Here is a 57,671-nt window from a genome sequence, read left to right on the forward strand (position 1 = left end):
AAGTCATCTAGCGTCACGGTCTGGGCGCCGCGTCGGGTTGCGACGATCGCGGCTTCGTTGACCAGGTTCGCCAGGTCTGCACCGGTAAAGCCCGTGGTGATGTCGGCGATACGTTCGCTATTGATCGCTGGGTCTACCGTGACGTTCTTCAGGTGGACCTTGAGAATCTCGCTACGGCCTTTGCGGTCAGGCCGGTCGATAATGATCTGCCGGTCGAAGCGACCGGCGCGCAAAAGGGCCGGGTCGAGGATTTCGGGGCGGTTGGTTGCTGCCAGCAAGACCACCCCTTCACGCGGATCGAAGCCGTCCAGTTCTGCCAGCAACTGATTGAGTGTCTGCTCTTTTTCATCGTTGCCACCAAAGGCACCGACCCCGCGCATTTTCCCCAAGGCATCCAGTTCATCGATAAAGATGATGCAGGGCGCGGCAGCACGGGCCTGCTCGAAGAGGTCGCGCACCCTGGCCGCGCCCACGCCCACGAACATCTCGACGAACTCCGAGCCGGAAATGGAAAAGAACGGTACACCCGCTTCACCGGCCACGGCCTTGGCGACCAAGGTCTTGCCGGTGCCTGGAGGCCCGACCAACAGGATACCTTTTGGGATGTGGGCACCCAGGCGAGCGTACTTGGCCTTGTCTTTCAGAAAGGAGACGATTTCGACCAGCTCGGCCTTGGCCTCGTCAATCCCCGCCACATCCGCGAAGGTCACGCCCGTCTCTTGCTGGACGAAGATTTTTGCCCTGGATTTCCCGACCCCCATCAGGCCGCCCATGCCTTGTTTTCCTGCCATCGAGCGCATGATCAGGTTCCAGCCAAACAGCAACAACATCAGTGGCATGAGCCAGCCCAGTAACTGGCTGCCAAAGGAGCTTTCCGGTATGCCGGTAAAGCGGATATCGGCTCCGGACGCACTGAGCTCAGTGGCCAAGGCGGGGTCGACCCGTACCGTTGAAAACTGCTTATGGCCGTTGATCGGTTCTTCCAGTGTGCCGGAAATCTGCTCCCGCTCGATCTTCAGGTCCGTGACTTTATGGGCCTCCAACAGTTGGAGGAACTGGCTGTAAGGAATGGGTTCTACCGGATTCCGATTGGACTGCATGAACTGCAGCATGACCAGCGCGATAAAGGCGAATGCAAAGAATGCAAATTCCCAGCGAAAGTTCTTCATGGTTGCGGCTCGTCATGAACCGCGCAGCCGCGGACGGGTTCAAGTGATGGCATGGCCCACTTCCTTTAAGGTTTCGATGCTTCAACCATAGAACAAAGCGTAGCTGGCGGAGCAGTTTGGCTATGCAGGAACATCTCGCCTACGCTTGATCTGTTGCATCAACCCTTTTGGGCCGAATGCCCAACATTGATTGCCCTGGTTGAACAAGCGGGGCATGTCGCACTGGGGGCACCCTTGAAGTCGATTCAACGGTATGCGAGCGCCGACAGCTTCTATCATCTGCGCCTGGCGTCGCTGAGCGACACGGCGCCAGTTCGTCCACGGTTGCAATCGTGACGTGACCACTGTGCCGTTCATGTCGCAATTGCCCTATCGGGCCCTGTTGATAGTGTCCGCTATCACGTTGTTGGCCGGCGGGTTGCTCTACCTGAACGCGCAAGTTGCACTGGCGCATGGGCTGTGGCTGGCGGGGGTGTTGCCGGTCCTGCTGGGGCTTGTCATTGATATCGTCAAAACCCTGTTGCGTCGTCAAGCCGGGGTTGATGTGCTGGCCTTGCTGTCGATAGGCCTGGCGCTGGGGCTGGACGAAGTCTTCACGGCAGCGGTCATTGGCCTGATGGTGGCCAGCGGTCGCGCGCTGGAGGATTACGCCCAAGCGCAGGCTCGCCGTGAAATGACGGCATTGCTGAACCGAGCCCCACGCTTGGCTAACCGTTATGAAGACGGTCAGTTGCGGCAAGTCAGCCTTGATCAGGTGGTGCCGGGCGACAGATTGTTGGTGCGCAGCGGTGAAGTGGTACCGGTTGACGGTACCTTGAGCGGCACGGCAGAGCTGGACGAGTCCACCTTGACCGGGGAGTCCTTGCCTGCTCGGCGGCTGTCCGGCGACACCGTGCGCAGCGGGGCCATCAATGCCGGTGCGGCGTTTGACATGATGGCGAGCGCCAGTGCTTCCGATAGCACGTTTGCCGGGATCGTCCGGCTGGTTGCCGCGGCACAAGCAACGCGTAGCCCGGTCACCCGGCTGGCGGACCGTTATGCCCTGTTGTTCGTACCGCTGACGCTGGCCGTGGCAGGCGCGGCCTGGTTTTTTACCGGCGACCCGATTCGGCTGCTGGCGGTACTGGTCGTCGCAACGCCGTGCCCACTGATTCTGGCGGTGCCGGTGGCGATCGTTTCCGGCGTGTCCCGCTGTGCGCGCAGAGGGGTGCTGGTGAAAGGAGGCGGTGCGCTGGAGCGGCTCGCTCAGGCCAACATCCTGTTTTTCGACAAGACCGGTACCCTGACGGGGGGCAATGCGCGCCTCGTTGCCATTCAGTGTGAGCCAGACACCGCTGCCGAGGAGATACTGCGCCTTGCAGCGTCCCTGGAGCAGGCCTCCAACCACGTGATTGCCGCTGCGGTAGTGGCTGCGGCACGTGAGCGCGGCCTTGTGCTTTCAGTTCCGACGCAAGTGGCCGAGGAACCGGGGGCGGGGGTGTCTGGACGGGTTGATGGCAAGGCAGTAAGCGTCGGTAGCTTTGCCTATGTGATGCGCTCCACTGCGCCGGCAGCCTGGAGCCAGTTGTTTCTTCAAAGCCTGAGGTACGACGGCGCATGTGGGGTGTTTGTCGGGGTTGAGGGCGTGATGCTCGGGGCGCTGCACCTGACCGACGAGATTCGGCTGGAAACACCGAGAGCCCTGCGCCTGTTGCGCAGAGCGGGGATAGAGCGCTTCGTGATGCTGACCGGCGACCGGCAAAACGTTGCCGAGTCGATCGGCGCCGTACTCGGTGTGAGCGAGGTCCTTGCCGAGCAAACGCCTGGCGACAAGCTCGCTGCTATCCAGACGGCGCGCCGCCATGGTGTGGTCATCATGGTGGGCGACGGCGTGAACGATGCCCCGGCGCTGGCGGCGGCCGACATCGGTGTCTCCATGGGCGTACGCGGCGCAGACGCCTCGTCCGAGGCGGCGGATGTGGTGTTGCTGGTGGACCGTCTGGATCGCCTGGCGGAAGCACTGATCGTGGCACGTCGAACGCGCCGCATCGCGGTTCAGAGCGTTGGTGTCGGCATGGGGCTGACACTGGTGGCGATGATCGCTGCAGCGTTCGGCTATCTACCCCCTGTCGCAGGCGCCCTGTTGCAGGAGGTGATCGATTTGCTCGCGATCCTCAGTGCGTTGCGTGCTCGCCAGGTGGGGGCGGCACGCCCAGCGGGCGTGTTGTCGAGCGAGCAGTGGGCACAGTTGCAGGTTGAGCACCAACAGCTCAAGCCCGTGCTGGAGAGTGTCAGGTCCCTGGCCGACCGCCTTAACAGCCTGTCCGGCCCGGTCGCGGCAGCTGAACTTGCTGCGTTGAACGAGCGTTTACTGAATCAGCTAGTGCCTCACGAGCGCCAGGACGACACTGAGCTGTACCCACGCATTGCCATCCTGACAGGGGGTGATGACCCGATGGCGGCGATGAACAATACACACCGCGAGATTTTTCGTATTACCCGGCGGCTTGCACACATTGCACAGGATCTGCCGGCAGAAGGGCCCGACCCCGCCTACCTGCAGGAAATCCAGCGGCTCTTGTACGGCCTGGATGCGATTTTGCGTATGCACTTTGCTCAGGAAGAGGAGCTTTATCACGCGTTCAGGGACAGTGCCTGAGTTGCCTGCCACACATCCGGGAGCGTCTGGAAATGTGGGCTTTTTTGATAAAAGTCAAGGCTGCCTGGGGGCATTCATGGAGGCTGTCAGTACAGGTCGGTGGCTGAACTACCCCGGAGTGCAGGCTGATGGCTCACACAAAAATTCTCTTCCGTTCCGCTGCGCGCGAGAAGATTCTCTGCGGTGCGGCGCAACTGGCAGATGCGGTTCGGGTGACCCTCGGGCCCAAATCGAAATCGGTGCTGATCCAGAGCAAATGGGGCAACCCCATCGTGTGCAATGACGGTGTGACCATTGCCAAACGGGTCGATCTGCAGGACCCCGAGGAGAACCTCGGTGCGCAGATGCTGCGTCAGGCGGCCGAGCGTACGGGCGATGCAGTGGGGGATGGCACCAGCACCTCGACCTTGCTGGCCCATGCGATCCTCGCCGATGGCATACGCAACGTCGTCGCGGGCGCCAGTGCCATTGACCTCAAGCGCGGCCTGGACCGTGGGTTGGCGCTGGTGATGCAGTCGCTGCTTGACCAGTCGCGTCCGGTGAGCTCCTTCAAAGAGAAGGCCCAGGTGGCCACACTTTCGGCTCATAACGATGCCAGCATCGGTCAATGGGTGGCGGATGCCCTGGAAAAGGTCGGTATTGAGGGCGTCGTCAGCGTCGAAGAGTCCAAGACCACCGAAACCATGGTCGAAGTCATGGAGGGCATGCGCTTCGATCGCGGTTATGTCTCGCCGTATTTTGTGACCGATACCGAGAAAATGCAGGTGGAACTCGATGAGGCTTACCTGCTGCTCTGTGACCACAAGATCGGCCTTCTCAAAGACCTGCTGCCATTGCTTGAGAAGGTTGCTAAAAGTGGCCAGCCGTTGGTGCTGATTGCCGACGACATCGAGGGTGAAGCCCTGACCACGCTGGTCGTCAACCAGATTCGCGGCGTATTGCGCGCAGTGGCGATCAAGGCCCCGGGGTTTGGTGACCGACGCAAGGAGATGCTCCAGGACATTGCCGTCCTGACCGGTGGAACGGTGATTTCCAGCGAGCTGGGCATTGAATTGGAACAGGTCGAATTGAGCCAGTTGGGGCAAGCGCATCGTGTCGTTGTACAGAAGGACAGCACGGCACTGATTGGCGGCGCGGGTACGCGTGAGGCGATTGAGGCGCGGCTGCAACACCTGCGTCAGCAAATGGAGAGCACCACCAGCGACTATGATCGCGAGAAACTTCAGGAGCGCCTGGCCAGGCTGTCGGGCGGTGTTGCGGTGATCCGTGTAGGCGCACCTTCCGAAGCCGAGATGAAAGTCCGCAAGGATGCCCTGGATGATGCCATTTCAGCGACGCGTGCGGCCATTGCCGAGGGCATCGTCCCTGGCGGTGGGCTGGCGCTGCTCAAGGCTATTCCAGTGATTGCGGCCGAGGAAGCGACCAGTGAAGGGGACTTCAAGACGGGCCTGCAGATTCTGCGCCGGGCTTTGGAGGCACCGGCGAGGGTGATTGCGGAAAACTCTGCGGTAGATGCCGGGGTCGTCGTCGCGCGCATGCTCGCAGAGCCCGCCAACATTGGCTTTGATGCCTCCAGCAACCGCTACGTGGACATGTTTGAGGCCGGCATCATCGACCCGACAAAGGTGGTGCGCATCGCCTTGGAAAACGCGGTGTCAGTGGCCAGCATCCTGCTGTTGACCGAAGCCACCATGACCGATATCCCGGAAAAGGAACCATCACCGTCCATGCAGCTCCCTGAGTGACAGGCCCCCGCACCTGTCGCTCAGGATGGGGCTTTGCATTAACCGGGCAGGGCACTCAAGAGGTCAATCATGCATCCGACGCTTATCACCAAAACCATGGGCGAGTGCCCGGTGACACCGAATTGGCTCGATAGCAGGCAAGCCCGGGAAAGGTTTTCCTGGCAGGCGCAAGCAGCCGAGTTGGCCGGATTGCCGGGCGGAGGGTTGAACCTCGCCTTTGAGGCCGTTGACCGGCATGCGCTGGGCGAGCGCCGGGAGCATACGGCATTGCGGCTGGTTGAACGTAACGGCGGTTGCCGAGACATCAGCTATGCCCAACTGAGCCTGCTGAGCAATCGTTTTGCCAGCCTGCTGAACCGCTTGGGTGTGCAGCCGGGCGAGCGCGTGTTCATGCTGTGTAACCGAGGGCTGGAGTTGTACCTCGGCGTGCTTGGCGGCTTGAAGCTTGGTTGCGTGGTATCGCCACTGTTCTGTGCATTTGGTCCCGAGCCGATCGAAACGCGCCTGCGCCTTGGCGAGGGTCGCGTGCTGTTGACCACTGAAGCGCTCTATCGACGTAAAGTCGCGGCCATTCGTGAGCGCTTGCCCGCGCTCCGGCACGTGCTGCTCTATGACGAACAGGGCGCCGAGATCGAGCCGTTGGCCGGCACACTCCGCTTGCAGCCGTTGTTGGACGAGGCCGATGAGCAGTTCCCGGTTGCCCAGACTACCCCTGACAGCCCTGCGCTTTTGCACTTCACCAGTGGCACGACGGGCACGCCCAAGGGGGTGCTGCATGTTCATGGCGCGGCGTTGACTCACCGGGTCACGGGCAAGTACGCGTTGGATCTGCACCCTGATGATATCTATTGGTGCAGCGCCGATCCTGGCTGGGTCACGGGTACCTCCTATGGCATTTTCGCGCCCCTGTTGCTGGGGGTGACCAGTGTGGTCGACAGCAACGAGTTCGACGCCGAGCGCTGGTACTGCATGCTTGAAGCCCAGCGGATTACGGTCTGGTACACGGCACCGACGGCGATCCGTTTACTGATGAAAGCCGGCGCAGCACTGGCGCACAACCATCATTTTGACTGTTTGCGGTTCATTGCCAGCGTTGGCGAGCCGCTTAACCCAGAGGCGGTCTGGTGGGGCAAGGAAGTGTTGGGCCTGCCGATCCATGATAATTGGTGGCAGACCGAAACGGGCGGCATCATGATTGCCAACACCGTGTCGATGGACATCAAGCCCGGCTCCATGGGCAAGCCGCTGCCGGGCGTGGACGCCGCGATTGTCTCGCTCAATGCAGATGGCACCTTGTGCTTCCTGGCAGATGAAGAGGTCGGCGAGTTGGCCCTGAAACAGCCGTGGCCGGCGATGTTTCGTGCCTATCTCGGACAGGAAGCGCGTTACCGTCAGTGTTTTGTCGGTGACTGGTACCTGAGCGGTGACCTGGTGCGTCGGGATGCTGATGGCTATTACTGGTTCATTGGCCGTAGCGACGATGTGATCAAGTCGGCCGGACACCTGATCGGCCCGTTCGAAGTCGAGAGCTCGCTCATGGAGCACCCGGCCGTGGCGGAGGCGGCGGTGATCGGCAAGCCCGACCCTTTGTTGGGTGAAACCGTGAAGGCCTTTGTCTCCCTCAAAAGCGGCTTCACAGCCAGCCCGCAATTGCATGACGAGTTGCTTGGTCACGGGCGCAAGCGGCTGGGCGCGGTGGTCGCGCCCAAGGAGCTGGAGTTCGTCGCGCAACTGCCACACACCCGCAGCGGGAAGCTCATGCGGCGCCTGCTCAAGGCAAGGGAACTGGGCTTGCCCGAAGGTGACACCTCCAGCCTGGAGAACCCGTCATGAGCACGCAGCCGTTGCCCTATGCAGACGATGTGCTGCTTGCCTTGCTCCGTGACATGCTGCGTATCCGCCGTTTCGAGGAGCGCGCCGCCGAACTCTATGGCGAAGGAAAAATTCGCGGTTTCCTGCACCTTTATATCGGTGAAGAGGCGGTGGCTGTTGGCGTCATGCATGCACTCGGCGCCCACGATGCGGTGGTCTCGACCTACCGTGAGCATGGTCACGCGTTGCTCAAAGGGGTGCCGATGCAGGCGATTTTCGCCGAGATGTATGGGCATCAGGAAGGATGCTCACGCGGCCGCGGCGGCTCGATGCACCTGTTCGATGCCAAGACCCGTTTCTACGGCGGCAACGCGATTGTTGCGGGTGGTTTGCCGCTGGCGGTCGGGCTGGCCCTGGCCGACCGCATGCAGGGAAAGACCGATGTCTCGGTGTGTTTCTTCGGTGAAGGGGCGATGGCAGAGGGTGCATTTCACGAGTCAATGAACCTGGCAGCACTCTGGCAACTGCCCGTGCTGTTTTGTTGCGAAAACAACCTCTATGCCATGGGTACCGCGTTGTCGCGCTCACAATCGCAAACCGACCTGTGCGCCAAGGCTGCGGCCTATAAGGTCGCGACTCAGTCGGTGGATGGCATGGACGTGATTGCCGTGCATCAAGCCACGAGCGCAGCCCTTGAGCATGTCCGGGCAGGGCGTGGTCCTTACTTCCTGGCGTTTCAGACCTATCGGTTTCGCGCGCATTCCATGTTCGACCCGGAGTTGTATCGCGACAAGGCGGAAGTGGAGCAATGGAAGGCACGCGGGCCGATCCACACCTACAGCGCACGGCTCAAGGCGCAGGGCGTGGTTGACGAAGCCGGTTTTCTCGCGATCGCGGCCCAGGTGGAGGCGCAAGTGGAGGCCACGATTGCCGATGCCGAGGCCGGCAGCCTGGAGCCGCTTGAGGATCTGTACCGCGATGTGCATACCCCGCAGGCTGCGCCATGAACCCGTCCATGACCTACCGTGAAGCCCTGCGCGAGGCCTTGCGCGACGCGTTGGAAAAGGATTCCCGGGTGTTCCTGATGGGTGAGGATGTGGGGCGTTACGGTGGCAGCTATGCCGTCTCCAAGGGGTTGCTTGAGGCGTTCGGCCCCGAACGCATTCGCGACACGCCTTTGTCCGAACTGGGGTTCGTGGGCGCCGGTATCGGCGCGGCGCTGGGCGGCATGCGCCCGATCGTCGAGATCATGACGGTCAACTTCAGTTTGCTCGCCCTGGACCCGCTGATGAACACAGCGGCGGCCTTGAGGCATATGTCCGGTGGGCAGTTTTCCGTGCCGCTGGTGGTGCGTATGGCGACGGGTGCCGGGCGCCAACTGGCCGCACAGCATTCGCACAGCCTGGAAGGCTGGTACGCCCATATCCCTGGGTTGAAAATTCTTGCGCCGGCGACCGTCGAGGATGCGCGCGGCATGCTCTGGCCGGCCTTGCAAGACCCGGATCCGGTGCTGATCTTCGAGCATGCTCAACTCTACAACCTCGAAGGTGACCCAGGTGATTGGCAACACGTGGATATCGGTAGCGCGAAGGTTCGCCGAACAGGCAAGGACCTGACCCTGATTGCCTATGGCGGCACGCTCGGCAAAGCACTGAAGGCAGCCGAGCAGCTGGCCGGGGAGGGCATTGATTGCGAGGTCATCGACCTGCGCGTGCTGCGTCCTCTGGATGACGCCACCCTCATGTCCTCAGTTGGCAAGACCCATCGCGCACTGGTTGTCGATGAGGGCTGGCGCAGTGGCAGCCTGGCTGCCGAAATCATTACACGGATCGTCGAACAGGCTTTTTTCGAGCTGGATGCGCCACCCTCAAGGGTGTGCAGTGCCGAGGTACCCATTCCCTATGCCCGGCACCTCGAAGAAGCCTCGCTGCCACAAGTCGCGACAATCGTCGCCGCCGCCCATGAACTGTGTCGAGGGACGTGAACATGCATAGCGCAACGTGTCGCGCGCGCAGGCAGAACTGGGGGCGCACACCATGATCGAGTTCAATCTGCCGTCACTCGGTGCCGACATGGATGAAGGCACCTTGTTGGAGTGGAAGGTCCAGCCGGGTGAAGTGGTCAAGCGAGGTCAGGTGATTGCTGTTGTCGACACGGCCAAGGCCGCGGTAGAGGTTGAGTGTTGGCATGACGCTACGGTCGCGCAATTGTTGATTGAGGTTGGCACCAAGGTACCGGTCGGCACACCGATTGCGCTGTTGCTGGCGCCAGGTGAGCAGGCACAAAGCGCGCCACTCACCGCTACCGGCAGCACCGCCACCGGCAGCGGCCATGGACGGGTTGAAACGCCCAAAGCCGTCGCCGGCCGACCACGGATTTCCCCGGTGGCCCGCAAGCGCGCGGCCGAGCTGGGCCTGGATGTCACGCTGCTTGGCGGTAGCGGACCACACGGTGTGATCACGCTGGACGATGTCGAAGCGGCCGCTCGTGCTGCAACGCCACCGGACCGGAACCAGGCCATGCGTCAAACCATCGCCATGGCCATGAGCCGTTCCAAGCGAGAGATTCCGCACTACTACCTGTGCGAGACCCTTGAGCTGGGCCACGCCATGACCTGGCTGCAGGCACACAATGCGCACTGTCCGTTGCAGGAGCGCTTGTTGCCCAGCGTACTGCTGTTAAAAGCCGTGGCCCTGGCACTGCGCACGTACCCCCGGCTCAATGGCTTCTGGCGCGACACAAATACCTTCGAGCCTGCAACCGGCAGTGATCTTGGGGTGGCGATCTCGCTGCGCCAGGGCGGCCTGCTTGCGCCGGTCTTGCACGATGTCGCTGACAAGTCATTGCCCCAGTTGATGAGTGAACTGACCAGCCTGGTGGAGCGTACGCGCAGTGGCTCCTTGCGCAGCTCCGAGCTCAGCGGTGCGGGCCTGACGGTGACGCTGCTTGGCGATCAGGGGGTGGACACCGTCATTGGCGTGATCTACCCGCCCCAGGTGGCGCTGGTCGGCTTCGGGCGGATCAGTGAGCGGCCCTGGGTGCGTGAGGGGCAACTCTGCGTGATGCCCACCGTCGTCAGTAGCCTGTCTGCCGATCATCGGGTCAGCGACGGCCACTATGGCGCGCGGTTTCTCGTTGAACTTGGTCATTTGCTACAACAACCCGAGAACCTTTGAGGCATGCACACATGGATCGACAATTGATCAGCAGTGAGGTTCTGAACGCCTTGAAAGGCATCGCGCCAGAGCTGGAGGTCGAGCACCTGCGCAGCGACCGGTCACTGCGCGAAGAGGTTGATCTGGACTCCATGGATTGGCTTCGCTTTATCGAAGCCTTGAACAAGCGCGTCGGCATCGTCATTCCCGAAGCCGATTACCAGCAGGTACAAACCCTGGATACGCTCGTTGACTATTTGTTGCAAAAGGGCACGACGAGCGCGGATCCGCCCTTGATAAGCCCTTAGGAAGGTGTCAGATGAACCCTAGTCCTTCGCTGCAAATGACCTTGCGTGACAGAACGGCTGCCGGCCGAAGCCTGGTGGAGCCGTTGCTGAAATACGCACAACGGGATGATGTGATTGTTCTCGGCCTGCCACGCGGTGGTGTTCCGGTTGCCTACGAAATCGCCACCGCTCTTGAGGTTCGCCTGGACGTGATGCTGGTCCGCAAGCTGGGCGTGCCCTCCCATGAGGAGTACGCCATGGGTGCCATTGCCAGTGGCGGTATACAAATCGTCAATGAGGACGTGTTGCGGTCCAATCACATTGATCAGGTTACCCTCGACGCCGTGGTCGAACGGGAAACCCGTGAGTTATCACGCCGCGAGCACGCCTACCGGGCAGGGCGACAGCCCTTGAACCTCAAGGATCAGGTGGTGATTCTGGTCGATGACGGGCTGGCCACCGGGGCCACAATGATGGCGGCGGTACATGCCGTACGGCGACACAACCCGGCGCACATTGTCGTTGCCGTGCCTGTGGCGGCACTGGACTCTGCCGAGGCCTTGCGCAGTGAAGTGACCGAGCTGGTGTGCCCGCTCACGCCTGAGTGGCTGGTGTCGATCGGGCAATGGTACCTGGACTTTTCCCAGACATCGGACGGCGAGGTCATCGACCTGCTGCAGCGTGCCTGGCAGCGTGAATCTGGGGTGTGAATGGCACCGTTTTATGGGGAGCAAGCCGCTGTTGAAGCGGCTGCGTGACCCCTACACGCCAAACGGATAGGTCTCGTCTTCCGGTTCCAGCTTCTGGGACTTCGGCAGTGGCAACGCTGTGACCGGAAGCGTCTTTTCAAACCACACCATTGCGTCGAATTGGTCGGCCAGTACTGCCTGAAAATAGTGGCTTTCGCGTTCACTCTGCGGGCGGTAGATGACACCTATGGCCCGTTCCAGCAGCGACATGGACAGCGCGTCGCGCAGATCCTCTCGTTGCGGATCACGCCAGTCGGTCAATGAGCGGGCCACGCCGGCCTTGAGAAATTGCTGTTCCCAGCTATCGGCACGTGAGGGGCGCACATCCTTGATGTGCATGTCGCCATCCCAATCATCGGCCGCCGCTACCTGACCCTGATCGGTGCTCATGCCGATCAGCACCACGTCCCGACCATAGGCGCTGCGGCACAGTTGGCCAATGTTGAATTGTCCCTTCCAGCCCATCTCCGTGGCACTTGCATTGCCGATATGGGAGTTGTGCGCCCACACCACGGCTTTGGCTTCAGCACCCCGATGTTCGAGCAGCGCCTGCAAGGTGTCGAACATATGCCGGTCGCGCAGGTTCCAGGAGGCGCTCGAACCACGATAGATGGCGCGGTAGTACTGTTCCGCCGCCCGGATGACTTGTGCATTCTGCCGGGCATCGAAAAAGGCTTCATCGTCCTTTACCAGCCCGGCCAACTGCTTGGCCAACATGACGTTCAGTTGCTCGACCACCGCTTGCTCACAGGGCATTACACCTGCACGTTCGACAAAGTGACCATACAGGGTCGGATCATCCTGCCAAGGGGTCAGACAGCCGTAGCGTTGCCGCGCTTCATGGGCCAGCAGCGGGTCGACACCCTCCAGATAGTGCAGCACCTCCCGAATGGAGTTGCGCAAGCTGTAGACATCCAGCCCACGGAACTCGACACGCCGCTCCGGGGCCATCGAGTGGTTGTACTGGTGTAGCCAGTGGGCAAAGGTTTTCACCTCGGTATTGCGCCACATCCAGGTAGGAAAGCGGCTGAAGATATGGCGCTTCCAGGCCGTTGGTGCCAGCCCGCGCACATAGCGGTCAACGTGGCTGGCATCTGGCCAGTCTGCTTCGACGGCAATGATGTTGAAGCCGTGCTGGGTTATCAGCCGTTGAGTAATCGCCGCACGGGCCCGATAGAAGTCCGAGGTGCCATGACTGGCTTCGCCGATCATGACCACCCGCGCATCGGCGTAGCGGTCAAACAGCGCGCCGAAGGCTTCTGTCTCCAGCGCTGGCAAAGGTTCAGCGTAATGGCGTAACAACGGCGCAATAGCGGCCTGGGCGCTGTTGGCGCGGTAGGCATAGGGTTTCTTCAACATGCTGTGGGTACTCCCGGACGTGGGCTTTCGTCATTCAGGTAGCACTGTGCCTGACGCAGCAATTGCCGGGCTTTATCGGCTTTCAGTTGCTGCAAGGCACAGTCCTGCTGGCGCACTGAGCCGTTGGCGAGGGAAAAACTGCGAGTCGCGGCCCTTAATGAAAGAAAGAATGCCAAGGGGCGGCAGTCTTCGTTCATGTCACCGTGTTGCAGATAGCTGTTTAACAGGCACACCGCCAGAGGGTGCAGGCCATGATGGTCCAGGTCCATTAACACGAATGCCACGTCGTAGAGCCTGTCGATACAGGCGATTCGCTCGCTGAACTCAATACCGTCGAATAACGTCGGGTGCCCGTTGTACAAACAGATGTTGGCCAGGCGCAGGTCGCCATGACAACGCCGCACTCGTCCCTCGCGTCGGCGCTGTTCCAGGCATTGGGTCAAGCTGACGAGTGTCGAACGGCTGGCACTGTAGAGGTCATTGACCGCGTCCATCGCCAAGAGCTGCGGATAGCGGCACATTTCCCGATGGTTCTTTTCAACTTCCCAGGCCAGGTCATCCACGCGACCGAAGGCTGGGGTAACCTCGGCGCTGGCATGAAACCTTGCAATCTCCGCTCCCAGTTCAGTGATCAGCGGCTCGCTCAGTCGACCCTCAACGGCCATGCGGTCGAACAGCGCTTCCTGAGGAAAGCGCCGCATGACCACCAACCAATCCACGACCTGGCCGTCACCGTCGAATGCCAGTTGGCCATCTGATTGGCGTGTGATCGGGCATAGGCGCAAATACAGGTCTGGGGCTGTCCGGCTGTTGAGTCGCAACTCAGCCCGGCAGGCCTGCTCGCGGCGTTCCAGGGTCAGGAAATCCAGCGCAGCATACGCCACTGCGAGCTTGAGCTTGTAGGCTCGATCCGCGTGGAGAAACACTCTGGAACCGTGGCTCTCTATGCAGATGACCGGCTGCTCAGGCCCTGGGTAGTTGCCGGGGCATGAGAGAAAGGCAATGACCTCGTCCTGCGAGCTGCTCATGGTCGTCTCGATGGGTAGGTAGCCGTTGCAACTACTCTATCCAAGACAGGTCCGGGCCTTTTGACATTTGTCAGAAAGGTGGATTTGCCGCCGTCTACAGGACACCAGACGACAAAAAGCCCGCGTAAGGCGGGCTCTCTGCGACGGGTCGCTGATCCATCAGCTACAGGCAGTGTGCGCTTGCGGTGCTGACACCACCATGGGCAAAAGGTCGTACTGTCAGAGCGTGCGGTGCAGCTGCCGCACTCGCGCAGGGCCTTCAGGGGGTGAGGGTGGTGGCGGGGTAGAACAGGATATTAAGGACGAAGAGCATTACCCAGAAACCGATTTCCAGGGTTTCGGTGATCGGTTGGATACGCTTCAGTGCGCCATAGACATGCACGACGAACATCAGGCCGAAGACCATGAACAGTAGGTCGAAGGCGTAGCTGTAACTAGTGCCGGTCATGACCGAACGCAGCATGGCGGCTTCAATGACCAGAATGAATGCGCCAAGGCAGCGTCCGAAGTAAATGGCCAGGTGCTGATGGTCCGGGATCGTCCAGCGCATGGCTTTGGCCCAGGCAATAGGCGCAATGAAGATCGGCAGCGCGAAGAAAAGCGTGGTCACGATCATCAGGGTGGCGATGTATTCCTTGCTGTATTGCGCATAGTAGCCAAGCATCGACGAACTCCTTGTTCCGATGGCGCAGTGAAGCGCCACTCAATCGCTGTTGTTGTTATGGAGGGCCTGTTCTGCGCGGCAAGAATTGCGACCGGCCTGTCGGGCTGTCAAGCATACGGGGGCTTTCCAGTACCAAAGAGGCAGGGGGTACGACTTAAGGTGTGGGCGGCAACAGGGTGACCAGATGCGCGATGGGCGTACCGACGGCAGAACCTACGCAAACGCTGCGGTGATGGTCACCCTGGTGGTCCTGAAGGCGCTTACTTCAAGGTTTTCAGGTAAGCAATCAGGTGTTGGCGGCTCTGCGCGTCTGCCTGGCCGGGGAACATCATCATGTTGCCCGGCAGCAGGGTGGCAGGGCTGCTCAGCCATTTGTCCAGGTTGGCTTCATTCCACTGCAGCTTGGCGCCTTGCAGTGCGGCAGAGTAGCTGAAGGCGGGTGCTTGGGCGCTGGCACGGCCGAACACGCCATGCAGGCTTGGGCCCATGAGATTCTTGCCCGCTTCGGGGCTGTGACAGAAGCCGCACTGGGCGGTGAACAGGGTTTTGCCCTGGGCGGCGTCGCCCTGAGCCAGGGCCAGAGGGGCAGCCAGCAGCAAGGCACTGGCAGCGAACAGTTGCGCGTAGTTCATGGTATTTCCTAGCGGTAAAAACCGCCCCGCCGAGAGGTTCCGGCGGGGCATCAAGAGCAATCAGAACGGGTTGGCGAGGTCGATGCCCGACTTGCCTGGCGCCAGAATGTTGTTCGGGTCCAGGGCACGCTTGAGTGCATGCTCAACCTTGCGCTTCACCGGGCCGTAGCTCTGCGCCACACGCTCCTGGAAGGCGGTGTTGACGCGGTACACGGCGTAGCCTTCGCTCTCGAACACATCCAGCAGTTCGGCGAAGCAGGCGTTGGCGCGCTTGGTCTCTTCCGGGTTGGTGCGGTCGTACAACACGTCGATGACGTGGTGCATGTCGCGCCAGCCGACGATGAACTCGCCGACATAGTCCAGTCCGTGCTTGTTGAGGATCTTCTTGGCCAGCGCCTGCTGCTTGTTGCACTCGCTGCCACGGGCCTGGCTCACCGGGGCGAACCACATCGAACCACCGCCGCCACGCCAGTTGTACAGGCCGAATTCCTGCAGGTTTGGCACACCCGACATCAATTGCGCGCGGTACTTGAACGGCTGGGTGTCACCGGCTTCTTCCTGGGTGACGATGCGGCCTTTGCCCAGCTGTTTCAGGGCGCCGGTGACGATCTTCCAGTTCACATCGACCTGTTCCTGAGTGCCGTAGAGCGCGGCGTACACGTTCCAGGCACCGAGGTTCTTGTCTTTCTGGATCTGCTTGAGGATCGCGTCGGAGGTCGCGCCCGGCTCCGTGGTGTAGTCGGCACGGCGGGTGTTGCAGGTGGAGGCTTCCCAGAGTACGCCGGCGATGACCACCGAGTTCGGGATGACCTGGGCAATACGCAGGGGGCGGATGAATTCGACGATCTCAGCGATGTCCGACTCGTTCTCGAACTTGATCTCGAACGGCTTGAACACCGGTGGTTTTGGCATCAGCCAGAAACCCATCTTGGTGCAGATACCATAGTTGGCCTGGGTGAACATGCCGTCCAGGGTTGGGCCGTAGCCCCATTTGAACACCTGCCAGGCCTTGTCGCCCTTAACGCCGCCCATGCCGGTACGGTAGACGTCACCGTTGGCCAGTACCACTTCCATGCCGCACTGCATCAGGAAGTGCTCACCGTAGGGGGTGTAGCCCACGCCACGGTCCATGGTGTTGCCCAGCGGGCCGGCGATGGCCGACGGCGCGGAGAACGACAGCATGAGCGGCAGGTTGTTTTCCTGCAGGTAGTCGTACAACTGCTGGTAGGTCACACCCGGTTCGACCAGTGCCGTACACAGCTCTGGGTCGACATGCAGGATCTTGTTCATCTTCTTCAGGTCGAGGATCACCTGGCCGCGTTGGCCTGGCGCCGCCGAACCGTAGCCGAAGTTACGGCCGGTGGAGATGGTCCATACCGGAATCTTGTGTTCGTTGCAGATCTTCACCACGCCTTGCACCTGCTCGACGGTGGTGGCGGTGACGGCGGCGGATGGCGTGTGTTCGGCGTTGTCCACGGCCATCATGATCTTGGTGTAGGGGATCAGTTGATCGTCCTTGACCAGAACATTGTCCTCGCCCAGCAGCTTACGGAACTTGGCGATGGCTTGCTGGAAGTTGGCAGCATCGACGCCGCGCGGGAGCAGGGTGTTGTTGGTTTGCTCAGTCATCTGTTAGCTCCTTCAAGCTTCGATCGAGAACGAAACGAAATTGCCGGTCAACGGCGATGGGCGGCTGGCCACCAGGGGTGCCTGTCCGCTGTCGGCGCTGCCCATTACTGCCAGGGCGTAGCCGAGCGTGGCGGCCCATTGCTCGGAACCGGCGCGGTTACGGCTGGCGGCGCCCATCTGCAGGGGGGCTTTGTTGCCATGCAGGCGCTGCTCGCTGAGGCTGAACCCGGTGCCACAGGCGTTCAACTGCAGGCCCAGCTGCGGGGCGCAGCCGCTGGCCGCTTGGGCGCTGAGCAGGCGGTGCTGCGAGGCGGTGGCCGTTGCGTTGTGCTGGCCCAGCCATTGCACCCGGGCACCTGTGCTGCGCGCCAGGCCTACGATCAGCGCGGCGCTGGCATCGTCGACCAGGCCAATGATGCGTTGCGGCTGGCCACTGCGCAGGCGCTTTTCCAGGCCGAGGATGAAGTCCAGGCTGAGGTCGGTGCGCTGCACACTGACCTGCCTGGCGGCTGGGCTGGCGTTGATCCCCTGGAGGAAGGCCGACTCAGCGACATTGCCACTGACCAAGGCCAGGGTTGGCAGCGCCGGTCGGGCCTGGCCGCCAAGCATGGTGTTGGCCATGGCCAGGCTGGAACTGCCCATGGCAACACCGGCCAGGCCGCCCAGGGCCATACCCTTGAGCAGGAAACGACGTTCGACGTTCATGACGCGCTCCTTAAGGTTTGGCCGCTGGCGCAGACGCTTTGGAAATGTAGTCGGCGACCTGTTGCAACGAGTTGTCGTCGATGAACGAAGCAGGGAAGGCCGGCATGGCACGGAAGCCGTTGCGCACCACGGCGGTGATGTACGCCGGTGGCAGTTGGCGACCCTTGATCACCGGGCCGACCTTGTTTTCATGGCAGTGGCCGCAAACCTTGGCGTAGACGTTCTCTCCGCCTTTCCAGACGCCATCACCATCGGCGGCGGCATTACCGGCAAGCACGACAAAAGGCAGGGCGAAGCAAGCCGCGAAAGTCCGTTTCACAGCTGAGCTGTTGAGGAGTGATGACATTTCGTACTCCATATTTTTATTGGTAGGTTGGTTCATGGGAGCCTTGGGCCGGATCAGAAGGGATACGGACGAGGGGCGTGTTGCAGGGTGATCCAGTGATCAGTGGTGAACTCTTCAATGGCCCAGTCGCCATTGAAGCGGCCAAGGCCGGAATTCTTCTCGCCACCGAACGGTGCGTTGGGTTCGTCATTGACCGGGATATCGTTGACGTGGGTCATGCCGGCATGAATACGCTGGGCGAACTGCACGCCGCGCTCCAGGCTGGAGGTGAACACCGCGCTGGACAGGCCGTACTCGCTGCGGTTGGCCAGCTCCAGGGCATGCTCGGCATCACGGGCGGACTGAATGCCGACCAGTGGGCCAAAGATTTCTTCCCGGGCGATCTCCATGTCGGCGGTCACGTCGCCGAACACATGCGGTGGCATTACATTGCCCTGGGCTTGCGCGCCGACCAGCAACGTGGCGCCCTCGGCGATGGCCGTGTTGATCTTCTCCTGAAGGCCGGCCAGTTGCTTGGCGTTGATCACCGGGCCGACTACGGTTTCGGCCTTGCTCGGGTCGCCGTAGGGCAGGGCTTTGACGCGCTCGACGAAGCGGCGGGTGAAGGCTTCCAGCAGTGGCTGTTCGACGATGATGCGGTTGATCGCCATGCAGATCTGCCCCTGGTGCAGGAACTTGCCCACCACGGCGGCATTGACGGCCTGCTCGACATCAGCGTCGGCCAGGACCACGAACGGGCTATTGCCGCCCAGCTCGAGGGCAACGTGCTTGAGGTGTTCGCCGCCGCTGGCAATGCGGCCGATGTTGCGCCCAACCTGAGTGGAGCCGGTGAAGGAGATGAACGCCGGTACAGGGTGCTCGACAAAGGCATCGCCGATTTCTGCGCCAGAACCCACGACCACGCTGAGTACGCCAGCTGGCAGGCCGGCTTCTTCGAAAATACGCGCCAGCAGCAGGCCGCCGGTGACCGGGGTATCGCTGGCCGGTTTGACCACCACAGCGTTGCCCAGGGCCAGGGCGGGTGCCAGTGAGCGGGCGGTCAGGTGCAGGGGGAAGTTCCACGGGCTGATGACACCGATCACGCCCAGTGGCATGCGGTAGACGCGGCTTTCCTTGCCCGGGATGTTCGACGCAATGATGCGCCCGTGTACGCGGCTCGGCAGGCTGGCCGACTCCAGGGTGATGGCACGGGCGGCGCCCCACTCGATCTGGGCCTTGATGCGGGTACTGCCGGACTCCCGGATGATCCAGTCGATGATTTCTTCGCGGCGTTCGTCGAAAATCTTCACCGCATTGAGCAGCACCTGGGCGCGCACGGCGGGCCCTTTGCTTGCCCACTCGGCCTGGGTTTCGCGTGCCTTGCGGTAGGCCGCGTCCAGGTCTTCGCGATTGGCCAGGGGAATGTCCAGCAAACGCTTTTGGGTGAAGGGGTCGAACACTTCCAGCGAGCGACCGGCGCTGCCGGCACGCCATTCTCCGGCGAGCGGCTGCAAGTCAAGGTTCTGATAGGCAGGGCGAGTAGCGGTCATGATGTTCTCTCTTATAGAACCGAAAGGTCATCCATCAGCGGCTTGAGCGCCGCTGGCCGAAGGCTTCCGGCTGGTCGTGGTACGCAGGGTTACGGTTCAGCCTTGCAGCTGATGGAGGGCACCGAGGGCACTGTCCGGGAGGTCGCACAAGGAGATTAGCCACACCGGCAAGGTGCAGCGGGTGTCAAGCGCGAAGTGGGCAGTGGTCATGTCGGGGTCACCTGTATTTTTTTTATCGATGTGCACGTGACCTGTGACTAACAATTATCGTGCCACGCGGCTTAAAATTATTTTTTCCCTTTTAAAACAGTCTCTTGCGAGAATTTTTAGACGCAGCAGGATGTCGCGGGCAGGAGGGTTTGAAGCGGCAGGTGCGGAAATTTATGCAGAGAAGTCGCAGGCTGTCGAAAGCTCGGCAGTGCGCTGAATGAAGAAAAATTGTGCGGTTATCGGACGAAAGTGCCTGAAGGGGGGGGCTAGTCGTCTGCCTGCCGATTGACCCGACGGGGGGGCTGGGCATACTGAAAGGCTACTTATCTGCCTTCTGTTGATTGCCTATGACTCGTACAACAACAACCAGCAAGACCGGCCGTCCTGCGGATGAGGATTTTCTCAAGCAGTTACTCGGTCGACAGAAGCGCCTGATCGTTGATCGGGCCAGCCAGTTCGGTGCCAGTGGTTTGCCTTCCGCTGAACAACTGGCTGAAACCGTGGCCTTCGCCCCACAGGATGGCAGTATCTGGCTGTGCGGCCAGCGCATGATGCTGCTGCAGGGCTCGGCGTTCGGGGCTATTCGCCGTGAACTGATTGACGCACTGGGGTTTGACAAGGCGCGTGGCTTGCTCACGCGTATCGGCTGGCAAGCCGGTGCACGCGATGCTGCGCAGGTCAGCGAGCAATGGCCCGAGGGTGATCACGCCAGCCTCTACAGCGCCGGGCCGCGGTTGCATATGCTTGAGGGCATGGTCAATGTCGAGGTCGTGCGTTTCGAGATCGATTCCAGCGCCGGGCACTTCTACTCCGAATTCCTCTGGCACAACTCCCTGGAGGACGACGAACACATTGCGGTCTACGGCTTGGGTGGCGAACCGGCCTGTTGGATGGAGATCGGCTATGCCAGCGGCTATGCCTCGTCGCTGCTCGGGCGTCTGGTGGTCTTTCGCGAGGAGGAGTGCCGCGCCATGGGCCACCAGGCCTGCCGCATCGTCGGCAAGCCGGCCGAGCAGTGGGAGGATATCGACGTCGACCTGGCGTATCTGGACGCGGGCGACTTCCTGAGCCACAGTGCCTACAGCTCAGGTACCGAGACGACCCTCGCCGAACTCGACGTACCGCCTGAGGGTAAACAGCTAGTGGGGATTTCCGCTGCCTTCGTCGCGGCCAGTCAGCTGTTGCAACGCGTAGCACCGACCCAGGCCACGGTCCTGCTGACCGGCGAGTCTGGCGTGGGCAAGGAGTTGTTTGCACGTACCCTGCATCAGGCCAGTTCGCGGCACCACACGCAACTGGTGGCCTTGAACTGCGCAACCCTGCCAGAGAACCTGGTGGAGGCCGAGCTGTTTGGTGTCGAGCGCGGGGCCTTCACCGGGGCTGACCGTTCGCGGCCCGGGCGTTTCGAGCGGGCTGATGGCGGTACCTTGTTCCTTGATGAAATTGCCACGCTCAGCCTCAGTGCGCAGAGCAAGATTCTGCGTGCCTTGCAGGAAGGCGAGATCGAGCGGGTAGGGGGTACGGCGCCAATCGCGGTCGACGTACGGGTGATCGCCGCCACCAACCTGGACTTGCGCCGTGAAGTCGAAGCCGGACGTTTCCGTGAAGACCTGTTCTATCGACTGAACGTCTTCCCGATTCACTTGCCGCCGCTGCGTGAACGTCGCGAAGATATTCCGCTGTTGATGAGCTACTTCCTGCGTATCTTCAGCCAGCGTCATGGTCGTCAGTTGGCCGGTTTCAGCACGCGCCTGGTCAATGCACTGCTAACCTATCGTTTCCCGGGCAATATCCGCGAGTTGCAGAACCTTATCGAGCGCGGTGTGATTGCTGCTGGTGACGGCGAGGTGATGGACGTTGTGCACCTGACCGAAGCCGGGGCGCCGCTGATGGCGACGGCGATCGGCCTGACTGCCGAGGGGCGTCTGTCGGCGACGCGAGCCGCTGAGGAGGCTGTATCGCCCGCCTCGGAGCCTGCCGTTGAGCCTGTGGCCGATGGTGCGGCCGAGGAGCCGGCGTTGGCGAGCCTGCAGGACTTTGTCTCGGGACGCCAGCGGGTCTTGAGCACCTCGCTGGAAGAGATCGAACTGCGCCTGGTGCGCCTGGCGCTGGAACGCTCCGGTGGCAATGTGACTGCGGCCGCACAGATGCTCGGCATGAGCCGAGCTCAGGTCAGTTACCGCCTCAAGGGTGGTTGAAGTCCTGTAATGCGATAAAAACGCCCCGCAACCTGTACGGTTCGGGGCGTTTTCATTACGGCCTGCGGGGGCGGCTCAGAGCGCGGTGGTGAACTTCAGCCAGTATGTCTGGCCTTCGGCGCGGTTGCGCACGCCCGATTCGTCCTGCCACTTGGCACTCAGCGACCAGCCGTTCTTGCTGGTGTACTGCACTGCTGGGCCAATCGAGAAGGAGCGGCCACGGTTGCCGTCGTTGGCGTCAACCAGGGCTGCGGCGGCGCAGTTCGAGGCGCTGCATTTGTCATCGCTGATCTGCTGATAGGCGTGGCCGCCGACACCGAGTACCCAGCCATTACCCAGGCCCCAGCCGAGGGTGTAGTCCGCATGCAGTTCGCGGCCAGACTGGTAGTGGGTGTCCTTGTTCTCGAAGTTGTAGTCGTGCATCAGGCGCACGTCGGCATTGAAGCCGTTGGGGTCCATGTAGGTCATGGCATACACCGCCTGCACGGTGTAGTAGTTGTTGCCCAGGTTGACCAGGTCGTTCTTGTCGTACTCGCTACCGGTAGGCAGCACGAAGTCGACGCCCACGGCAGTGTGGAACTTGTCACTGTGGTGGAAGCCGATCACCGGGCCGAGGTGCGCGTCACCGATGCCGCGCTTGTGGTCGTGCGGACCATTCTTGACGTTCAGGCGGATATCGTTGAGTGGCAGCAACGCATGAAAGCCGAGGTTGCCACCCAGGACCTTCTGCTCGGTAACCCAGACAAAACGTGGAACGATGGTGGTCACGCGCAGGTCGATGTCAGCCGCTTTGTCGCCGGCGTTGTCGCGCAGGGTGTCGGCCAGGTAGTTGCCGACGAACACCTGGCCGTACGTGCCAGGTGGCGGCAGGATACCCATACCGTAGTTTTCGATGCCCATTGGCCAGGATGAGATACCGCCTTCAGTGGCCTGAACCTGTGAAGCCGTGCTGGCCAGCAGAAGGGCAGCAGTGAGCGCAAGGGGTGTGGCGAGGGTGAATTTCTGATGCATGAGAGGGTCAGCCTTATTGTTATGAGTCATGCGCAGAGGGTTTTATGCCGCTGCGCAAGGGGGACGCCTCTCAACTACCGTGCCAGTTTTTATTTTTATTTTTTAGTCTTTAAAATCAATAAGTTACGATTTAATGGCTAATGTTTATGCGCTTTGCATGCCTGAAAGTGGCGGTATTTATTAAGAAAATTCGGCTGACTGCGAAAAACTCGCGGGTGTTCAGGCGCCGCTTTCGTGGTGCCCGGCCGCTTGGCGGAATGCGTTTGGGGTCTGGCCACTGAGGCGGCGGAAGAAGCGTGAGAAGTAGGTCGGGTCGCTGAAGCCCAGGCTGTCGGACAACTGGCTGATGCTCATGGTGGTGTAGATCAGGCTGCGCTTGGCTTCCAGTAGCAGGCGTTGGTGAATGATCTGCAGCGCTGTCTGCCCGGCCAGTTCTCGGCACAGGGTATTGAGGTGCACGCTGGAAAGGCCGACACGGTGGGCGAAGTGCTCCACTGAGAGATGCTCCCGGTAATGCTGTTCCACCAGTTTGATAAAGCTGCTGAGCAATTGCTGGTTGCGTTCGCCACGGCTACTTGGTTGCCTGTTCTGCAGGCCTTGGCGGCTGATCCAGACCATCAGCACATTGACCAGGGAGTGCAGCAGCAGGTCGCGTGCTGGCGCGCTGCCTTCATACTCCAGGTGCAGGGCTGTGAACAGGGTATTGAGGGTACGGCGATCACGCCCGACCGGGTAGCAGCCGGACGATGCCAGGACGGTCAGTGGCGCGCCCAATTGTGCCTCCAGCTGCGCGACCAGTGGCGCGCCGAGGGTGAGTACGTAGCCCTCGATATTTTCTGAAAACTGAAAGCCATGCACGGTCAGCGGCGGCGTTACCTGGATCGACGCTTCCAACACCTTTGTACGCCGTCCCTCGACCTCGACCATCGCTTGGCCACGCTGTACGTAGAGCAACTGGAACAGGTCGGCGTGACGGTGTGGCTTGATCTCCCAATGGTGCAGGCTACTGCGTTTGGGGATCGACTCGCAGTGCAGCAGGTCCGGGGTTGGCCATGCCTGGTTTTCACCGTACAGCTTGAATACGGGGATGCTGGGAAGGCTGGTTTTCATCGTGCGAAGCGACCTGGCGGGTGAGGGTAGAGGGGTGTATTGGTTCGTTCGATAATCGAACCGTATTTTCAAAAGTGCAATTCATGGGCGAAATATCACCTTTTTTTCCAGTTTTTGTAAGTAAAAATGCAGGGGCCAAATAAAACAATAACCTCCAGTCGTTGCCCGAAACCGGCTGGAGTGCCCATGTGAGATCACAGTAATGAAAACTCAGGTTGCGATTATCGGTGCCGGCCCTTCTGGACTTCTGCTGGGTCAACTGCTGCACAAGGCTGGCATCGACAACATCATTCTTGAACGTCAGACACCGGACTATGTGCTCAGTCGCATTCGTGCCGGTGTACTGGAGCAAGGCACGGTGGACATGCTCCGTGAAGCCGGTGTTTCCGAGCGTATGGACGCCGAGGGCCTGGTTCACGACGGCGTCGAGTTGCTGGTTGCCGGTAAGCGCATTCGCGTTGACCTCAAAGCGCTGACCGGTGGCAAGACCGTGATGGTCTATGGCCAGACGGAAGTCACCCGTGACCTGATGGACGCTCGAACTGCCAGCGGTGCGCCGATCATCTACTCGGCCGAGAATGTGCAGCCGCACGAGATGAAGGGCGAGAATCCTTACGTCACCTTTGAAAAAGGCGGCGAAACCTACCGCATCGATTGTGACTACATCGCCGGTTGCGACGGCTTCCACGGTGTTGCCCGCAAGAGCATCCCGGACGAGATCCTCACCCAATACGAGCGCGTGTATCCATTCGGCTGGCTGGGCCTGCTGTCAGACACCCCACCGGTCAACCATGAACTGATCTATGCCCACCATGACCGTGGTTTCGTCCTGTGCAGCCAGCGCTCGCTGACCCGCAGCCGTTACTACCTGCAAGTACCACTGACCGACAAGGTTGAAGCGTGGTCCGATGAGCGCTTCTGGGATGAGCTCAAGGCGCGTCTGCCGCAGGATGTGGCCGACAAGCTGGTGACCGGTCCATCGCTGGAGAAGAGCATCGCCCCGTTGCGCAGCTACGTGGTTGAGCCGATGCAGTATGGCAAGTTGTTCCTGGTGGGCGACGCAGCTCACATCGTGCCACCGACCGGCGCAAAAGGCCTGAACCTGGCCGCCTCCGACGTGTGCTACCTGTACCGCATCTTGGTCAAGGTCTACAAGGAAGGCCGCACCGACCTGTTGGAGAAGTACTCGGAACTGGCGCTGCGCCGTATCTGGAAAGGCGAACGTTTCAGCTGGTTCATGACCAACCTGCTGCATGATTTCGGCGACCACAAAGACGCCTGGGACCAGAAGATGCAGCAAGCCGACCGTGAGTACTTCCTCAACTCCCATGCCGGCCTGGTCAATATCGCCGAAAACTACGTCGGCCTGCCTTACGAAGACGTCGAGTAATCAGCGTGTTGGGCGCCCGCAACCTGGGTGCGGGCGTTGCACTGTGCAAACGGAGACTGAATCATGGGTGTGTTTGACTGGAAACACTGGCTGGTCGTGTTGATCGTGGCGGTGCTGCTGTTTGGCAGCAAGCGCTTGAAGCACCTGGGTGCCGACTTGGGTGAATCGATCAAAGGTTTTCGCCGTTCGGTGAACAGCGAGGATGATGTACCGGCGCCGGCAGTCGCGTCGGCGCGGGTTGAAGGAGAAGCCCGTGAGGCTCAGCACGCCGCACGCGAGGAACACCCTGGCAACCGCTGACTGACGCCTCGCTGAAACCATCGCAAGCTGTAGGAGCCGGGCTTGCCCGCGATGCAGACGCCGCGCATTCACGGACACCCCACCGAGGCCATCGCAGGCAAGCCAGCTCCAACAGGCCCCGCGCCAGCTGTAGGAGCCGGGCTTGCCCGCGATGCAGACGCCGCGCACTCGCGGATACCCCACCGACGCCATCGCAGGCAAGCCAGCTCCAACAGAGCCCGCACCAGCTGTAGGAGCCGGGCTTGCCCGCGATGCAAACGCCGCGCACTCGCGGATACCCCACCGACGCCATCGCAGGCAAGCCAGCTCCAACAGAGTCCGCGCAAGCTGTAGGAGCCGGGCTTGCCCGCGATGCAGGCGCCGCGCACTCACGGATACCCCACCGACGCCATCGCAGGCAAGCCAGCTCCAACAGACCCCGCGTCAGCTGTAGGAGCCGGGCTTGCCCGCGATACAAACGCCGCGCACTCACGGATACCCCGCCGATACCATCGCAGGCAAGCCAGCTCCTACAGAGCTCGCGCCAGCTGTAGGAGCGGGTCTTGCCCGCGATGCAGGCGCCGCGCACTCACGGATACCCCACCGAAGCCATCGCAGGCAAGCCTGCTCCAACAGGCCCCGCGCAGGCTGTAGGAGCCGGGCTTGCCCGCGATCACGCCGGCAGGCGACGTCTTTGTCCTATTGGTTTTCAACACCCGCGAAAGCTGGCAAGGCATACTCGTGTGGCATGTGGCTTACTTAACCAATGAGGCAAGGATGAGCGATATTTTCACCACTCAGGAGGCCGGCGTCCTCACGATTGCTTTTAACCGTGAAGCAAAGAAAAACGCCATTACCGCGACCATGTATGACGCGCTCAGCGAGGTGCTGGTCAGTGCAGCGGCTGACCGTGAGGTTCGCGTGGTGCTGATTCGCGGCAGCGAGCAGGTCTTCTCTGCCGGCAATGATCTTGGTGACTTCATCGCGCATCCGCCCGCGACCGAGGATGCCCCGGTCTGGCGTTTCTTGCGCACCTTGAGCGCATTTCCCAAACCGATTGTCGCGGCCGTCTGTGGTGTGGCGGTCGGTGTCGGCACGACGCTGTTGCTGCACTGCGACCTGGTCTATGCGGGCACCAACGCCCGTTTCAGCGTGCCTTTCGTCAGTCTCGGCCTTTGCCCGGAAGCCGCGTCCAGTTTGCTCTTGCCCAAGCTGTTTGGTCATCAAGGCGCTGCCGAGGCGTTGCTGACCGGCGAGCCGTTCGATGCCGAGTTTGCGCTGCAGTCGAAGCTGGTCAATCGCGTGCTGCCACCGGAAGCGGTCCTCGACTTCGCGTTGTCCCAGGCACGCAAGATTGCCCAGCAACCGTCGAGTGCTGTCATGGAGACCAAGCGCCTGCTGAAACTGGCAGATGCCAGTGACGTGCTGGCACGCATCAATGAAGAAGCGAAGCGCTTTGCTCAAATGCTTGACGCAGAGGCCGCCCGTGAAGCCATCGCGGCCTTCACCGAGAAACGTAAACCGGATTTCAGCCGGTTCTGATCGAGGGATGGGCAGCCGTGTTTGAAGAGGCTGCCCATCGACGAAAACACGCGTGGTTCAAGGCTTACAGCGCGTGGCTATAGGCCGTTCTGGAGGCGTGGGTCGAGGTCCGGATCAGCAACAGTACGGAGCCAATGACCGGCAGGCTTACCAGCAGTAGCGCATAACGCAAGGACTGCTGGCCAAGCAGGGGTTGCAGCATGTCGCTGAACAGGCCGGTCACCAGCGGCCCGATGCCGACACCGAGCAGTGTGCTGACAATGGTTTGCAGGGCCATGGCCGTACCGCGCCGGTTGGACGGTACCAATTGGGTGACGAGGTTGTAGGACGGCGCTACCCACCAAACGGCGAAGAAGCTGTAGAGCGCACACCACACCATCGCCGTTGGAATCGGTACGCTGCCGAGCGTGACCAGCACGGTGTCGGGCCAGAGCAGGTAGGTGCTCAGGGTGGCGATGGCGGTCAAGTGACCCAGCACCGGAATCGAGAGCTGCCAGTGCGGGTTGCGTCGGCTCAGGCGGTCGCTCAACCAGCCGCTGAACAGGCCCCCGACACCGGCGGCGGTGCCGCAGATGACCCCAGCCAACAGGCCAGCATGTTGCAGCGAGAGGCCGTGGGAGCGTACCAGGAAGCTGGTGTTCCACATGCCAATGGCGTAGGAGCTGAGCGTGGTCAGGCCGCCCGCCAGTATCAGGCAGCGATAGGCAGGCAGCGCCCATAGCTTGCGGGCTTCAGCGCCCATGCCGAGCAGTGGCGCATGGGCATGGGCGGGGGCAGGGCTCAGGTCCCAGCGCCCCCGTACCGGGTCACGCACCACGATGGCCATGATGGCGGCAAACAATAGGGCGGGCAGGCCAAGGGCAATGAATGCTGTACGCCAGCCATACACTTCGACCACCCAGGCACCGATACTCAAGCCGATGATCGAGGAAAACGTTGGCGCGGCGGTGAAGCAACTGATGGCGAGCGAACGTCGATGCGGTGGATACAGGTCGGCGATCAAGGACAGGGATGCCGAGGTCGTTGGTGATTCGCTGACCGCGACCAGCATCCGGGCAATGGCCAGAACCAGAAAGCTGCCGGCCAGCCCGCAGGCCATCGTTGCCAACGCCCAGAGCAGGCACGACAGTGCGAGCAGGCGCGTACGCGGCAGACGATCCACCAGACGTCCCGCCGGCAAGCCCATCAGCGCATACACCGCCGCGAAGGCCAGCCCGGAGATCAGGCCCATGGCCGTGTCGCCAACCCCGAACTCCGACTTGATTGGCTCAATCATCACCGCAAGTATCTGGCGCCCGACAAAGTTGTCGGCGAACACCAGTGCCAGCAGCAACAACAGGCCGTGGCTGCGCCAGCCGACCGAGGTGGCCGGCATGACGGTTGCGCCGGTCGTCATCGCGGCGCCCAGAGATCGGGCAAGCCGGGGTCGCTCACTACAATCAGGCGCTTGAGCAAGACCTTGAGGGCTTGCGCGTCGGCACTGCCGAGCTTGGCCGACAGTTCTTCCTCCACCACCTTGGCCAGCGCCAACTGTTGCAGCGACACCTCGCGGCCGTTTGCCGTGAGCACGAAACGCAACTGATCGGCATCGCCCTCGATTGCCACCAGGTGCTGGCGCTCGAGAAAGCGCATGCCGGCCAGTGTGACCTCATGGCCGGTGTAGCTGACAAAGGTGTTGATTTCCTCAAGGCTCAGGTTATCGCGGATACACAGCACCGAGAGAATGAAAAAGGCCTGTTCGTCCAGCTGCTGGTTGCTCACCATGCGCCGCAGGGCATTGAGCACCTGGTAGTGCCCGCGCCCGAGCAAGTAGCCGAGCAGGTCTTCGGTGTAGCTGCATTCCGGTGGCGGCGGTGTGGTTGCCAGGCGCAGCTCGCTGCGCGGCTTGCGGGTGGCCAGCGCATACTGGCCGCTCTGGAACGCCAGCGGCGCCCGGTCGCTGTGATCGAAGGCCAGCACTTCCCCGACAAAGATCACATGGTCGCCGCCCTCATATTGGAAGGCAGTACGGCATTGAAAGCGTGCGGTGCAGTCTTGCAGCAAGGGCGCCTCGCTGACGCCATTATCGAGTTGGACTTCGGCAAACTTGTCTTCGCCCTGGGTGGCGAAGCGCCCCGAGAGTTTTTCCTGTTCGGTGGACAGGACATGCACATTCCAGTGCTTGCCGTTGCTGAAAACCGGCAGGCTGCGGGCGTTCTTCGACAGGCTCCAGAGCACCAGTGGCGGGTTGAGCGATACCGAGTTGAAGCTGTTGGCGGTGATCCCCACCGGTGAGCCGTCTTCGGCCTGGGTCGTGATGATCGTAACCCCGGTAGTGAAGGTACCGAGCGCGGCGCGGAAGGCCTGGGGATCGAAGCTGGCGTTTTGCATAGCCATGATAGACCTCATGGAGTGGAGTTTTCGTGTGGCCAGTATTGGTCGCCGCAGGGCGCTGTACATCGTCTCAACGGACTAACGCTTTTGTTCGATTCTCGTCCGATCGGACGAGGCGCCGGGCGTCGCCCCGCGACTAGTGTGGCCTCATGCGCATCCGGCGCTTCCGGGCCTTGGGGCCAGCACCAGCGAGGGGACACGAATGAGTTCAGCCACGTCATCCGTACAAGCGCTTTTGAGCCTGTTATCCCGGCAAAAACAAGCCTTTAACAGCGCCGGCGCAGTCAGTGCCGACACACGTCGTCGGCGTCTTCAGCAGGTGATCGACCTGCTCGTGCGTCACCACGGTGTGTTGACCGAAGCGATGGATCAGGATTTCGGCGGCAGGCCTGCAGGCTTTTCCCTGATGAACGATGTGCTGGGTTCTCTCTCGTCGCTCAAGCATGCGCGGGACAACCTGCACCTATGGATGCAGGACGAGCCACGCCCGGCATTCGCGCCCTACGACCAACTGGGCGCCAAGGCCTGGGTCATGTATCAGCCCAAAGGGACGGTGGGCATCATTGGTACCTGGAACGCCCCGCTGTTTACCTTGTTCAGCCCGCTGGCTTGCGCACTGGCGGCGGGTAACCGGGCGATTCTCAAGCCGTCGGAGGTGGTTCCGCGTACCGCTGAGTTGGTAGCGCAGTTGTGTGCTGAGCACCTTGACCCGCTGGAGATCGCCGTGGTCACGGGGGACGCGGAGCTGGCGGAAGGCTTCACTGCCCAGCCGTTCGACCACATGGTGTTTACCGGCAGTACTGCGATTGGTCGCGCTGTGATGCGTAATGCTGCGCAGAACCTGGTACCGGTGACGTTGGAGTTGGGCGGTAAGTCGCCAGTGATCATTGCGCGTAGTGCCGACCTGAACAAGGCGGCGTTCAGTATCGCCGCAGCCAAAGCCTGTAATGGCGGGCAGATCTGTATCAATCCCGACCTGGTGTATGTACCACAGGCGCACCTTGAAACTTTCCTCAGCGCCTTGCGCAGTGCCTATTGCGAGCTCAACCCCTCGGTTGCCGGCAACCCGGATGTGGTGGCAGTGGTCAATCAGCGGCATCTGGCCCGTGTCGAAGGCTATGTGGACGAGGCCCGGGCCCTGGGGGCTCGCATCGAAAGCCTGCCGGAGGCGTTGGCGGTTGATGCCGAGGACCGTCGCCGGCCCCTGCGTGTGGTGGTCAATCCGCCGGGTGACAGCCAGATCATGCGCGAAGAAATCTTTGGCCCGGCCATGGTGGTGCTCACGTATGAAGACCTTGATGGGGTGATCGCCGACATCAACGCCCGGCCACGTCCGCTGGCGCTGTACTACTTCGGTGAGGATCAACAGGAGCAGCAGTGGATACTGGAGCACACCCTGTCGGGCGGCGTCACCGTCAACGACGTGATGATGCATGCGGCGATGCACGACGCGCCGTTCGGCGGCGTGGGCGCCTCTGGCATGGGGCATTACCACGGCCGTGAAGGGTTTCTTGAGTTCAGTCACCTGCGCACCGTGTTCAAGGCGCCTGCGCATGACCCGCGGCGTGAATGGGGCCTGCTGCCGCCGTATGGCGAGCATTACCTCGCGGCCATGATGGCCATGGTCACCGCTGACTGACTCATTGTGCATGGGGCGCTCGGATGAGCGCCTTGTCGCCTCTACGGGGTTTACCGTTGCTTATGTTCAACGCGATCACTATTGCCCAGCGCCTGTGGTTCTGGGCGTTGTTGGCCACACTGTTGTTTATCGTTGCGGTCGGTTTTGGTGGCTATGGCCTGCAACAGGCCCGTGACAGTCTGCGTACCATCAATGAAGACAATCTGGCGACGCTGCTCACTGTCGGTGAGGTCCAGCACCGTCTCGACGAAAGTCGGCGGCTGGTGTTGCTTGCCATTCAGCATGACCCGGAAGGCCCGCTGGTGGCGGCGTTCGACCGCTCGATCGATGTGACGCTAGCGGCCATCGAAGCCAACAATCACGCGCTCGCTCAGGTGTGGGCCAGCTACCGCCAACGCCCCTTGTCCAGCCATGAGCAGCAGGTGGCCGAGGCCTTCGATGGCCATTACCAGGCGTGGCTGGGTGAGCTGGAGCTTTTGCTGGAGTCCTTGCGCGCGGGTGACTATCGGCTGTCCGGCATCATTTCTTTCCTGCGCATGGCTGAACCTGCTGGCGATGCGGCGGGTATTGAACTGGGCAAGCTGCAGACGTTGCAGAAGGAAGCGGCTGCGCGGGCATACGACCTCGCCCAGCAACGCTATCGCTCGACCCTGCTGGCGTACCTGGTGCTGGCGGTGGTGGGGGTTTTAGCTGGCAGCGTTACCGCGTTCTCGACCTTGCGTCGCCTGAGACGGGCTTTTGCTCAGGCGGGCGCCAGTGTGCGCGCGATTGCCAGTGGCGACCTGTCGCAGCCCATCGAGGTCAAGGGGCGCGATGAGTTTGCCCGGATGCTGGGTGATATCGCGACGATGCGCGACAGCCTGCACGGGTTGATCTCGCAGATGCGCTCGTTGGTGCAGCGTGTCAGTCACGAAGCGGCCCACATGGCCGAATCGGCAGAGCTGGCCTCGTTGGCTGCGCAGCAGCAGGCTGACGCCGTGCGCGGCATCTCTTCTGCAGTTGAGCAACTGTCGGGTTCAATCAGCGAAGTCGACACCCAGGTCGGGGTTTCGCGCAACATCACGCATCACTCGGCGGGGCGCTCGGGCAAAAGCGAAGGTTTTATCCGCGATATGGCCCATGGAATGAACCGCATCAGCGACGTGATCAGCGACACCGTCGTGCATATCCGTGAGTTGGAAGTGTTCTCCGGCGAGATCAGTACGGTGCTGAATGTGATTCGCAGCATTGCCGAGCAAACCAATTTACTGGCGCTGAACGCCGCCATCGAGGCCGCAAGGGCAGGAGAGCAGGGCCGTGGCTTTGCCGTGGTGGCCGATGAGGTCAGGCTGTTGGCGCAACGTACGGCCCGTTCAATCGGCGAAATCGACCTCACGGTACAACGCATCCAGGAGGGGACCCAGGCGGTGGTTGGTGGGATGGACCGGGTGATCAGTCGGGTGCGTGATGGGGTTGGGCTGGCAGAGGAGGCCGGCGACTCGGTGGCGCAGATCCGCAGTGGTACTGACGATGTGATTCAAAGCGTCGACACCATTGCTGTGGTGATCGCCGAACAGGTATGGGTTACCCAGGAGATGGTCGCGCGCGTCGAGAGCGTTTCGGCCGGCACCGGCGTGCTCTCGGCCAATGCCGGCCGCAGTGCCGCGGCGGCGTCAGACCTGGAGCAGTTGGCGCGGGCACTGGACCAGTTGTCCGCCAGGTTCAATGTCGTCTGACGGGTCTAGTCCGCTTTGACGATGAGAGCGCCCCGGTCAGCCGTGATCATGGGATGCACACCGCCAGCGTCCCCGTATCGTCGTCGGCGGTCTTTCCTGACCTCAGCTAATGGCATAACAACAATGACGGCTCAAGTTCAGTCTCAAACCCACTACGACGTGATCGTCGTTGGTTCGGGTGCAGGTGCGATGACGTCGGCGGTCTTCCTCGCCGACCAGGGTTTCAGCGTGCTGATCGTGGAAAAAAGCGACAAGTACGGTGGTACTTCGGCTATTTCCGGCGGTGGGATCTGGATCCCGAACAATCACTACTTTGCTCGCCAGGGCGGTAACGACAGCTTCGAGTTGGCGATGCGCTACCTCAAGGCCGCGGCTGGCGAGCACGTCGATGATGCGCGCCTGCAGGCCTACCTGGACAATGCGCCAAAGATGATCGAGGCGCTCACCCGTACCAGTCGGGTACGTTATGCGGTGGCTGCCAAGTACCCGGACTACTACCCGCATTTGCCTGGTTCGCTGCCCGGAGGACGCACCCTCGACCCCGAGTTGTTCGACACCAGCCTGCTCGGTGAGGAACTGGACAACCTGCGCAAGCCGTCACCCTCGACCTTGCTGATGGGGCGTATTGCCTGGACTGCCCGGCATGCACACAAGGCCATGGCCCGCAGCTTCGGCTGGCGCTGGCTGATCATGGGCCTGATGCTGCGTTACAAGCTGGACTTCAAATGGCGGCGCAAAAGTAAATTCGACCGCCGCGCAGCCCTTGGCAGCGCGTTGGTTGCGTCACTGCGTCGTTCTCTGATGGACCGTAACGTGCCGTTGTGGCTGAACACCGATTTTCGTGGGTTGCTCACGGAGCAGGGCCGGGTCACCGGGGTCACGGTGCAACGTGAGGGTCAGGAAAAGCAGCTGCATGCGCGTTACGGGGTGATTCTGGGCTCCGGTGGCTTCGAGCAGAACCAGGCATTGCGCGAGCAATACCTGCCCAAGCCGACCCGCATGGCCTGGAGTGCGACGCCACCGGGCAACAACACCGGTGCTGCGTTGGAAGCGGGGATCGCCCATGGCGCGGCGACCGCGTTGATGGACTGGGCCTGGTGGGCGCCGACCATTGCCGTGCCAGGAGAGGAAAAACCGCGCGGTATCTTTGCCGAGCGTGCATTCCCCGGGGCAATCGTGGTCAACGGCGAGGGGCAACGCTTCGTCAACGAAGCGGCTCCGTACCTGGAGTTTGTCGATGCCATGCTCCGCGACAATCAGCGTACAGGCGGAAAGTCCGTACCGGCCTGGGTGATTTTTGACGGGCATTTCCGCTTCCACTACGCCATGGGCCCGTTGATGCCGGCCCAGGTCATGCCTGACAGCCGTCTGCGCAAGGAATGGTTGAACACCTTGTACTGGAAGGCCGACACCCTGGCGCAACTGGCCGAACAGATCGGCGTCGATGCAGCGGGCCTTGAGCGCACAGTGGGCAAGGTCAACGACTATGCGCGCACTGGCCAGGACCTGGACTTCGACCGTGGTGGCAATGTGTTCGACCGTTACTACGGCGATAGCAATATCAAGCCCAACCCGTGCCTGGCGCCCCTGCGCAAGGGGCCGTACTACGCCATGCGCCTGGATGCCGGTGACATTGGCACCAAGGGCGGCTTGCTGACCAACGAACATGCACAAGTGGTGCGCGACAACGGTACGCCCATCGACGGCCTGTACGCGATCGGCAACTGCTCCGCGTCGGTAATGGGTACCAGTTATCCGGGGGCGGGCGGCACCCTCGGGCCGGCGATGACCTTCGCCTATGTCGCTGCCAACCACCTCGCCAGCCAGCGTTAGGAGCCGTCATGGACATGTCTGATAACAGCACCTGTACGGCGATTCAGGCGCCATTGTGCGTTGCCGACAGCAGTAGCGTGGCATGGGATGAGCAGTGCGAAGTGCTGATCATCGGTTGGGGCGCGGCCGGGGCCTGTGCGGCACTGGAGGCCCGCGCCAATGGCGCCGATGTGCTGATCGCCGACCGTTTCACAGGTGGCGGCGCCAGTGCCAAGAGCGGTGGCGTCGTGTATGCCGGTGGGGGGACCCGGTATCAGCACGCCGCAGGCTTCAGTGACACCCCCGAGGCCATGTTTGATTACCTCAAGCACGAAACCCAGGGCGTGGTCAGCGACGAGACCCTGCGGCGCTTTTGTGCGGACAGCGTGGCCAACCTTGATTGGCTGGAAAGCCATGGTGCGCCTTACGGGCACCAGATGCCCCCAGGTGGCAAGACCTCCTATCCACCCGACGGCTACTTCCTCTACTACTCCGGCAATGAGTTGGTACCGCAGCACAGCGGCCCGTTGCCTCCGGCGCCACGCGGCCACCGTACGGTCGGCAAAGGCCAGTGTGGTGCAGTGCTGTATGCGCACCTCAAGGCGGCTTGCCTGCGCGCCGGGGTGCGGCCACTGCTGCAATCAGCCGCCAAGCGCCTGGTACTTGACCAGGAGGGCCGGGTGATCGGTGCCGAGCTGTGGTGCCTGCCGCCGGGCAGCAAGCAGGCGAAGCTGCACGCCCGGTGGGCTGCCCGTGCCGAGCGCTTGCAGAACTTTTCCCCGGCCTACTGTGACAGGTTACGCCTGCGGGTCAGCCAACTGGAGCGTGAGTTCGCCCGCCCACGGCTGGTCAGGGCCCGGAACGGGGTGATCCTCAGCACGGGTGGGTTCATCTTCAACCGCGAGCTGATCAAGCAGCACGCGCCGAAATTTCGCCGCAACTTCAAGGTGGGCGCCACCGGCTGTGACGGCAGCGGCCTGCGCCTGGGCGTGAGTGCCGGAGGTGAAGGCGCTGCGCTGAATCGGGTGTCGGCCTGGCGGTTCATCAATCCGCCCTACAGTTGGCACAAGGGCATCGTGGTCAACAGCCAAGGCCAGCGTTTCTGCAACGAAGAGGTCTATGGCGCAACGCTGGGCCAGCCGTTGATGGAGGAGCAGGGCGGCAAGGCCTGGCTGGTGCTCGATGCCCCGTTGCGCAAAAAGGCGATCCGGGAGGCACTGTTCGGTGGGTACTGGTGGTTCCAGAGCGTGCCGGCGCTGGCGTTGATGCTGCTCAAGGTGAGCAAGGGCAAGAGCCTGGAACAACTGGCTACGGCCACTGGCATGAAGGCCAGCGCGTTGCGCCAGTCGCTGCAGGCCAACAATGCGGCTGCGCGTGGTGAGGCGCCCGATCCATTCGGCAAGTCGCCAGGCGGTCGCCAGGTGCTTGAGCAGGGCCCGTTCTACGCCTGCGACATTTCCGTGACCAACCCGGTCTTCCCGCTAGGGGCGTTGACCCTGGGCGGTTTGCGGGTGGATGAAGGCAACGGGGCCGTGCTGGATACCCAAGGGCAGCCCATCGCGGGCCTTTACGCTGCTGGCCGCACTGCCTTGGGTATTCCCTCACACCTGTACATCAGTGGTCTATCACTGGCCGATTGCGTGTTCTCCGGGCGTCGCGCCGGGACGGCAGCCGCAATCAACCCTGCACAGCCACTGCAACATAACCGCGCACACGAGATGAGCTGATGACGATCAAGGAGAACAACATGCCCGGACGGGTTCATGGCAAGGTGGCGCTGGTGACTGGCGGTGCCAAGGGTATTGGCCGTGCCAGTGCACGCTTGTTGGCGGCTGAAGGCGCCCAGGTGCTGATCAGCGACATCGACGTCGTTGCCGGTGAGGCACTGGCTACCGAGATCGGCCCGGCTGCGGCGTTTATCCGCCATGACGCCAGCAGCGAGACTGAGTGGAAGCAGGTCATGGCGCACCTGCGCGAGCGCTATGGCCGCCTGGATATCCTGCTCAACAATGCCGGCATACTGCTGAGCGGTTCAATCGAAGAAACTTCGGTGCAGGACTGGCAGAAGGTCATGCGGGTCAATGCTGACAGTGTGTTTCTCGGCTGTCGCGAGGGCATTGCGCTGATGAAGGAGGGCGGTGGTTCGATCATCAACCTGTCGTCGATTGCGGCGCTGGCCGGGCGTGATGATTTCATGGCCTACAGTGCTTCGAAAGGCGCTGTGGCGGCCTTGTCGCGTTCAGTGGCGGTGCTCTGCCGACGTCGAAAGTACCGGATCCGCTGCAACACCCTGCACCCGGACGGCGTACTCACCGACATGACCAGTGGCGGCTTCCCGCAGGGCGTCGACCCGGTCCGCCTGACCATCGACAGTGACCCGATGAACCGCATGTGCTTGCCCGAGGATGTGGCGGCCAGTGTGCTGTTTCTTGCCAGCGATGAGTCCCGGGCCATCAACGGCGTCGAACTGCGCATCGACAGTGGGCAGATGGTGATGAGCATCTGAGTGTCACGTTAGTGCTTGATTGCACAAGGCCGCTTGCCTGTTGAAACGGGCAAGCGGCCTTGTGCTGTGTTGCAGTGCTGCGTTCTTCCGAGTGGATGCCGTTCAATGCCCCTCGAATTGCGCCGGGCGCTTTTCGATAAAGGCTTGCATGCCTTCTTTCTGGTCCCGGGAGGCGAACAGCAGGGCATTGGCCTTGCGTTCCAGTGCCAGGCCGGCCTCCAGCGGCGCATCCATGCCGGCGAGAATCACTTCCTTGATCTGTTCGGCGGCCAATGCCGGCATCGCCGCGATGACGCGGGCCAGCTCCAGGGCGTGAGCCTGGACCTGGTCATCGTCCACCAGGTCACTGACCAGGCCGGCCACCCAGGCTTCTTCGGCGCTGATCGGTTGCCCGGTCAGGGCCATGCGCATGGCCTTTACCTTGCCCACGGCGCGGACCAATCGCTGGGTACCGCCAATGCCCGGCATGATGCCGATACGAATTTCCGGTTGGCAGAAGCGTGCGCTGCGCCCCGCGACGATCAGGTCGGCAAGCATCGCCAACTCGCAGCCACCGCCATAGGCGTACCCGCAGATCGCCGCGATCACCGGTTTCGGGCAGTGCTGAATCGGCGCCCAGACCCGTTCGGTATGGCGCCGGTAGATATCGATAGGGCCGACGCCGGCCATGCTGTTGATATCGCCGCCTGCGGCAAACACCTTGTCACCGCCCGTCAGCAGGATGCAACGCACCTGCGGGTCGGCACTCAGTTCGCTGAAGTAACGCGACAGCAAGGCTTGCAACTCCAGGCTCAGGGCGTTGGTCGCGTGCGGACGGTTGAGCCGCAGCAGGGCTACGCCAGGCAGCGGGCGTTCGAGCAGAACCGGTGGAGCGGATGAATCAGGCATGAGCGTCCTCGTGAGCCAGGCGTCAGGTGAATGCCTGCCAGTGTCACGGCCGGACGGTGATGATTCATCGTCCGTTCAGACGAAGAATGGGCCTGGCTTTGTCCCTAGAGTGAACCCTGTCAGCAGAATTAAGGAGCGCGACATGGGGCTGCATTCGGGGCTTGATTACAGTGGCAAGGTGGTGCTCGTCACCGGCGGTACCAAGGGCATTGGCGCGGGCATTGCGCGTGAGTTTCTGGCGGCCGATGCGCAGGTGATCGTCTGCGCCCGCTCAGCGCCTGAGCAGGTGCCGACGCTGGAGGGCAAGCGCGCCATCTTCATCCCGGCGGACGTGCGCGACCCGGACTCGCTACAGGCGCTGTTCGACACCATCAGTCGCGATTTTGGCCGCCTTGACGTGGTCATCAACAACGCAGGCGGTAGCCCGGCAGCCGAGGCCGCCAGCGCATCGCCACGTTTTCACGACAGCATCATTCGTCTCAACCTGATCGCGCCTCTGAATGTCGCCCAGCACGCCAACCGCCTGATGCAGGCGCAAGTGCAGGGCGGTTGCATCGTGTTTATCGGCAGCATCAGCGCCTTGCGCGCCTCACCCGGGACTGCGGCCTATGGCGCGGCCAAGGCTGGCGTCCTGTCGCTGGTGCAGTCGCTGGCGGTGGAGTGGGGGCCGAAGGTTCGCGTGGTCGCGGTCAGCCCGGGCCTGGTGCTGACGGAACAGGCTCACCTGCATTACGGCAACGACGCCGGTATCGCCGCCGTCAGCGCCGGTATCCCGGCCGGTCGCATGGCCGTGGCGGCGGATGTCGCCAATGCCTGCCTGTACATCGCCTCGCCGCTGGCCAGCTACGCCAGCGGCTGCAACCTGCTGCTGCATGGCGGTGGCGAACGTCCGGCGTTTCTCGGTGCGGCGCAGGTTCTGCCCACCTGATCGACCCATGGTGGCGGCCGGGTCCGGTTGCCGCCCTCAATTTGCAGGAGACGACTTTGGCTGATCCACAATTGCTATCCAATGTGCGCGCCCTAGTGGGGCGCCAATACGGTCGTGTGTATGCCTGGGATGAGGTCAATGCACCGATGATTCGTCAGTGGTGCGAGATCATGGGTGTCGAAAACCCGCTCTACACCGATCCTGCGTTTGCCCTCGGCACGCCCCATGAGGGCTTGATTGCGCCGCCGGCGATGTTGCAGGTGTGGACCATGGAAGGCTTCCATGCCAACCACTATCCGCCAGGTTCCACCGACGAAAACCCCTATGAAGTGCTCAAGCTGTTCGAGCAGTACGGCTATAACTCGGTCGTGGCAGTGAACTCCGAGCTGAGCTTCACGCGCCCCTTGCGCCTGGGTGAAAAGCTCTACTACACCACCCGCCTGGATGCGGTGGGCGATGAGAAAACCACCGCCTTGGGCACGGGCTTCTTTGTCACCCTGGTGATGAGTCACTTCGTCGAAAAGGCTGGTGGCGACGAACCGGTAGGCGAGTTGCTGTTCCGCGTGTTCAAGTTTCGCCCGGCCAATGCTCAGCCAGCAGCGCCTGCGCCGGCCGTGGCCGCTGCACCTGCCAAGGCCAAGCGCCCGCAACCGGGCATCAGTGACGACACCCGGTTCTTCTGGGAGGGCTGCGCACAGGGCCAACTGTTGATTCAGCGTTGCACGGCCTGCGCCACCTTGCGCCATCCACCCGCGCCGGTCTGTATCCAGTGCCACAGCTTCGACTGGGACACCGTCCAGGCCAGTGGTCGCGCCAGCCTCTACTCGTTTGTGGTCATGCACTACCCGGAGGTCGCGCCGTTCGATCACCCGAACCCCATCGGTCTGATCGAGCTGGAGGAGGGCGTACGCCTGATCGCCGGGTTGGTCGGCATTGAGCGTGAGCAGTTGCAGATCGGCCAGCGTCTGCAGGTCGAGTTCCAGACCTTCGATGACGCGCTGACCTTGCCCCTGTTTCGGCCCGTCGGCGCGTAGGAGTTGACCCCATGAATTTTGAATTGACCGAAGACCAGCGCGCGATTGCGCAGATGGCTGACAGCCTGTTTGTCGACCACTGCCACGACGACTACCTGCGTCGCTGGGATACCAGTGGTGAGCCGCTGATGGCTCCACTCTGGGCGCTCTGCATTGAAACCGGGCTGCACGCCTTGGCGATTCCTGAGTCCCATGGTGGCAGTGGCCTGGGCATGACCGAGCTGATGCTGGTGTTGCAGGCTCAGGGCAAGGGCTTGGCACAGGTGCCGCTGTGGCGGCATCAACTGGCCGCAGCGACCCTTGCCGAGTTCGCATTGCCCGAGGTCGCGGCCTGGGCCGAAAAAGCCGCGTCGGGTGAAGCCATGCTGACCCTGGCCATCGATGCCCTTGGCAGTGCCTGCGGCATCGAGCTTCAGGCCCGTTCGTGTGCCGAGGGCTGGGAAATCAATGGTCGGGTTGCGGCCGTGGCCCTGGGTGAACAGGCACAGGCGGCACTGGTGCTGGCAGACGTAGACGGCCAGCCGCGGTTGTTGCTGCTCGATCTCTCGGTCGCACAGGTAACCCGTGTGCCAGCGGTGCTTACCCACGGTGAAGCCGTGGCCGATGTGCATGTCGAGGGCCTGCGCGTTGCGGCCCCGCAGTTGCTGCCCAGTGCCGCCCTGGCCTGGCTGGAGCCGCGCAGCGTGGCGGCCTTGGCCGCGTTGCAGTTGGGTGTCAGCGAGGAGCAGATCCGCCGCACCGTGGCCTATGTCAGTGAGCGTCAGCAGTTCGAGCGGCGTATCGGCAGCTTCCAGGCGGTGCAAATGAGCATGGCCGATGCGCATATCGCCCTTGAGGCCCTGCGCAGTGTGCTTTGGCAACTCTGCTATCGCCTCGACGCCGGTTTGCCGTCGCCGTCGGAAGCGCTGGCTACCGCTTATCTGGCGTGTGAAGCGGGACATCGCATCGGCCACATCGCACAGCACGTGCATGGCGGTATCGGCGTCGACCTGACGTACCCGATCCACCGTTTTCTCTATTGGAGCCGTGCCCTGGGCCTCGCCCTGGGTGGTTCGGCGGCAAGCCTGGAACGTCTCGGCGATTGGCTGAGCGATAACGACAAGCTGGGATGGAAATATGACCTCGAAGAACACCAAGCGCTTTGAAGACGTGCGCCCCGGCGAAGTGCTGCCTGAACTGGCGGTTCCAATCACGGTCGGCCTGATCACCGGTGGAGCGATTGCCACCCGGGATTATTTTCCGGGGCACCATGACTTGGAGGCAGCCCGCGCACTGGGCTCACCGCATATCTTCATGAACATCCTGACCACCAACGGGCTGGTGCAACGTTATGTCGAAGGCTGGACGGGGCCGTTGGCCACGTTCACCTCACTGAAAATCAAGCTGGGTGCACCGAACTACCCCGGTGACTGCATGACCTTCAGCGGCAGCGTGACCCGCCAGGATGCCGACACCCGTACGGTGGAAGTCACCCTCAGCGGCAAAAATTCCATGGGCAACCACGTGACCGGTACGGTCGCGCTGGTCCTGCCCTGACAGCCGGAGACACAGACATGACGACTTCGTCGATATCCGGACGCGCCGCGATAGTTGGTTTGGGCGCGACCGAGTTTTCCAAGAACTCCGGGCGCACGGAACTGCGCCTGGCCCTTGAAGCCACGCTGAGCGCGCTGAAGGATGCGGGCATTGACCCCTCCGAGGTTGAGGGCTTCAGCTCTTACTCGGTGGACAAGGTTCCGGAATACGAAATTGCCCGCCTGTTGGGTTGCAAGGACGTGAAGTTCTTTTCGCAAGTGCCCCACGGCGGTGGTGCGGCGTGTGCGCCGATCATGCACGCGGCCATGGCGGTGGCCACCGGTGTGGCAAAAGTGGTGGTGGTCTACCGGGCCATGAATGAGCGGTCCTGGTATCGCTTCGGCACCGGCACGTACGGTTTCGCCTCGACGCCGATCTTCGAGAACGTCAACTACGGCTGGTACATGCCTCACGGCTTCCATACGCCGGCGGCCTGGGTGGGCATGTTTGCTCAACGCTACATGCACACCTATGGAGCCACGTCCGAGGATTTCGGTCGGGTCGCAGTGGCCGTGCGTGATTTTGCCGCGACCAACCCCCAGGCGTTTTTCTACGGCAAGCCGATTACCCTCGAGGAGCACCAGGCCTCGCGCTGGATCTGCGAACCGCTGCACCTGCTCGACTGCTGCCAGGAGTCCGATGGCGCCGTGGCCATGGTGATCACTTCGGCGGAACGTGCCCGCGATCTGCGCCAGAAGCCGGTGATGATCAAGGCCGGTTCCCAGGGCATTACTGACGGTCAGCAGATCATGACCTCGTTCTACCGTGACGACATTACCGGGCTGCCGGAAATGGGCGTGGTGGCCCGTGAGCTTTATCGCCAGTCAGGGCTGGGGCCGGAAGCGTTTCAGACCGCGGTGATCTATGACCATTTCACCCCGTTCGTGCTGCCGCAACTGGAAGAGTTCGGTTTCGCCAAGCGTGGCGAGGCCAAGGAGTTCATCCGCGCGGGCCATCATGCCCGTGGCGGCAAGTTGCCGATCAACCCCCACGGCGGACAACTGGGCGAAGCCTACATTCATGGCATGAACGGAGTCGCCGAAGCGGTACGGCAGGTGCGCGGCACCGCAGTCAACCAGGTGCCGGCGGTAGAAAACGTGCTGGTCACTGCCGGTACCGGCGTGCCGACCAGCGGCCTGATTCTCGGCGCGGCCTAAGGAGGCGTTATATGTTCGTTGATCTGACTCCTGAACAACACGCCCTGCGCCACAAGGTGCGGGACTACTTCCAGGCGCTGATGACCCCGCAGCTGCGTGAGCAGTTGCGTGGCCAGGAAGGCGGCGAGCTGTACCGGCAAACCATTCGGCAAATGGGCCGCGACGGTTGGCTGGCCGTTGGCTGGCCCAAAGAGCATGGTGGCCAAGGCTACGCGGCCACTGAGCAGTTGATTTTCTTTGAAGAGGCCAACATTGCCGGTGCGCCATTGCCGTTCGTGACCATCAGCACTGTTGGCCCGGCCCTGATGACCCATGGCAGCGCGCTGCAAAAGGAGCGCTTCCTGCCGGGCATCGCTGCGGGCGAGATCATGTTTGCCATCGGCTACTCTGAGCCGGACGCCGGCAGTGACCTGGCGGTTCTCAAGACCAGCGCACGCCTGCAAGGCGATGAGTTCGTGGTCAATGGCAACAAATTGTGGACGTCCGGTGCCGATGCGGCGGACTACATCTGGCTGGCGGCGCGCACTGACCCCACGCAAGCGCGTCACAAGGGGATTTCGATCCTGATCCTCGATACCCAGGCGCCCGGGTTCTCCACGACACTGATCCCGACCACCAGCATTGCCACCACCGCCACCTATTACGACAACGTGCGGGTGCCCAAGGACATGCTGGTAGGGGAGCTGCACGGTGGCTGGAAGCTGATCACCGAGCAACTCAACCATGAGCGGCTTGGGCTTGGCTCCTGGTCGGACAAGGTGGTCGCCTTGTTCCGCCGTGTCTACCTGTGGGCGCGTTGCCGTGATGAACAGGGCCGACGGGCCATGGACAAGGGCTGGGTGCGCAGTTCGTTGGCAGAGTGTTATGCCCGCCTGGAAGCGATGCGCCTGATCAACTTGCGTATCGCTGCCGACCTTGAGCAGCAGCGCATGGATGTGGCCCTGAGTTCGACCACCAAGGTGTATGGCTCCGAGTCGGCCATCGAGATACTGCGCAAGCTCGCCGCCATTCTCGGCGCCAACGGTTCGTTGCGCAGCGGCTCCTCAGCGGCGTTGTTGCAGGGCGAGCTGGAGTACGAACTGCGCTCTTCGGTCACCCTGACGTTTGGCGGTGGCACCAACGAAATTCAGCGTGAACTGATCGCCCAGTTCGGCCTGGGCATGCCACGTACCCAACGCTGACAGCGCCCCGCGCCGCTCAGCTAATACAACAAGAACAGTACCCGCTCCGGACTGAGTCCGGGGCCGGGTCGAGGGTGAATTTCATGAGCACGATTGAGCAATTCAGGCACGAGACCCGTGCCTGGCTGGAGGCCAACTGCCCCTTGTCCATGCGAACCGCCATGGCGGAGGGCGAAGTGGTGTGGGGTGCCAGCCAGCCGCAGTTCCCCAGCGAAGACGCCCGGTTGTGGTTTGAGCGCATGCGTGACAAGCGCTGGTTCTGCCCCGAGTGGCCCGAGGAATACGGCGGTGCGGGCTTGAGCGAAGAGCAACTGGCGGTACTTGAGAGCGAAATTCGCAGGCTCAAGTGTCGGCCGCCCCAGATCAACCTGGGCATCTGGATGCTTGGGCCGGTGCTGCTGGCATTTGGCAGTGAGGAGCAGAAGCGGACGTTATTGCCGCCCATGGCCCGGGGTGAAGTGCGCTGGTGTCAGGGCTTCTCAGAGCCTAACGCGGGTTCCGACCTTGCCAGCCTGAAAATGGCGGCCCGTGATGCTGGCGACCACTTTGTCGTTGACGGCAGCAAGATCTGGACGTCCTACGGCGATAAATCCGATTGGATGTACGCTCTGGTACGAACCAACCCCACGGTGCCCAAGCATGAAGGTATCAGCCTGATCGTGCTGGATATGCGCAGCCCTGGGGTCAAGGCGGTACCGATTGACCTGATCAGCGGCAAATCGGCGTTCTGCCAAGTGTTCTTCGATGGGGTGAAGGTGCCTAAGCAGCAACTGATCGGCCCCTTGGATGGCGGCTGGAACCTGGGCAAGTACCTGCTGCAGCACGAACGCAAGGCCATGTCGAAGTTTGGCGAAATCAGCCTGCCCTCGCATTTCCATTTGCTTTCGCTGCTGCGTGAGTACCTGCCGCGCCCTCAAAGCCAAGGCGAACAGGCGCTGCATGCCCGCGCCGTGGCCTGCGCGATGAATGAACACGCCTATGGCCTGACGGTTCAGCGCATGACCGAAGAAGCCAGGTTCGGTGACGACGTCAGTGGCCTGATGTCGATCATGAAACTGGTGCACACCGAGCAGGAGCGCGACAAGTTCGAAGTCCTGCTCGATGCCATGGGCGGGCATGCCTTCGGCTGGCAAAGCGAGGCCTTCAGTGCCCAGCAACAGGCGATTACCCGGGCCTGGTTGAACAGCTATGCCCTGACGATTTCCGGTGGTGCCTCGGAGATCCAGCTCAATGTCATCGCCAAGCGCGTGCTTGGTCTGCCCGATGCAAAGAAAGGAGTGACACCATGAACCTGCGCTACAGCGAAGAGCAGCGCTTGCTCGCCGACAGTGCCCGGGATTTTCTCGCGGCGCGCAGCCCGGTCGCGGCCCAGCGTCGGCTGCGCGACGAGGGCTCGGTGCTCGGTTTTGATTCGCAGCTGTGGCAAGCCGCCGTGGACCTGGGCTGGAGTGCGATTCCATTTCCGGAAAATTACGGGGGCCTGGACTTTGGCTGCATGGGGCTTGGGCCGGTGTTCGAGTCTATCGGTCACAACCTGGCGGCCACGCCCTTGCTGTCGAGCGTGGTGCTGGGTGGTTCGCTATTGCACCTGGCGGGCAACCCGCAACAGCAGGACCGCTGGCTGAATGCCCTGATCAGCGGCGAGAAACGCCTGGCCCTGGCGCTGGATGAACAGTCACGTCATAACCCGTTGGGTACGGCCCTTGAGGCGGTGGTCGAGGGCGACGGTTTCCGTTTGCGGGGTGACAAGTACTGGGTGGTCGATGGGCTTGGCGCCGATGCGTACCTGCTGGCTGCGCGTACCTCGGGGCATGCGGGTGAGGCACAGGGGATCAGCCTGTTCCTGGTACCTGCCGATACCCCTGGCCTGAATTGCAGCGCCTTGCCGTTGATCGACTCGCGTAACTGTGCGCGGCTACGGCTGGACGGTGTGCAACTGGGCAGTGACGCACTGTTGGGCACGCTCGGTGATGGTTGGGCCGCGCTGGATACCGCGCTGGACCGCGGCCGTGCGTGCCTGGCCGCAGAACTGTTGGGCATGGCCGAGCAACTGTTCCAGACCACCCTCGACTACCTCAAGACCCGCGTGCAATTCGACACGCCGATTGGCTCGTTCCAGGCCCTGCAACACCGTGCCGCCCAGTTGTACGTCGATCTGGCCCTGGCCCGCAGCGCAGTCATGGCCGGGCTGGCGGCCCTGGACGACGCCAGCCTCAGTGTCGCCGAACGTGGCCGACTGGTCAGCCTGGCGAAGTGGAAGGCCGGTGATACGGCAATCAAGGTCAGCAATGAATCCGTACAGATGCACGGTGGCATCGGGGTCACCGATGAACTGGATGTCGGTCTTTACCTCAAGCGTGTGCGCGTTGCCCAGGCCTGTTTGGGCGACCGGGATTTTCATTGCGAACGCTATTCGGCCCTCGACGAGGCCTGCGCCTGAAGGCGCGACGTCTCGGTTGCCCTGGAGAACGACACATGAGCATTGAACGATGGCAAACCGCCTGGCAGCAATTGATTGCACCGGGCTCGCCTTTTGAAGTGGTAAGCCCGGCGGAGGGTGGTGCACGTTTTTTTCGGCACACCGCACACAACCTGGTGGAAGCAATTGATGCCGGTCGTGTGCACGGTGAGCGCGAGTTCCTGGTGTGGCAAGCACAGCGGCTGACCTTTGCCGAGTACTTCGATCAGGTTGACCGGCTGGCAGGGCAGATGGTCGCCTGTTTTGACCTGCGCCCCGGCGAGCGGGTTGCCATTGCCATGCGCAATCAGCCGGCCTGGCTGGTGGCATTCGCCGCGATCCAGCGTTGCGGCGCGGTGTGTGTACCGCTCAATAGCTGGGGGCTGCGTGACGAGTTGCTGCATGGCTTGCAAGACAGCGGTGCCCGCGTGCTGCTGTGCGATGAACCGCGGCTGAGCGTGCTGCAAGACGACCTGGCCGGCGACCAGTTGCCAACGATCGTTGTGGGAACGGAACGTCAGGTACAGCTGCCCGAGTACTGTCTTCGCTATGAAGACCTGTTGGCCGACGCGCGCTTGCCTGTTCCAGTGGTGAATATTGACCCTGATGCACCGGCACTGATCCTCTACACCTCCGGCACTACCAGCCGGGCCAAGGGCGTGGTGTCCAGCCACCGAGCGATCTGTCAGGCCCTGACCGCACTGGAGTTCCAGAGCGCATTCTGCGCGCTGAGCTCACCTGAGCTCATCAGTGGGGTGATCCAGAGCGGCTACCCACCCACCACCCTGATGGCGGTTCCACTGTTCCATGTCAGCGGGTTGCATGCGCAGTTCCTTTCGGCAATGCGCAGTGGCCGGCGTTTGCTGCTGATGTACAAGTGGGACGTCGAACGCGCCCTCGATCTGATCTGTGAGGAGCACTGTACCCAGTTCAGTGGCGCACCGGTCATGATGCAGCAACTGCTCGCATCGCCACGCTTTGGCTCCGAGCAGACCGCCAGCCTGTTCGGGCTGGGCCTTGGGGGTGGTGCGTCCTCCAGTGGTTTACTGGCCGAGATGATCGCACGCAAGCCCGAGGCCATTTGTGGCAGCGGTTACGGCCTGACGGAAAGCAACGGCATCGGCGCGGCCATTGGGGGCGATCAGTTCGTCTACAAACCGGCAACGGCCGGTTGGCCATTGCCGATTGTCGATGTGCGCATTGGCGACGACCCGCGGCAGCCGTTGCCCAACGGTTCCAGTGGTTTGATCTGGCTGCGTTCGCCAACCCTGATGAGCGGCTATTGGAACCTGCCGCAGGCCAGCGCCGAGGCCTTGCATGACGGGTGGCTCGACACGGGGGATATCGGCTACCTGGACGAGGAGGGGTTTCTTTGCATTACCGGGCGGCTCAAGGACCTGATCAACCGCGGTGGCGAGAAAATCTCGGCGGCCGAAATTGAAGCCTGTGTCAGTGAAATGCCCGGTGTTGACGAGGCGGCGGCATTTGCCATCCCCGATCCGGTACTGGGTGAAGCCGTGGCGTTGGTCATTCACGGCAATACCGGGCAGATGCCCGACCAAGGGCAGGTCTGTGCATTCATTGCCCAGCGGCTGGCGGGCTACAAGGTCCCGGCGCGGGTGTACTCGCAGGCTGAGCCACTGCCACGCAACGCCACCGGCAAAGTGCTCAAGAGCGCGCTGAAAGAAAGGTGGAAGCACCTTGATTTTTAGTCTTTCCGGACGATGTTGGCGCCGTCAGAACACGAACAATAGGCCCATACCCGCAAGCCTTATCAGCGAAGGAGGCAATACATGAAAATAACAAGAACAGGTGTCATGCTCGCAGCCGCATTAACCGCCAATGCCGGGATTATCGGTAGCGCATACGCCGAGGTGTCGCCTCAGGAAGCCGCCAAGCTGGGCAAGGAACTGACCTGCGTCGGTGCCGAGCAGGCCGGTAATGCTGCAGGAACCATTCCCCCGTACACCGGCAAATACCTCGGTGAGGTCCCCGGCTGGAATCACGTGAAGTTCTCGGGTGACCAACCTGTGGACCCTTACGCGTCGGAGAAGCCGATCCTGGTGATCACCGCACAGAACATGAGCCAGTACGAGGCGCACCTGACCGAAGGTCAGAAAGCCCTGCTGAAGAAGTACCCGACCACCTACAAGATGAACGTCTACCCTGGGCATCGGGATTTCCGTTACCCCGATTATGTGTGCCGGCGGGCGATGCAGAACGCACTGACTGCCAAGCTGGTCAATGACGGCCTGGGCATTGAAGGGCTCGGTCAGGTGCCGTTCCCGATTCCGAAAAACGGCATGGAAGTGCTTTGGAACCATCAGTTGCCGGCGCGCGCCTACACCGAGGAAAAGATCAGCGACCTGGCGTCCGTGTTGCCCAACGGCAGTATCGGTTGGGGCCGTGCCCATGCGCGCAACCTGTCGCAGGCCAACTCGCCAACGGTCGAACCCAAGACCGAAGACAAGGTCCAGGCGATGAGTTACAACACCACGCTGAAACCGGCCCGTGACAACGGCGTGATCAGCATTGCCCATGAACCCTACAACTTCGCCACCGAATCCCGCCAGGCCTGGGCCTATAGCCCGTCGACCCGACGCGTCCGGCAAATGCCGGGCTACGGTTATGACCAACCGATGATCGGTACCAACGGGACCATGACGGTCGATGAGGACCGGTTGTTCAACGGCGCGCCGGAACGCTACACCTGGAAACTGATTGGCAAGCGTGAAATCTACAGCCCGGCCAACGCGTTCAAACCGAATGCGGGGAACATCAAGTACGCTGACATGCTCACGCCCAACCACCCCAATCCTGAGTTCATGCGTTATGAGCTGCGGCGTGTCTGGGTGGTGGAGGCTGACCTGAAGGAAGGCTATCGCCACGTCTATGGCAAGCGGGTGCTGTTCATTGACGAAGACACCTGGAACGCGGTCATGGCCGATAACTACGATGCCCGTGGGCAGCTGTGGAAGCATGCAATGATCAACTACTACTACCATCCGGACATGAGCGGCTGGCAGGCAGGTTCACAGTTTTTCATGGACTTGAACTCGGGCCAGTACACCGGCTACGGGATGACCAACGAGGCGAAGAAGGGGCCGATCCTCAACGAGAGCAAGTTCACGCCGGACATGTACACGTCCGACGCGGCGCGGGCTATCGGTCGCTGATCGTTACACTGTAGTGGCTGCACCTTGAAGCCCTGCCGGTCTCCGGCAGGGCTTTTTTCTGTCGGCGCAGACGCCAGTGTTACGCCATCGGCGTACACAACTCCACAAGCAAGCCATCGGGACAGCGCAGGTACGACACGGTTTGCCCCCAGGGCTTTTGCTCGGGGGCCTTGAGCTCGGTTGCTCCGCAGGCCAGTGCCTGGGCGTGGGCGACCTCGACAGTATCGGTGGCGAGTGCGATTTCCATGCCCAGCGGCCGGGCTGATTCAGCCGCCACGACCAGCCCCTCTGGCAGGTTGGCCTGGCCCAGCGCCCGTGAAGCGAAAGCCAGGGTGGTGGCACCGGTGTCCAGTTCGCCATAGTCGCCAGACTCATGCAAAAAGCGCCGGTTAATGCCAAAGGCCTGTTCAAAGAACGCCAGCGATGAGGCGACATCGGGTACGTAAAGAATGGTGTAGGCAAATTTCATGGGCAGTCCCTGACCTTGAGTTGATCCAGTTGATGTGTGTACACGTTTTCAGCGGGCCTTTGGCGCCGCGGTTTTCTTTGGACGTTTGGCGCTGCTCGATGGTTTACGCGCTGCGGCCTTGCGTTTCTTTTTCCAGGGGGCGCTGCTACCCCCGGCTGGAACTGCCGGGCCGCTGATGTTCAGGCTGAGCCCGGCACATCGCTCGACCTGCTTGCTCATCCATGCCGATTGCTTGGCAACGAATTCCTCCAGGCTCATCTCGCCGGTTTGCACCATGTCCAGTGCCTGCTCCCAGATAGCCGTAGTGCCTGGGTCGGCAATGGCCCGAGGTACGGCGTCGATCAGGCTGCAGGCTGCTGGGGTGGCCGACAACGCCTTGCCGTTCTTCACCAGGTAGCCTCGGTCGAGCAAGCCCTGGATGATTCCGGCACGGGTCGCCTCGGTACCAATACCGGTGGTGTCCTTGAGCTTTTGCTTGAGCCGTGGATCGTCGACCAGTTTGGCGACGTTCTTCATGGCCTTGATCAGATCGCCCTCGGTGAACGGTTTGGGCGGCTGGGTCCAGAGGTCCTTGAGATTGACCCCGGCCACGGCGCAGTGCTGGCCTTTGCTCAGTGCCGGCAACACCTGCGCTGCCGGCGCTTCGCGACCTTTGCCTGGGGTCAGGGCTTCGGGTAGGGCGCGGCGCCAGCCGGGTTCGACGATACGCTTGCCAACGGCGCGCAGGGTCTGACCGGCACAGTCGAAGTCGACCTCGGTGCGGTCGTATTCGTGGTTGGGCAGAAACTGCGCCAGGTAGCGTGCACGGATCAGGCTGAACACCGACTTGTGCTTGCTCGGCAAGCGCCCCAGGTCGATGGCCGCAGCGGTAGGGATGATACCGTGGTGGGCGCTGACCTTGGCATCGTTCCAGGCGCGTGAGCGGCGTTGCGGCTCCAGATAGGGTTGCAGTGCGGCCAGGCTGGCGTCGGCCCGGCCCAGTGCGGCGAGAATGGCCGGGGCCTCGCTGTGCTGGCTCAGCGGCAGGTAGCCACAGTCACTGCGTGGGTAGGTGATGACCTTGTAGGTTTCATACAGCGCCTGGGCAATGTCGAGGGTTTCCTGGGCGCCCAGGCCCAGCTTTTTCGAGCAGAGCTCCTGCAGGGTACCGAGGTCGAAGGGCAACGGGGCGGCTTCGCGTACTCGCTCCGTGCTGACGTTCACCACCTCAGCGCTGGCCGCGCCGCCAATGGCCTCGGCGGCTTGCTGTGCCAGTACCGGGTTGAGGCAGCGGCCCTGATCGTCACAGGCGTCTTCCGGGGCGCGCCACTGCGCGGTAAAGCTCGCATTGGCGCTGCTCAGCGTCACCTCGATGGCCCAGAACGGTACCGGCACGAAGTCGGCTATGCTGCGGTCGCGGTCGACCACCAGGCGCAGGGTAGGGGTTTGCACCCGGCCAACCGGCAACACGCCCTGGTACCCGGAGCGACGGCCGAGCAGGGTGAACAGGCGACTCATGTTCATGCCGATCAGCCAGTCGGCCCGTGAGCGACCCAGGGCCGAGTGGTAGAGGCTGAACGTAGCGGCACCGGGCTTGAGCGCTGCCAGAGCCTTGCGGATAGAGGCATCGTCGAGTGCCGATAACCACAGGCGCTGAATCGGCCCACGGTAGCGGCAGTGCTCGACCAGTTCACGGGCGATCATTTCACCTTCGCGGTCGGCGTCGGTAGCGATGACCAGTTCACGGGCTTCGCCGAGCAGGCGTTTCACCGCCTTGAACTGGCTGGCGGTTTTCGGTTTGACCAGCATCTTCCACTGCTGCGGCACGATGGGCAGGTCTTCCAGTACCCAGCGTTTATAGCGGGCATCGTAGGCGTCGGGTGGTGCGGTTTCCAGCAGGTGACCGATGCACCAGGTTACGCAGAGGTCGTTGCCGACCCAGCAGCCATCACCGCGCCGGTTGGCGCCGAGGACTTTGGCGATGTCCTTGGCCTGGGAGGGTTTTTCGCAGAGAAAGAGGCGCATGGCCGATGATGAGTCTGGCGGCTATAGAAGTTGCATAGCATGCGCAGGGTGGCGGCGGGAGGCAAGCATTATCTGTATGGATGTACAGTTTATTGTATCTGCGGATTTGCCAGGGGCTGAGCAATCCGCGGGTGCGGTCTTGCCAGCTGCCTGATCCTCGCAGGTTGGGGGAGCGAGCCGTGCCCGCGATGCAGGCACCGCGAACTCATGGGCCCCCACCAGTAGCAACCCTGCTAACGCTACAAGACCCGACTCAGCCTTGTGCAGAGGCCTTCAGCGCCTGCGCCAGGTCGGCCAGGATGTCGTCGCTGTGCTCGATGCCAATGGACAGGCGTACCATGTCACGTGGCACTCCGGCCTTCTCCAGTTCTTCGTCGTTCAGCTGGCGGTGGGTCGTGGAGGCCGGGTGGCAGGCCAGCGATTTGGCGTCGCCAATGTTCACCAGGCGTACTACCAGTTTCAGCGCATCGATGAAGCGCGCCCCGGCTTCCTGGCCGCCCTTGATGCCGAACGAGAGGATCGACGCCGGCTTGCCACCGGTGTAGCGCACGGCCAGCTCATGCTCGGGATGGTCCGGCAGGCCGGCATATTTCACCCAGGCGACTTGTTCATGCTCACGCAGGTAGTTCGCCACTTTCAGGGCGTTCTCGGTATGGCGCTCCATGCGCAGGGCCAGTGTTTCCAGGCCTTGCAGGATCAGGAAGGCGTTGAACGGCGACAGTGCCGCACCGGTGTTGCGCAGGGGTACCACGCGGCAGCGGCCGATAAAGGCTGCCGGGCCGAAGGCTTCGGTGTAGGTGACGCCGTGGTAGGACGGGTCAGGGGTGTTGAGCAGGGCAAAACGCTGCTTGTGTTCAGCCCAGGGGAAGTTGCCAGAGTCGATCACGATGCCGCCGATGCTGGTGCCGTGGCCACCGATGTACTTGGTCAGCGAATGCACGACGATGTCGGCACCGTGCTCGAACGGGCGGCACAGGATCGGGGTGGCGACGGTGTTGTCGACGATCAGCGGCACGCCATGGCGGTGCGCGGCGTCGGCCAGTGCCCGGAGGTCGACGATGTTGCCCGCCGGGTTGCCGAAGGACTCGCAGAACACTGCCTTGGTCTTGTCGTCGATCAGTGCCTCGAGCGCGGCAATGTCGTCATGGGCGGCGAAGCGGGTCTGGATGCCGAAGCGCGGCAGGGTGTGGGCCAGCAGGTTGTAGGTGCCGCCGTACAGTTTGGCCACCGAGACGATGTTGTCGCCGGCCTCGGCCACGGTCTGGATGGCGTAGGTGATGGCAGCCATGCCCGAAGCCACGGCCAGTGCGCCGACACCACCTTCAAGCGCGGCCATGCGTTTTTCCAGGACGTCGTTGGTGGGGTTCATGATCCGCGAGTAGATATTGCCAGCCACCTTCAGGTCGAACAGGTCGGCACCGTGCTGGGTGTCGTCAAAGGCGAAGGAGGTGGTCTGGTAGATCGGTACGGCAACAGCCTTCGTGGTTGGATCGGGGCTGAAGCCCGCGTGAATGGCTAAGGTTTCCAGCTTCATACAGTCGTTCCCTGAGCGTTCGGTTGGAGGAGCGTGAGCATGGGCCGCAGTGTCTGCGTCGGTCAAGAGCCGCCAGGCCTGCTGAAACGCTCCTCCTGCGACTCACTCGCCTGGTGTGTGCATGCCCGCGCGTCTGAGCAGTTGCCTGCAGCGTTCAGACAAGTGCAGCACCCGCAGGTGCTTGCCGGCATTGGCATAGCGTTCGCGCAATGTCTTCAGCGCGGCGATTGCCGAGTAGTCGACAAAGCTCAGGTGGCGGCAATCGAGCGTCACCTGGGCCGGGTCGTTGGCCGGGTCGAACTGGTTCAGGAACTGGGTGGTCGAGGCGAAGAACAGCGTGCCATGCAGTTGGTAACGCTTGCTGCCATCGGCTTCCAGATGGCCGTCTGCGTAAAGCTCGCGGGCTTGCTGCCAGGCAAAGTTCAGGGCGGTAATGATGATCCCGCACAGCACGGCGGTGGCCAGGTCGGTGAACACCGTGATGACGGTCACCGAGATGATCACCAGTACGTCGTTCAAGGGCACTTTGTTGAACACCCGCAGCGAGGCCCAGGCGAAGGTCTGTTGCGAGACCACGAACATCACCCCGACCAGCGCGGCCAGCGGGATACGCTCGATCAGCGGCGAGAGAAACAGCACGAACAGCAGGATCATCACCCCAGCGATCACGCCCGAGAGGCGACCACGGCCACCGGAGCTGAGGTTGATCACCGTTTGGCCGATCATCGCGCATCCACCCATGCCGCCGAACAGCCCTGAAACCATGTTGGCTGCACCCAGTGCTACGCACTCGCGATCCGGGTAGCCACGGGTTTCGGTGATTTCATCGGTGAGGTTCAGTGTCAGCAGGGTTTCCAGCAGGCCGATCAAGGCCATCAATATCGCATAAGGGGCGACGATGCCGAGGGTTTCAAGGTTCCAGGGTAGCTGGGGCAGTGCAAATACTGGCAGGCCGCCGGCAATGTGGGCCATGTCGCCCAAGGTGCGGGTCGGCAGGTCAAGCAGGTACACCGCAAGGCCGACACCCAGAATTGCAACCAGCGCCGGTGGCACTGCGCGGGTGAGGCGCGGCAGCAGGTAGACGATGGCCATCGTCAGCGTGACCAGCCCGATCATCAGGTAGAGCGGGGCACCACTGAGCCAGGCCTCTGCGCTTTTGAAATGCTCCAGTTGGGCAAGGGCAATGATGATGGCCAGGCCATTGACGAACCCCAGCATCACCGAGTGCGGCACCATGCGCACCAGTTTGCCCAGCCGCAGCAGGCCGAAGGCGACCATGATCAGCCCACCCAGCAGCACCGTGGCGAGCAGGTACTGCACGCCGTGCTGCACCACCAGCGCCACGATCACCACCGCCATCGATCCGGCAGCGCCGGAAATCATGCCTGGTCGCCCACCGAACAGGGCGGTCAAGGTGCAGATAATGAATGCACCGTACAACCCCATCAGCGGGTTGAGGTGCGCGACCAGCGCGAAGGCGATGCATTCGGGCAGCAGGGCGAAGGACGTGGTAAGGCCGGCCAGGGCCTCGGCGCGTAGGCGAATGGGTTTCATGGGGTACCTGAAAAAAACCGACCGGCGAAAGCGGTCGCGGTCAACGGTGTTGGCAAGAAGGGGAGCGGATCTTACGCAATTGGAAATGTCACGGCCAGCCCGCTGGTTGGCCGTGTTGTCTTGAGTGCCGCGTACCGTGGCGGCTAGCCCTGTTTCTTGATAATCACGTCGGTAATGCTGGCTGGCGCTTCTGAATAGCGAATGAACTCCATCGAGTAACTGGCCCGGCCCTGGGACATCGAGCGCATGTCGGTGGAGTAGCCGAACATTTCTCCCAGTGGCACTTCGGCACGCACCACCTTGCCCGCCGGGCTGTCGTCCATGCCCTGGATCACGCCACGCCGACGGTTGAGGTCGCCCATCACATCACCCATGTATTCTTCCGGTGTGACCACTTCGACCTTCATCACCGGCTCCAGCAGCACTGCACCGCCTTTTTGCGAAAGCTGCTTGGTGGCCATCGACGCGGCGATCTTGAAGGCCATCTCGTTGGAGTCGACGTCGTGGTACGAGCCGTCGAACACCGCCGCTTTCAGGCCAATCAGCGGGTAGCCGGCCAGTACGCCGTTCTGCATCTGTTCTTCGATGCCTTTCTGGATGGCCGGGATGTACTCACGGGGGATGACTCCACCGACCACTTCACTGGTGAATTCCAGGCCTTCCTTGCCTTCATCGCTTGGCGAAAAGCGAATCCAGCAATGACCGAACTGGCCGCGACCACCCGACTGGCGGACAAACTTGCCTTCGATCTCGCAGGTATTGCGGATTTTCTCGCGGTAGGCCACCTGGGGTTTGCCGATGTTGGCATCGACGCCGAACTCGCGCTTCATGCGGTCGACGATGATGTCCAGGTGCAACTCACCCATACCGGAAATGATGGTCTGTGCGGTTTCCTCGTCGGTCTTGACCCGGAACGACGGGTCTTCCTGGGCGAGTTTGCTCAAGGCGATGCCCATTTTTTCCTGGTCGGCTTTGGTCTTGGGCTCCACGGCCACCGAGATCACCGGGTCGGGGAAGTCCATGCGCTCAAGGATAATGGGCTTGTTGATGTCGCACAGGGTATCGCCGGTGGTGACATCCTTCATGCCGATCAGTGCGGCGATGTCGCCCGCGCACACGGCCTTGATTTCGGCACGCTGGTTGGCGTGCATCTGCACCATACGCCCGACCCGTTCCTTCTTGCCCTTGACCGAGTTGAGTACCGCATCGCCTGAGGACAATACCCCGGAGTAGACCCGGACAAAGGTCAAGGTACCCACGAACGGGTCGGTGGCGATCTTGAAGGCCAGGGCCGAGAAGGGCTCGTTGTCGTCGGCGTGACGCTCCAGGTGCTTGTCTTCGTGTTGCGGGTCGGTGCCGTTGATGGCCGGGATTTCCGAAGGGGCCGGCAGGTAGTCGATCACCGCGTCGAGCATCAGCGGCACCCCCTTGTTCTTGAACGATGAACCGAGGATCGTCGGCACGATCTGGTTGTCCAGGGTGCGCTGACGCAATCCTGCCTTGATTTGCGCCGTACTCAGTTCGACACCGTCCAGGTACAGGCTCATCAACTCGTCGTTGGCTTCGGCGGCGGCTTCGATCATGTGGGCACGCCATTCTTCTGCCAGTGGCCGCAGCGCGTCGGGGATTTCCTCCTCGCGGTAGCTGGTGCCCTGGTCATCGTCGTTCCAGTAGATCGCTTTCATCTTCACCAGGTCGATCTGCCCGACAAAGTGCTCCTCGGCGCCGATGGCCAGTTGAATCGGCACCGGGTGGTGCCCCAGGCGCTTGTCGATCTGTTTCACCACCCGCAGAAAATCGGCGCCCTGGCGGTCCATCTTGTTGATGTAGGCCAGGCGAGGCACCTTGTATTTGTTGGCCTGGCGCCAGACGGTTTCAGACTGCGGCTCGACGCCATCGGCGCCGCTGAAGACCACCACCGCACCGTCGAGCACGCGCAGCGAGCGTTCGACTTCAATGGTGAAGTCAACGTGGCCGGGGGTGTCGATGATGTTGAAGCGGTACTTGTTCGGGAACTGCTTGGTCGAGCCTTGCCAGAAAGCCGTGGTGGCTGCCGAGGTGATGGTGATGCCGCGCTCCTGCTCCTGGGCCATCCAGTCCATGGTCGCGGCGCCGTCATGCACCTCGCCCATTTTATAGTTGACCCCGGTGTAGAACAGGATGCGTTCGGTGGTTGTGGTCTTGCCGGCGTCTACGTGGGCAACGATGCCAATGTTGCGGTAGAGCTCGATGGGGGTGGTGCGCGCCATGATGGGTCACCTGTACGTGTGCGTGCTAGGTATTCCCAAAGTAGCAGAACAATCGACACCCGGCGGGCGCCACCCGGACATACGGCGCCTGTCAGACCTCAACCTTGTAGTTCAACCCCAGCTCATTTCCCGGTAGGCCGCGAATACCCCAGTTCTCCCGCGGGGTTTCAGACAGGGTAATTTCCACATCCTGGGCGCTGATGCCGGTGCGTTCGCCGATGTACAGGAACAA

Annotated in this window: 47 protein-coding genes (2 of these 47 only partly in view); 27 read left to right on the plus strand and 20 right to left on the minus strand. The window is 62.0% G+C overall.

The genetic code is table 11. The features are described 5' to 3' along the window. A protein-coding gene (gene ftsH, locus CS390_RS09935) for an ATP-dependent zinc metalloprotease FtsH (protein ID WP_099774215.1) crosses the window boundary here: on the minus strand, window positions 1-1,169 show its 5' portion. It extends 658 nt beyond the left edge of the window; 1,169 of the gene's 1,827 nt are visible here — the first part of the coding sequence; the start codon lies at window positions 1,167-1,169; the stop codon falls past the left edge of the window. Between the two features lie 355 nt (window positions 1,170-1,524). On the opposite strand from ftsH, the gene CS390_RS09940 reads away from it, so the two are divergent. The 8 genes from CS390_RS09940 (at window position 1,525) to CS390_RS09975 (ending at window position 11,516) form a co-directional block, all read left to right on the plus strand. Next, window positions 1,525-3,807 carry a heavy metal translocating P-type ATPase gene (locus CS390_RS09940; RefSeq protein WP_099774216.1) on the plus strand — a complete coding sequence of 761 codons (2,283 nt, stop codon included), beginning with the start codon at window positions 1,525-1,527 and terminating at the stop codon, window positions 3,805-3,807. Window positions 3,808-3,935: 128 nt separating this feature from the next. Further along, window positions 3,936-5,552, plus strand: coding sequence for a chaperonin GroEL (gene groL, locus CS390_RS09945; RefSeq protein ID WP_065760028.1), 1,617 nt, complete (start codon window positions 3,936-3,938; stop codon window positions 5,550-5,552). A gap of 69 nt (window positions 5,553-5,621) precedes the next feature. Beyond that, complete coding sequence (acsA, locus tag CS390_RS09950) at window positions 5,622-7,385, plus strand: acetate--CoA ligase (RefSeq protein ID WP_099774217.1); 1,764 nt, start codon at window positions 5,622-5,624, stop codon at window positions 7,383-7,385. Continuing rightward, window positions 7,382-8,371 carry a pyruvate dehydrogenase (acetyl-transferring) E1 component subunit alpha gene (gene pdhA / locus CS390_RS09955; protein ID WP_099774218.1) on the plus strand — a complete coding sequence of 330 codons (990 nt, stop codon included), beginning with the start codon at window positions 7,382-7,384 and terminating at the stop codon, window positions 8,369-8,371. Before acsA ends, pdhA begins: the two co-directional genes overlap by 4 nt. A gap of 8 nt (window positions 8,372-8,379) precedes the next feature. Further along, window positions 8,380-9,348 (plus strand): alpha-ketoacid dehydrogenase subunit beta, encoded by a 969-nt coding sequence (locus CS390_RS09960; protein WP_099774219.1) that lies wholly within the window; start codon window positions 8,380-8,382, stop codon window positions 9,346-9,348. 52 nt (window positions 9,349-9,400) lie between these two features. Continuing rightward, window positions 9,401-10,540 carry a dihydrolipoamide acetyltransferase family protein gene (locus CS390_RS09965; protein WP_099776613.1) on the plus strand — a complete coding sequence of 380 codons (1,140 nt, stop codon included), beginning with the start codon at window positions 9,401-9,403 and terminating at the stop codon, window positions 10,538-10,540. Between the two features lie 11 nt (window positions 10,541-10,551). Further along, complete coding sequence (locus tag CS390_RS09970) at window positions 10,552-10,827, plus strand: acyl carrier protein (RefSeq protein WP_065760033.1); 276 nt, start codon at window positions 10,552-10,554, stop codon at window positions 10,825-10,827. 11 nt (window positions 10,828-10,838) lie between these two features. After that, window positions 10,839-11,516: a phosphoribosyltransferase gene (locus CS390_RS09975; RefSeq protein ID WP_099774220.1), complete on the plus strand. Its 678-nt coding sequence runs from the start codon at window positions 10,839-10,841 to the stop codon at window positions 11,514-11,516. Window positions 11,517-11,567: 51 nt separating this feature from the next. Here the strand turns inward: CS390_RS09975 and CS390_RS09980 are convergent, their stop codons facing one another. The 8 genes from CS390_RS09980 to pchA form a co-directional block, all read right to left on the minus strand. After that, the gene (locus CS390_RS09980) at window positions 11,568-12,914 is read right to left on the minus strand and encodes an erythromycin esterase family protein (protein ID WP_099774221.1); all 1,347 of its coding nucleotides are present in this window, start codon (window positions 12,912-12,914) and stop codon (window positions 11,568-11,570) included. Continuing rightward, window positions 12,908-13,942, minus strand: coding sequence for a phosphotransferase (locus CS390_RS09985; protein ID WP_099774222.1), 1,035 nt, complete (start codon window positions 13,940-13,942; stop codon window positions 12,908-12,910). The genes CS390_RS09980 and CS390_RS09985 overlap by 7 nt, the downstream gene beginning before the upstream one ends. Window positions 13,943-14,201: 259 nt before the next feature. Continuing rightward, on the minus strand, window positions 14,202-14,606 hold the full coding sequence (locus CS390_RS09990) for a hypothetical protein (protein WP_099774223.1): 405 nt from the start codon (window positions 14,604-14,606) through the stop codon (window positions 14,202-14,204). Between the two features lie 260 nt (window positions 14,607-14,866). Next, window positions 14,867-15,238, minus strand: a complete 372-nt coding sequence (locus CS390_RS09995) for a cytochrome c family protein (RefSeq protein ID WP_065760038.1) — start codon at window positions 15,236-15,238, stop codon at window positions 14,867-14,869. 60 nt (window positions 15,239-15,298) lie between these two features. Next, complete coding sequence (locus tag CS390_RS10000) at window positions 15,299-16,867, minus strand: FAD-binding oxidoreductase (protein ID WP_065760039.1); 1,569 nt, start codon at window positions 16,865-16,867, stop codon at window positions 15,299-15,301. Window positions 16,868-16,879: 12 nt separating this feature from the next. Further along, window positions 16,880-17,572: a hypothetical protein gene (locus tag CS390_RS10005; RefSeq protein WP_099774224.1), complete on the minus strand. Its 693-nt coding sequence runs from the start codon at window positions 17,570-17,572 to the stop codon at window positions 16,880-16,882. A 10-nt stretch (window positions 17,573-17,582) separates the two neighbouring features. Beyond that, a complete protein-coding gene (locus CS390_RS10010) occupies window positions 17,583-17,918 on the minus strand; it encodes a cytochrome c (RefSeq protein ID WP_065760041.1) in 336 nt (111 codons plus the stop codon). Between the two features lie 53 nt (window positions 17,919-17,971). Beyond that, window positions 17,972-19,447, minus strand: a complete 1,476-nt coding sequence (pchA, locus tag CS390_RS10015) for a 4-hydroxybenzaldehyde dehydrogenase (protein WP_099774225.1) — start codon at window positions 19,445-19,447, stop codon at window positions 17,972-17,974. Between the two features lie 557 nt (window positions 19,448-20,004). Between pchA and CS390_RS10020 the strand changes: the two genes are divergently transcribed. Next, entirely contained in the window at window positions 20,005-21,855 is a 1,851-nt protein-coding gene (locus tag CS390_RS10020) for a sigma-54-dependent Fis family transcriptional regulator (RefSeq protein ID WP_099774226.1), read from the plus strand. Between the two features lie 75 nt (window positions 21,856-21,930). Here CS390_RS10020 and CS390_RS10025 read toward each other — a convergent pair whose 3' ends face one another. After that, a complete protein-coding gene (locus CS390_RS10025) occupies window positions 21,931-22,866 on the minus strand; it encodes a transporter (protein WP_099774227.1) in 936 nt (311 codons plus the stop codon). A 219-nt stretch (window positions 22,867-23,085) separates the two neighbouring features. Then, window positions 23,086-23,976 carry a helix-turn-helix domain-containing protein gene (locus tag CS390_RS10030; RefSeq protein ID WP_099774228.1) on the minus strand — a complete coding sequence of 297 codons (891 nt, stop codon included), beginning with the start codon at window positions 23,974-23,976 and terminating at the stop codon, window positions 23,086-23,088. 202 nt (window positions 23,977-24,178) lie between these two features. Between CS390_RS10030 and pobA the strand changes: the two genes are divergently transcribed. The 3 genes from pobA (at window position 24,179) to CS390_RS10045 (ending at window position 27,187) form a co-directional block, all read left to right on the plus strand. Beyond that, window positions 24,179-25,366, plus strand: a complete 1,188-nt coding sequence (gene pobA, locus CS390_RS10035; RefSeq protein WP_099774229.1) for a 4-hydroxybenzoate 3-monooxygenase — start codon at window positions 24,179-24,181, stop codon at window positions 25,364-25,366. A gap of 63 nt (window positions 25,367-25,429) precedes the next feature. After that, on the plus strand, window positions 25,430-25,666 hold the full coding sequence (gene tatA, locus CS390_RS10040; protein WP_099774230.1) for a twin-arginine translocase TatA/TatE family subunit: 237 nt from the start codon (window positions 25,430-25,432) through the stop codon (window positions 25,664-25,666). 756 nt (window positions 25,667-26,422) lie between these two features. After that, window positions 26,423-27,187 (plus strand): enoyl-CoA hydratase, encoded by a 765-nt coding sequence (locus tag CS390_RS10045; RefSeq protein ID WP_099774231.1) that lies wholly within the window; start codon window positions 26,423-26,425, stop codon window positions 27,185-27,187. A 64-nt stretch (window positions 27,188-27,251) separates the two neighbouring features. On the opposite strand, the gene CS390_RS10050 is transcribed toward CS390_RS10045, so the two are convergent. Beyond that, on the minus strand, window positions 27,252-28,562 hold the full coding sequence (locus tag CS390_RS10050; RefSeq protein ID WP_099776615.1) for an MFS transporter: 1,311 nt from the start codon (window positions 28,560-28,562) through the stop codon (window positions 27,252-27,254). Between the two features lie 17 nt (window positions 28,563-28,579). Beyond that, window positions 28,580-29,563 carry a flavin reductase family protein gene (locus CS390_RS10055; RefSeq protein ID WP_099774232.1) on the minus strand — a complete coding sequence of 328 codons (984 nt, stop codon included), beginning with the start codon at window positions 29,561-29,563 and terminating at the stop codon, window positions 28,580-28,582. Window positions 29,564-29,762: 199 nt separating this feature from the next. Between CS390_RS10055 and CS390_RS10060 the strand changes: the two genes are divergently transcribed. The 5 genes from CS390_RS10060 (at window position 29,763) to CS390_RS10080 (ending at window position 37,232) form a co-directional block, all read left to right on the plus strand. Next, window positions 29,763-31,199, plus strand: coding sequence for a coniferyl aldehyde dehydrogenase (locus CS390_RS10060; RefSeq protein WP_099774233.1), 1,437 nt, complete (start codon window positions 29,763-29,765; stop codon window positions 31,197-31,199). A gap of 23 nt (window positions 31,200-31,222) precedes the next feature. Next, the gene (locus tag CS390_RS10065; RefSeq protein ID WP_256587592.1) at window positions 31,223-32,914 is read left to right on the plus strand and encodes a methyl-accepting chemotaxis protein; all 1,692 of its coding nucleotides are present in this window, start codon (window positions 31,223-31,225) and stop codon (window positions 32,912-32,914) included. Window positions 32,915-33,037: 123 nt separating this feature from the next. Then, on the plus strand, window positions 33,038-34,747 hold the full coding sequence (locus tag CS390_RS10070; protein ID WP_099774235.1) for an FAD-binding protein: 1,710 nt from the start codon (window positions 33,038-33,040) through the stop codon (window positions 34,745-34,747). Window positions 34,748-34,755: 8 nt separating this feature from the next. Further along, window positions 34,756-36,453: an FAD-binding protein gene (locus CS390_RS10075; RefSeq protein WP_099774236.1), complete on the plus strand. Its 1,698-nt coding sequence runs from the start codon at window positions 34,756-34,758 to the stop codon at window positions 36,451-36,453. Between the two features lie 20 nt (window positions 36,454-36,473). Beyond that, window positions 36,474-37,232, plus strand: a complete 759-nt coding sequence (locus CS390_RS10080; protein ID WP_099776617.1) for an SDR family oxidoreductase — start codon at window positions 36,474-36,476, stop codon at window positions 37,230-37,232. A gap of 102 nt (window positions 37,233-37,334) precedes the next feature. Here the strand turns inward: CS390_RS10080 and CS390_RS10085 are convergent, their stop codons facing one another. After that, on the minus strand, window positions 37,335-38,120 hold the full coding sequence (locus CS390_RS10085; protein WP_065760548.1) for an enoyl-CoA hydratase: 786 nt from the start codon (window positions 38,118-38,120) through the stop codon (window positions 37,335-37,337). 142 nt (window positions 38,121-38,262) lie between these two features. On the opposite strand from CS390_RS10085, the gene CS390_RS10090 reads away from it, so the two are divergent. The 10 genes from CS390_RS10090 to CS390_RS10135 all read left to right on the plus strand — a co-directional run bounded on the left by CS390_RS10090 (window position 38,263) and on the right by CS390_RS10135 (window position 49,629). Then, window positions 38,263-39,048, plus strand: a complete 786-nt coding sequence (locus CS390_RS10090) for an SDR family oxidoreductase (protein WP_065760547.1) — start codon at window positions 38,263-38,265, stop codon at window positions 39,046-39,048. A 56-nt stretch (window positions 39,049-39,104) separates the two neighbouring features. Continuing rightward, entirely contained in the window at window positions 39,105-40,082 is a 978-nt protein-coding gene (locus CS390_RS10095; RefSeq protein WP_099774237.1) for a bifunctional MaoC family dehydratase N-terminal/OB-fold nucleic acid binding domain-containing protein, read from the plus strand. Window positions 40,083-40,093: 11 nt separating this feature from the next. After that, a complete protein-coding gene (locus tag CS390_RS10100) occupies window positions 40,094-41,227 on the plus strand; it encodes an acyl-CoA dehydrogenase family protein (RefSeq protein ID WP_099774238.1) in 1,134 nt (377 codons plus the stop codon). Continuing rightward, a complete protein-coding gene (locus tag CS390_RS10105) occupies window positions 41,199-41,618 on the plus strand; it encodes a MaoC family dehydratase (protein ID WP_099774239.1) in 420 nt (139 codons plus the stop codon). The genes CS390_RS10100 and CS390_RS10105 overlap by 29 nt, the downstream gene beginning before the upstream one ends. A 17-nt stretch (window positions 41,619-41,635) precedes the next feature. Next, window positions 41,636-42,814: a lipid-transfer protein gene (locus CS390_RS10110; RefSeq protein ID WP_065760544.1), complete on the plus strand. Its 1,179-nt coding sequence runs from the start codon at window positions 41,636-41,638 to the stop codon at window positions 42,812-42,814. 11 nt (window positions 42,815-42,825) lie between these two features. Further along, window positions 42,826-43,995, plus strand: coding sequence for an acyl-CoA dehydrogenase family protein (locus tag CS390_RS10115; RefSeq protein WP_065760543.1), 1,170 nt, complete (start codon window positions 42,826-42,828; stop codon window positions 43,993-43,995). A gap of 83 nt (window positions 43,996-44,078) precedes the next feature. Further along, window positions 44,079-45,284, plus strand: a complete 1,206-nt coding sequence (locus tag CS390_RS10120) for an acyl-CoA dehydrogenase family protein (protein ID WP_099774240.1) — start codon at window positions 44,079-44,081, stop codon at window positions 45,282-45,284. Next, window positions 45,281-46,435, plus strand: a complete 1,155-nt coding sequence (locus CS390_RS10125; RefSeq protein ID WP_099774241.1) for an acyl-CoA dehydrogenase family protein — start codon at window positions 45,281-45,283, stop codon at window positions 46,433-46,435. Before CS390_RS10120 ends, CS390_RS10125 begins: the two co-directional genes overlap by 4 nt. A gap of 35 nt (window positions 46,436-46,470) precedes the next feature. After that, window positions 46,471-48,165: a class I adenylate-forming enzyme family protein gene (locus CS390_RS10130; RefSeq protein WP_099774242.1), complete on the plus strand. Its 1,695-nt coding sequence runs from the start codon at window positions 46,471-46,473 to the stop codon at window positions 48,163-48,165. Between the two features lie 81 nt (window positions 48,166-48,246). Continuing rightward, window positions 48,247-49,629 carry a DUF1329 domain-containing protein gene (locus tag CS390_RS10135; RefSeq protein ID WP_065760539.1) on the plus strand — a complete coding sequence of 461 codons (1,383 nt, stop codon included), beginning with the start codon at window positions 48,247-48,249 and terminating at the stop codon, window positions 49,627-49,629. A gap of 79 nt (window positions 49,630-49,708) precedes the next feature. Here CS390_RS10135 and CS390_RS10140 read toward each other — a convergent pair whose 3' ends face one another. The 6 genes from CS390_RS10140 to CS390_RS10165 form a co-directional block, all read right to left on the minus strand. Further along, window positions 49,709-50,098, minus strand: a complete 390-nt coding sequence (locus CS390_RS10140; RefSeq protein WP_099774243.1) for a VOC family protein — start codon at window positions 50,096-50,098, stop codon at window positions 49,709-49,711. Between the two features lie 48 nt (window positions 50,099-50,146). Then, window positions 50,147-52,102, minus strand: coding sequence for a DNA topoisomerase III (locus CS390_RS10145; protein WP_099774244.1), 1,956 nt, complete (start codon window positions 52,100-52,102; stop codon window positions 50,147-50,149). 253 nt (window positions 52,103-52,355) lie between these two features. Then, window positions 52,356-53,636, minus strand: a complete 1,281-nt coding sequence (locus CS390_RS10150) for a bifunctional O-acetylhomoserine aminocarboxypropyltransferase/cysteine synthase (protein WP_099774245.1) — start codon at window positions 53,634-53,636, stop codon at window positions 52,356-52,358. Window positions 53,637-53,738: 102 nt separating this feature from the next. Beyond that, entirely contained in the window at window positions 53,739-55,190 is a 1,452-nt protein-coding gene (locus CS390_RS10155; protein ID WP_099774246.1) for a SulP family inorganic anion transporter, read from the minus strand. Between the two features lie 143 nt (window positions 55,191-55,333). Beyond that, window positions 55,334-57,439: an elongation factor G gene (gene fusA, locus CS390_RS10160; RefSeq protein ID WP_099774247.1), complete on the minus strand. Its 2,106-nt coding sequence runs from the start codon at window positions 57,437-57,439 to the stop codon at window positions 55,334-55,336. Between the two features lie 91 nt (window positions 57,440-57,530). Next, window positions 57,531-57,671 carry the 3' portion of a tautomerase family protein gene (locus CS390_RS10165; protein ID WP_099774248.1) on the minus strand. 249 nt of this gene lie beyond the right edge of the window, so only the last 141 of its 390 coding nucleotides appear in the window; its start codon lies off the right edge, out of view; it ends in the stop codon at window positions 57,531-57,533.

The organism is Pseudomonas sp. HLS-6, assembly GCF_002753995.1.
GTDB classification, from domain to species: domain Bacteria; phylum Pseudomonadota; class Gammaproteobacteria; order Pseudomonadales; family Pseudomonadaceae; genus Aquipseudomonas; species Aquipseudomonas defluvii.

Excerpts from the sequence above, each read along its gene's own strand:
- CS390_RS09940 (WP_099774216.1), top strand. The coding sequence starts at position 1,525 with ATGTCGCAATTGCCCTATCGGGCCCTGTTGATAGTGTCCGCTATCACG.
- groL (WP_065760028.1), top strand. The coding sequence starts at position 3,936 with ATGGCTCACACAAAAATTCTCTTCCGTTCCGCTGCGCGCGAGAAGATT.
- acsA (WP_099774217.1), top strand. The coding sequence starts at position 5,622 with ATGCATCCGACGCTTATCACCAAAACCATGGGCGAGTGCCCGGTGACA.
- pdhA (WP_099774218.1), top strand. The coding sequence starts at position 7,382 with ATGAGCACGCAGCCGTTGCCCTATGCAGACGATGTGCTGCTTGCCTTG.
- CS390_RS09960 (WP_099774219.1), top strand. The coding sequence starts at position 8,380 with ATGACCTACCGTGAAGCCCTGCGCGAGGCCTTGCGCGACGCGTTGGAA.
- CS390_RS09965 (WP_099776613.1), top strand. The coding sequence starts at position 9,401 with ATGATCGAGTTCAATCTGCCGTCACTCGGTGCCGACATGGATGAAGGC.
- CS390_RS09970 (WP_065760033.1), top strand. The coding sequence starts at position 10,552 with ATGGATCGACAATTGATCAGCAGTGAGGTTCTGAACGCCTTGAAAGGC.
- CS390_RS09975 (WP_099774220.1), top strand. The coding sequence starts at position 10,839 with ATGAACCCTAGTCCTTCGCTGCAAATGACCTTGCGTGACAGAACGGCT.
- CS390_RS09980 (WP_099774221.1), bottom strand. The coding sequence starts at position 12,914 with ATGTTGAAGAAACCCTATGCCTACCGCGCCAACAGCGCCCAGGCCGCT.
- CS390_RS09985 (WP_099774222.1), bottom strand. The coding sequence starts at position 13,942 with ATGAGCAGCTCGCAGGACGAGGTCATTGCCTTTCTCTCATGCCCCGGC.
- CS390_RS09990 (WP_099774223.1), bottom strand. The coding sequence starts at position 14,606 with ATGCTTGGCTACTATGCGCAATACAGCAAGGAATACATCGCCACCCTG.
- CS390_RS09995 (WP_065760038.1), bottom strand. The coding sequence starts at position 15,238 with ATGAACTACGCGCAACTGTTCGCTGCCAGTGCCTTGCTGCTGGCTGCC.
- CS390_RS10000 (WP_065760039.1), bottom strand. The coding sequence starts at position 16,867 with ATGACTGAGCAAACCAACAACACCCTGCTCCCGCGCGGCGTCGATGCT.
- CS390_RS10005 (WP_099774224.1), bottom strand. The coding sequence starts at position 17,572 with ATGAACGTCGAACGTCGTTTCCTGCTCAAGGGTATGGCCCTGGGCGGC.
- CS390_RS10010 (WP_065760041.1), bottom strand. The coding sequence starts at position 17,918 with ATGTCATCACTCCTCAACAGCTCAGCTGTGAAACGGACTTTCGCGGCT.
- pchA (WP_099774225.1), bottom strand. The coding sequence starts at position 19,447 with ATGACCGCTACTCGCCCTGCCTATCAGAACCTTGACTTGCAGCCGCTC.
- CS390_RS10020 (WP_099774226.1), top strand. The coding sequence starts at position 20,005 with ATGACTCGTACAACAACAACCAGCAAGACCGGCCGTCCTGCGGATGAG.
- CS390_RS10025 (WP_099774227.1), bottom strand. The coding sequence starts at position 22,866 with ATGCATCAGAAATTCACCCTCGCCACACCCCTTGCGCTCACTGCTGCC.
- CS390_RS10030 (WP_099774228.1), bottom strand. The coding sequence starts at position 23,976 with ATGAAAACCAGCCTTCCCAGCATCCCCGTATTCAAGCTGTACGGTGAA.
- pobA (WP_099774229.1), top strand. The coding sequence starts at position 24,179 with ATGAAAACTCAGGTTGCGATTATCGGTGCCGGCCCTTCTGGACTTCTG.
- tatA (WP_099774230.1), top strand. The coding sequence starts at position 25,430 with ATGGGTGTGTTTGACTGGAAACACTGGCTGGTCGTGTTGATCGTGGCG.
- CS390_RS10045 (WP_099774231.1), top strand. The coding sequence starts at position 26,423 with ATGAGCGATATTTTCACCACTCAGGAGGCCGGCGTCCTCACGATTGCT.
- CS390_RS10050 (WP_099776615.1), bottom strand. The coding sequence starts at position 28,562 with ATGCCGGCCACCTCGGTCGGCTGGCGCAGCCACGGCCTGTTGTTGCTG.
- CS390_RS10055 (WP_099774232.1), bottom strand. The coding sequence starts at position 29,563 with ATGGCTATGCAAAACGCCAGCTTCGATCCCCAGGCCTTCCGCGCCGCG.
- CS390_RS10060 (WP_099774233.1), top strand. The coding sequence starts at position 29,763 with ATGAGTTCAGCCACGTCATCCGTACAAGCGCTTTTGAGCCTGTTATCC.
- CS390_RS10065 (WP_256587592.1), top strand. The coding sequence starts at position 31,223 with ATGAGCGCCTTGTCGCCTCTACGGGGTTTACCGTTGCTTATGTTCAAC.
- CS390_RS10070 (WP_099774235.1), top strand. The coding sequence starts at position 33,038 with ATGACGGCTCAAGTTCAGTCTCAAACCCACTACGACGTGATCGTCGTT.
- CS390_RS10075 (WP_099774236.1), top strand. The coding sequence starts at position 34,756 with ATGGACATGTCTGATAACAGCACCTGTACGGCGATTCAGGCGCCATTG.
- CS390_RS10080 (WP_099776617.1), top strand. The coding sequence starts at position 36,474 with ATGCCCGGACGGGTTCATGGCAAGGTGGCGCTGGTGACTGGCGGTGCC.
- CS390_RS10085 (WP_065760548.1), bottom strand. The coding sequence starts at position 38,120 with ATGCCTGATTCATCCGCTCCACCGGTTCTGCTCGAACGCCCGCTGCCT.
- CS390_RS10090 (WP_065760547.1), top strand. The coding sequence starts at position 38,263 with ATGGGGCTGCATTCGGGGCTTGATTACAGTGGCAAGGTGGTGCTCGTC.
- CS390_RS10100 (WP_099774238.1), top strand. The coding sequence starts at position 40,094 with ATGAATTTTGAATTGACCGAAGACCAGCGCGCGATTGCGCAGATGGCT.
- CS390_RS10105 (WP_099774239.1), top strand. The coding sequence starts at position 41,199 with ATGACCTCGAAGAACACCAAGCGCTTTGAAGACGTGCGCCCCGGCGAA.
- CS390_RS10110 (WP_065760544.1), top strand. The coding sequence starts at position 41,636 with ATGACGACTTCGTCGATATCCGGACGCGCCGCGATAGTTGGTTTGGGC.
- CS390_RS10115 (WP_065760543.1), top strand. The coding sequence starts at position 42,826 with ATGTTCGTTGATCTGACTCCTGAACAACACGCCCTGCGCCACAAGGTG.
- CS390_RS10120 (WP_099774240.1), top strand. The coding sequence starts at position 44,079 with ATGAGCACGATTGAGCAATTCAGGCACGAGACCCGTGCCTGGCTGGAG.
- CS390_RS10125 (WP_099774241.1), top strand. The coding sequence starts at position 45,281 with ATGAACCTGCGCTACAGCGAAGAGCAGCGCTTGCTCGCCGACAGTGCC.
- CS390_RS10130 (WP_099774242.1), top strand. The coding sequence starts at position 46,471 with ATGAGCATTGAACGATGGCAAACCGCCTGGCAGCAATTGATTGCACCG.
- CS390_RS10135 (WP_065760539.1), top strand. The coding sequence starts at position 48,247 with ATGAAAATAACAAGAACAGGTGTCATGCTCGCAGCCGCATTAACCGCC.
- CS390_RS10140 (WP_099774243.1), bottom strand. The coding sequence starts at position 50,098 with ATGAAATTTGCCTACACCATTCTTTACGTACCCGATGTCGCCTCATCG.
- CS390_RS10145 (WP_099774244.1), bottom strand. The coding sequence starts at position 52,102 with ATGCGCCTCTTTCTCTGCGAAAAACCCTCCCAGGCCAAGGACATCGCC.
- CS390_RS10150 (WP_099774245.1), bottom strand. The coding sequence starts at position 53,636 with ATGAAGCTGGAAACCTTAGCCATTCACGCGGGCTTCAGCCCCGATCCA.
- CS390_RS10155 (WP_099774246.1), bottom strand. The coding sequence starts at position 55,190 with ATGAAACCCATTCGCCTACGCGCCGAGGCCCTGGCCGGCCTTACCACG.
- fusA (WP_099774247.1), bottom strand. The coding sequence starts at position 57,439 with ATGGCGCGCACCACCCCCATCGAGCTCTACCGCAACATTGGCATCGTT.